This window comes from Paracidovorax anthurii, assembly GCF_003269065.1.
Taxonomy (GTDB): Bacteria; Pseudomonadota; Gammaproteobacteria; order Burkholderiales; family Burkholderiaceae_C; genus Paracidovorax; species Paracidovorax anthurii.
In genome coordinates, this window is record NZ_QLTA01000038.1 from 1 (window position 1) to 52,301 (window position 52,301).

Annotated in this window: 48 protein-coding genes, 1 pseudogene and 1 riboswitch; of the genes and pseudogenes, 31 read left to right on the forward strand and 18 right to left on the reverse strand. The window is 69.2% G+C overall.

Features of this window, described 5'->3' with window-relative positions; translation table 11 throughout:
- Positions 1-173 precede the first annotated feature (173 nt).
- From AX018_RS25695 to cysQ, 3 genes and pseudogenes are all read left to right on the forward strand, one after another.
- Positions 174-584: a hypothetical protein gene (locus tag AX018_RS25695; protein ID WP_245951621.1), complete on the forward strand. Its 411-nt coding sequence runs from the start codon at positions 174-176 to the stop codon at positions 582-584.
- 41 nt (positions 585-625) lie between these two features.
- Positions 626-1,267 (forward strand): annotated as a pseudogene (gene cysC, locus AX018_RS16895) (adenylyl-sulfate kinase); the annotation flags it as partial.
- Entirely contained in the window at positions 1,264-2,067 is an 804-nt protein-coding gene (gene cysQ / locus AX018_RS16900; RefSeq protein WP_245951623.1) for a 3'(2'),5'-bisphosphate nucleotidase CysQ, read from the forward strand. The pseudogene cysC and the gene cysQ, both read left to right, overlap by 4 nt.
- 119 nt (positions 2,068-2,186) lie before the next feature.
- Here cysQ and AX018_RS16905 read toward each other — a convergent pair whose 3' ends face one another.
- The 3 genes from AX018_RS16905 to AX018_RS16915 are packed head-to-tail and all read right to left on the reverse strand — an operon-like array spanning position 2,187 to position 5,141.
- Positions 2,187-3,236, reverse strand: a complete 1,050-nt coding sequence (locus AX018_RS16905) for a DctP family TRAP transporter solute-binding subunit (protein ID WP_111879540.1) — start codon at positions 3,234-3,236, stop codon at positions 2,187-2,189.
- A 55-nt stretch (positions 3,237-3,291) separates the two neighbouring features.
- Positions 3,292-4,590 (reverse strand): TRAP transporter large permease, encoded by a 1,299-nt coding sequence (locus tag AX018_RS16910; RefSeq protein ID WP_111879543.1) that lies wholly within the window; start codon positions 4,588-4,590, stop codon positions 3,292-3,294.
- Positions 4,587-5,141 carry a TRAP transporter small permease gene (locus tag AX018_RS16915; RefSeq protein WP_111879546.1) on the reverse strand — a complete coding sequence of 185 codons (555 nt, stop codon included), beginning with the start codon at positions 5,139-5,141 and terminating at the stop codon, positions 4,587-4,589. Before AX018_RS16915 ends, AX018_RS16910 begins: the two co-directional genes overlap by 4 nt.
- A gap of 196 nt (positions 5,142-5,337) precedes the next feature.
- On the opposite strand from AX018_RS16915, the gene AX018_RS16920 reads away from it, so the two are divergent.
- The 9 genes from AX018_RS16920 (at position 5,338) to AX018_RS16960 (ending at position 17,041) form a co-directional block, all read left to right on the forward strand.
- Positions 5,338-6,276: a LysR substrate-binding domain-containing protein gene (locus tag AX018_RS16920; protein ID WP_111879648.1), complete on the forward strand. Its 939-nt coding sequence runs from the start codon at positions 5,338-5,340 to the stop codon at positions 6,274-6,276.
- A gap of 182 nt (positions 6,277-6,458) precedes the next feature.
- Positions 6,459-7,349, forward strand: coding sequence for an amino acid ABC transporter substrate-binding protein (locus AX018_RS16925; RefSeq protein ID WP_111879549.1), 891 nt, complete (start codon positions 6,459-6,461; stop codon positions 7,347-7,349).
- 119 nt (positions 7,350-7,468) lie between these two features.
- Positions 7,469-8,371, forward strand: coding sequence for a transporter substrate-binding domain-containing protein (locus tag AX018_RS16930; RefSeq protein ID WP_111879551.1), 903 nt, complete (start codon positions 7,469-7,471; stop codon positions 8,369-8,371).
- Between the two features lie 122 nt (positions 8,372-8,493).
- Positions 8,494-9,225, forward strand: a complete 732-nt coding sequence (locus tag AX018_RS16935; protein WP_111879554.1) for an amino acid ABC transporter permease — start codon at positions 8,494-8,496, stop codon at positions 9,223-9,225.
- Position 9,226: 1 nt separating this feature from the next.
- A complete protein-coding gene (locus AX018_RS16940) occupies positions 9,227-9,895 on the forward strand; it encodes an amino acid ABC transporter permease (protein WP_211322461.1) in 669 nt (222 codons plus the stop codon).
- Between the two features lie 23 nt (positions 9,896-9,918).
- Positions 9,919-10,656 carry an amino acid ABC transporter ATP-binding protein gene (locus AX018_RS16945; protein ID WP_111879556.1) on the forward strand — a complete coding sequence of 246 codons (738 nt, stop codon included), beginning with the start codon at positions 9,919-9,921 and terminating at the stop codon, positions 10,654-10,656.
- A 207-nt stretch (positions 10,657-10,863) separates the two neighbouring features.
- Entirely contained in the window at positions 10,864-11,286 is a 423-nt protein-coding gene (locus tag AX018_RS16950) for a hypothetical protein (RefSeq protein WP_245951624.1), read from the forward strand.
- Between the two features lie 475 nt (positions 11,287-11,761).
- Positions 11,762-15,931 carry a hypothetical protein gene (locus tag AX018_RS16955; protein WP_146749347.1) on the forward strand — a complete coding sequence of 1,390 codons (4,170 nt, stop codon included), beginning with the start codon at positions 11,762-11,764 and terminating at the stop codon, positions 15,929-15,931.
- 147 nt (positions 15,932-16,078) lie between these two features.
- Positions 16,079-17,041: a tripartite tricarboxylate transporter substrate binding protein gene (locus tag AX018_RS16960; RefSeq protein ID WP_111879561.1), complete on the forward strand. Its 963-nt coding sequence runs from the start codon at positions 16,079-16,081 to the stop codon at positions 17,039-17,041.
- Positions 17,042-17,084: 43 nt separating this feature from the next.
- On the opposite strand, the gene AX018_RS16965 is transcribed toward AX018_RS16960, so the two are convergent.
- The 7 genes from AX018_RS16965 to AX018_RS16995 form a co-directional block, all read right to left on the reverse strand.
- A complete protein-coding gene (locus AX018_RS16965; RefSeq protein WP_111879564.1) occupies positions 17,085-17,951 on the reverse strand; it encodes an HAD hydrolase family protein in 867 nt (288 codons plus the stop codon).
- 59 nt (positions 17,952-18,010) lie between these two features.
- The gene (locus tag AX018_RS16970) at positions 18,011-19,777 is read right to left on the reverse strand and encodes a hypothetical protein (RefSeq protein WP_146749348.1); all 1,767 of its coding nucleotides are present in this window, start codon (positions 19,775-19,777) and stop codon (positions 18,011-18,013) included.
- On the reverse strand, positions 19,774-20,787 hold the full coding sequence (locus tag AX018_RS16975; RefSeq protein ID WP_111879569.1) for a glycosyltransferase family 2 protein: 1,014 nt from the start codon (positions 20,785-20,787) through the stop codon (positions 19,774-19,776). The genes AX018_RS16970 and AX018_RS16975 overlap by 4 nt, the downstream gene beginning before the upstream one ends.
- Complete coding sequence (locus AX018_RS16980) at positions 20,784-21,134, reverse strand: EamA family transporter (protein WP_111879571.1); 351 nt, start codon at positions 21,132-21,134, stop codon at positions 20,784-20,786. The genes AX018_RS16975 and AX018_RS16980 overlap by 4 nt, the downstream gene beginning before the upstream one ends.
- Positions 21,135-21,156: 22 nt before the next feature.
- Positions 21,157-22,560 carry a hypothetical protein gene (locus tag AX018_RS16985; protein ID WP_111879574.1) on the reverse strand — a complete coding sequence of 468 codons (1,404 nt, stop codon included), beginning with the start codon at positions 22,558-22,560 and terminating at the stop codon, positions 21,157-21,159.
- Positions 22,561-22,687: 127 nt separating this feature from the next.
- The gene (locus tag AX018_RS16990; RefSeq protein WP_146749349.1) at positions 22,688-23,215 is read right to left on the reverse strand and encodes a hypothetical protein; all 528 of its coding nucleotides are present in this window, start codon (positions 23,213-23,215) and stop codon (positions 22,688-22,690) included.
- 8 nt (positions 23,216-23,223) lie between these two features.
- The gene (locus tag AX018_RS16995) at positions 23,224-24,864 is read right to left on the reverse strand and encodes a peptide chain release factor 3 (protein ID WP_111879578.1); all 1,641 of its coding nucleotides are present in this window, start codon (positions 24,862-24,864) and stop codon (positions 23,224-23,226) included.
- Between the two features lie 338 nt (positions 24,865-25,202).
- Here AX018_RS16995 and AX018_RS17005 point away from each other — a divergent pair, with 338 nt between their 5' ends.
- From AX018_RS17005 to AX018_RS25700, 6 genes are all read left to right on the forward strand, one after another.
- Positions 25,203-26,768, forward strand: coding sequence for a cyclic-di-GMP receptor FimW-related protein (locus AX018_RS17005; RefSeq protein WP_146749350.1), 1,566 nt, complete (start codon positions 25,203-25,205; stop codon positions 26,766-26,768).
- Positions 26,769-26,809: 41 nt separating this feature from the next.
- A riboswitch (S-adenosyl-L-homocysteine riboswitch) is annotated at positions 26,810-26,896 on the forward strand.
- Positions 26,897-26,964: 68 nt separating this feature from the next.
- On the forward strand, positions 26,965-28,395 hold the full coding sequence (gene ahcY, locus AX018_RS17010) for an adenosylhomocysteinase (RefSeq protein WP_111879587.1): 1,431 nt from the start codon (positions 26,965-26,967) through the stop codon (positions 28,393-28,395).
- 120 nt (positions 28,396-28,515) lie between these two features.
- On the forward strand, positions 28,516-29,490 hold the full coding sequence (locus tag AX018_RS17015) for a TlyA family RNA methyltransferase (protein ID WP_111879590.1): 975 nt from the start codon (positions 28,516-28,518) through the stop codon (positions 29,488-29,490).
- Entirely contained in the window at positions 29,487-30,326 is an 840-nt protein-coding gene (metF, locus tag AX018_RS17020; protein ID WP_111879592.1) for a methylenetetrahydrofolate reductase [NAD(P)H], read from the forward strand. Before AX018_RS17015 ends, metF begins: the two co-directional genes overlap by 4 nt.
- Positions 30,327-30,400: 74 nt before the next feature.
- Entirely contained in the window at positions 30,401-31,021 is a 621-nt protein-coding gene (locus AX018_RS17025; RefSeq protein ID WP_111879595.1) for a hypothetical protein, read from the forward strand.
- A 34-nt stretch (positions 31,022-31,055) separates the two neighbouring features.
- The gene (locus AX018_RS25700; protein WP_245951626.1) at positions 31,056-31,640 is read left to right on the forward strand and encodes a septal ring lytic transglycosylase RlpA family protein; all 585 of its coding nucleotides are present in this window, start codon (positions 31,056-31,058) and stop codon (positions 31,638-31,640) included.
- Positions 31,641-31,777: 137 nt separating this feature from the next.
- Here the strand turns inward: AX018_RS25700 and AX018_RS17035 are convergent, their stop codons facing one another.
- Positions 31,778-32,674 (reverse strand): 23S rRNA (adenine(2030)-N(6))-methyltransferase RlmJ, encoded by an 897-nt coding sequence (locus AX018_RS17035; RefSeq protein WP_111879597.1) that lies wholly within the window; start codon positions 32,672-32,674, stop codon positions 31,778-31,780.
- Positions 32,675-32,926: 252 nt separating this feature from the next.
- Between AX018_RS17035 and AX018_RS17040 the strand changes: the two genes are divergently transcribed.
- The 6 genes from AX018_RS17040 (at position 32,927) to erpA (ending at position 37,687) form a co-directional block, all read left to right on the forward strand.
- Entirely contained in the window at positions 32,927-34,816 is a 1,890-nt protein-coding gene (locus tag AX018_RS17040; RefSeq protein WP_111879600.1) for a serine/threonine protein kinase, read from the forward strand.
- Between the two features lie 160 nt (positions 34,817-34,976).
- Positions 34,977-35,405, forward strand: a complete 429-nt coding sequence (gene rplM / locus AX018_RS17045; RefSeq protein ID WP_111879603.1) for a 50S ribosomal protein L13 — start codon at positions 34,977-34,979, stop codon at positions 35,403-35,405.
- A 9-nt stretch (positions 35,406-35,414) separates the two neighbouring features.
- A complete protein-coding gene (gene rpsI, locus AX018_RS17050) occupies positions 35,415-35,807 on the forward strand; it encodes a 30S ribosomal protein S9 (protein WP_092949738.1) in 393 nt (130 codons plus the stop codon).
- Between the two features lie 200 nt (positions 35,808-36,007).
- Positions 36,008-36,718, forward strand: a complete 711-nt coding sequence (locus AX018_RS17055) for a DUF6776 family protein (RefSeq protein ID WP_111879605.1) — start codon at positions 36,008-36,010, stop codon at positions 36,716-36,718.
- Positions 36,719-36,855: 137 nt separating this feature from the next.
- Positions 36,856-37,257: a bactofilin family protein gene (locus AX018_RS17060; RefSeq protein ID WP_111879607.1), complete on the forward strand. Its 402-nt coding sequence runs from the start codon at positions 36,856-36,858 to the stop codon at positions 37,255-37,257.
- A gap of 64 nt (positions 37,258-37,321) precedes the next feature.
- Positions 37,322-37,687 (forward strand): iron-sulfur cluster insertion protein ErpA, encoded by a 366-nt coding sequence (erpA, locus tag AX018_RS17065; RefSeq protein WP_111879610.1) that lies wholly within the window; start codon positions 37,322-37,324, stop codon positions 37,685-37,687.
- A 154-nt stretch (positions 37,688-37,841) separates the two neighbouring features.
- Here the strand turns inward: erpA and AX018_RS17070 are convergent, their stop codons facing one another.
- Together AX018_RS17070 and AX018_RS17075 are read right to left on the reverse strand one after the other, a co-directional pair.
- Complete coding sequence (locus tag AX018_RS17070; RefSeq protein WP_415842183.1) at positions 37,842-38,972, reverse strand: anhydro-N-acetylmuramic acid kinase; 1,131 nt, start codon at positions 38,970-38,972, stop codon at positions 37,842-37,844.
- A 25-nt stretch (positions 38,973-38,997) separates the two neighbouring features.
- A complete protein-coding gene (locus AX018_RS17075; protein WP_111879615.1) occupies positions 38,998-40,359 on the reverse strand; it encodes a M23 family metallopeptidase in 1,362 nt (453 codons plus the stop codon).
- A gap of 187 nt (positions 40,360-40,546) precedes the next feature.
- Between AX018_RS17075 and tyrS the strand changes: the two genes are divergently transcribed.
- Positions 40,547-41,779, forward strand: a complete 1,233-nt coding sequence (gene tyrS / locus AX018_RS17080) for a tyrosine--tRNA ligase (RefSeq protein WP_111879618.1) — start codon at positions 40,547-40,549, stop codon at positions 41,777-41,779.
- Between the two features lie 74 nt (positions 41,780-41,853).
- Here tyrS and AX018_RS17085 read toward each other — a convergent pair whose 3' ends face one another.
- Positions 41,854-42,861 (reverse strand): LysR substrate-binding domain-containing protein, encoded by a 1,008-nt coding sequence (locus AX018_RS17085; protein ID WP_111879620.1) that lies wholly within the window; start codon positions 42,859-42,861, stop codon positions 41,854-41,856.
- A 182-nt stretch (positions 42,862-43,043) separates the two neighbouring features.
- Between AX018_RS17085 and AX018_RS17090 the strand changes: the two genes are divergently transcribed.
- Both AX018_RS17090 and AX018_RS17095 read left to right on the forward strand, forming a co-directional pair.
- Complete coding sequence (locus tag AX018_RS17090; protein WP_281269562.1) at positions 43,044-43,568, forward strand: DUF2917 domain-containing protein; 525 nt, start codon at positions 43,044-43,046, stop codon at positions 43,566-43,568.
- 198 nt (positions 43,569-43,766) lie between these two features.
- A complete protein-coding gene (locus AX018_RS17095; protein ID WP_245951627.1) occupies positions 43,767-44,078 on the forward strand; it encodes a DUF2917 domain-containing protein in 312 nt (103 codons plus the stop codon).
- Between the two features lie 108 nt (positions 44,079-44,186).
- Here AX018_RS17095 and AX018_RS17100 read toward each other — a convergent pair whose 3' ends face one another.
- Complete coding sequence (locus AX018_RS17100) at positions 44,187-44,600, reverse strand: BLUF domain-containing protein (RefSeq protein WP_111879628.1); 414 nt, start codon at positions 44,598-44,600, stop codon at positions 44,187-44,189.
- 136 nt (positions 44,601-44,736) lie between these two features.
- Here AX018_RS17100 and AX018_RS17105 point away from each other — a divergent pair, with 136 nt between their 5' ends.
- The 3 genes from AX018_RS17105 (at position 44,737) to AX018_RS17115 (ending at position 47,964) form a co-directional block, all read left to right on the forward strand.
- The gene (locus AX018_RS17105; RefSeq protein ID WP_111879631.1) at positions 44,737-45,507 is read left to right on the forward strand and encodes a Crp/Fnr family transcriptional regulator; all 771 of its coding nucleotides are present in this window, start codon (positions 44,737-44,739) and stop codon (positions 45,505-45,507) included.
- Positions 45,508-45,691: 184 nt separating this feature from the next.
- Entirely contained in the window at positions 45,692-47,122 is a 1,431-nt protein-coding gene (glmU, locus tag AX018_RS17110) for a bifunctional UDP-N-acetylglucosamine diphosphorylase/glucosamine-1-phosphate N-acetyltransferase GlmU (protein WP_111879634.1), read from the forward strand.
- A 35-nt stretch (positions 47,123-47,157) separates the two neighbouring features.
- Entirely contained in the window at positions 47,158-47,964 is an 807-nt protein-coding gene (locus AX018_RS17115) for a sensor histidine kinase (protein WP_245951628.1), read from the forward strand.
- Positions 47,965-47,994: 30 nt separating this feature from the next.
- Here AX018_RS17115 and AX018_RS17120 read toward each other — a convergent pair whose 3' ends face one another.
- Both AX018_RS17120 and AX018_RS17125 read right to left on the reverse strand, forming a co-directional pair.
- On the reverse strand, positions 47,995-48,903 hold the full coding sequence (locus AX018_RS17120) for an EamA family transporter (protein WP_111879637.1): 909 nt from the start codon (positions 48,901-48,903) through the stop codon (positions 47,995-47,997).
- A 93-nt stretch (positions 48,904-48,996) separates the two neighbouring features.
- Complete coding sequence (locus AX018_RS17125; protein WP_111879640.1) at positions 48,997-49,545, reverse strand: Lrp/AsnC family transcriptional regulator; 549 nt, start codon at positions 49,543-49,545, stop codon at positions 48,997-48,999.
- Between the two features lie 167 nt (positions 49,546-49,712).
- Here AX018_RS17125 and glmS point away from each other — a divergent pair, with 167 nt between their 5' ends.
- Positions 49,713-51,602 carry a glutamine--fructose-6-phosphate transaminase (isomerizing) gene (glmS, locus tag AX018_RS17130; protein ID WP_111879643.1) on the forward strand — a complete coding sequence of 630 codons (1,890 nt, stop codon included), beginning with the start codon at positions 49,713-49,715 and terminating at the stop codon, positions 51,600-51,602.
- A gap of 414 nt (positions 51,603-52,016) precedes the next feature.
- Here the strand turns inward: glmS and AX018_RS17135 are convergent.
- Positions 52,017-52,301: transposase (locus AX018_RS17135; protein ID WP_146749308.1), on the reverse strand; the 285-nt coding region annotated here is incomplete at its 5' end.

The window sequence follows — 52,301 nt, forward strand, 5'->3', positions numbered from 1 at the left end:
CCACACCGGGCACGCTGCCCCAACGGCTGGATCAGTTGCTGCAACAGGCCCACTACTTCGTCCTACCGCCACGGCGACCTGAGCGAACCTACCCGCGCGAGGTCAAAAACAGAGCGCACAAGTTCCCAACGAAAAAATGCCAGTCAGCTGTTAACTGACTGGCATTGCGGATCATGGGGGGCAATATTCCGACGGTGTTCCGGCTGGCGACGGGCGTGGATCCGTTCGCGCTGCTGGTCGACATCCATCTGACGGGCCGTTTGCCAGAGGCCTGCCGCACCGTGGCCCCGGTGAGGGCCGCTGCCACGCGCAGCATCGGTCCGGCCGAGCCGGGCCGCATTCCCGATTCACTGGCATCGCAATGGACGGCGCCCTTCCATGCGCAGCTGGCCCACTGGAACGTGCGCCTTCCGGCGGGAGCGAAGGTGGAGGCGATGGACAGCACCTACTGTCCCAACCATTTCCAGCTCGTGCAGCCCTCTTCGGTGCAGGCAAGCCTGTTGGCCGAATGGGTGATCGGGGTGACGGCGCATGCGACGGGCTTGCGGCTGCGCCAATCCAGCGAAGACTATTTCGGACTGTGACCATGGCGCGCGGCAAACCCGTCATTCTTGCGCCTGTCTGCGCAGCCAACCTTCATGCCCAGCGGGTGGACGTGGGGCGGGCCGAACGTGCCTTGCAAAAACGCCAGCGGCCGCTCGTGCTCTGGTTCACCGGGCTGTCGGGTGCGGGCAAGTCCACGATCGCGAACCTGGTGGATGGTCAACTGTGTGCCCTGGGCTACCACAGCTACCTGATCGATGGCGACAATGTCCGATTCGGCCTGAACCGGGACCTGGGCTTCACGGACCTTGATCGTGCCGAGAATATCCGGCGCGTGGCCGAAGTGGCCAAGCTGATGCTCGATGCCGGATTGATCGTGCTGACGGCCTCCATCTCCCCCTTCCGGCAGGAGCGGGCGATGGCGCGGAACCTGTTCAGCGAAGGGGAGTTCGTCGAGGTTTTCGTGGATACGCCGCTAGAGGTGGCGGAGCAGCGCGACGTCAAGGGCCTGTATCGCAAGGCCCGGCGCGGGGAACTGGCCAACTTCACCGGCATCGATTCACCCTACGAGACACCGGATGCGCCCGAATTGCACATCCAAACCCCTGACTGCACGCCCCAGCAGGCTTGCGACACGGTGATCGCCCACATTGCGGCCGGGCTGTCCATGCGGGCTGCCGCTTTCGACGACCCATCGCGCGTGCTGCGGAGCACGGCCCGGTGAGCGTGGCCGATCGGTCCCTTGCCGGGCTGCTGGATGCGGTGGCGGGCATCGCCCGGCGCGCGGGCGAGGCCGTGATGGAGGTCTATGGCGATGCGGATGCCTGCGTGTCGTGGAAGGATGACGGTTCGCCGGTGACGCAGGCGGACTTGCGGTCGCAGGCCGTCATCGTCGATGCGTTGCGGCAGCTGACACCCGGGGTTCCCATCGTTGCCGAGGAGGACGAAGCCCAGGCCTGCTGCGCCTTGGTCGCCGATGCGCCCTTCTGGCTGGTGGACCCTCTGGATGGCACCCGGGAGTTTCTCCGCCGCAATGGCGAATTCACCGTCAACATCGCCTTGGTGAGTGGTGCACGGGCCGTGCTGGGCGTTGTGTTCGCCCCCGCATTGGACCAGCTGTTCGCCGGCTCCCTGGAGGGGCCGGCGTTCCTGGAGGACGCGAGGGGGCGCTGCCCCATCGCTTGCCGTGCCATCCCGCAGGAGGGCATCACCGTGGTCGGAAGCCGGTCCCATGGCGACGCCGGGGCCCTGGAAGACTTTTTGCGCGGGTACCGCGTGGCCGCGGTGCGGCACGCGGGGTCGTCGCTCAAGCTGTGCCTTGTCGCTGCCGGCCAGGCCGATCTGTATCCCCGGCTGGGTCCGACGATGGAGTGGGACATCGCTGCCGGGCATGCCGTGCTGGCCGCTGCGGGCGGCCGAGTCACCGATCTGTCCGGTGTGCCGCTGATCTACGGCAAGCCGGATTTTCGCAATCCGCACTTTCTGGCATGCAGCAGCGGCGTGCAGAGGGCCGGGGCGCACTGACGGGGCAGCGACGGGCTCCAGCCGTTGCCCTCGTGGCCATGCCCGCTTGCCGGCCCGTCATCCAGCCAGCGGGTAACGGCGTGCGGGCCTCGCGGCGGCGGGGGCACCGTGCCCTGGGTTCACCTGGATGGCGAAGCGTTGCCGCGTGCCGCGACCGCTTTTTCCGCCTGGTCCACGAGGTCCGTGCCGATCTGGCCCTTCCATTTTTCGAACACCGGGCGTGTCGCCTGCACGAACGCCGCGCGTTCGGTGGGGCTGAGTTGCGTGACGGTCACGCCATGGCTGGCGATCTCCTTGAGCAGGGGCTTGTCTGCCTCGACCATGCCCTTGCGGGCGATGGCGACCTGTTCCTTGCCCGCATCGATGGCGGCCTGCCGGACGATGTCGCGGTCCGCGGGCGTCCAGGAGTTCCAGATCTCCTTGTTCACCACGAAGACCAGTGGGTCGTTCATGTAGCCCCACAGGGTGATGTACTTCTGGGCCACGGTGTAGAGCTTGGCCGTCATATAGACGGACACGGGGTTCTCCTGTCCGTCCACGGCGCTGCTGGCCATGGCCGGCTGGGCGTCGGCCCAGCTCATCTGGGTGGGGTTGGCGCCGAGGGCGGTGAAGGTGTCGAGGAAGAGCGGCGAGCCGACGACGCGGATCTTCAGGCCCTTGAGGTCCGCGGGGCTCTTGATGGGCTTCTTGGAGTTGGAGATCTCCCGGTAGCCGTTCTCGCCCCAGGCGAGCGGCACCACGCCGGCTTTTTCCAGCGTCTGGAAGAGGCTCTTGCCGACTTCGCCCTGGGTGACCGCGTCCACGGCCGCATAGTCGGGGAAGAGGAAGGGCAGGGAGAAGAGGTTGAGCGCCTTGACCTGCGGGGACCAGTTGATGGTGGAGCCCACGGCCATGTCGATCACGCCCTGGCGCAGCGCGCTGAATTCGCGCGTCTGGTCACCCTGGATGAGCGAGACGCCCGGGTAGAGCTTGATGTTGATGCGGCCCTGCGTGCGCTCGCGCACCTTGTTCGCCCACAGCTCGCCGCCCTTGCCCCAGGGGAAGGCCGTGCCCAGCACCAGCGACATGCGGTATTCGCTCTTGTAGTTCTGGGCGAACGCCGGGGTGGCTGAAAAGGCGAGGGTGGCGGCCGCCGCGACGGCCGTGGCGAGGAAGGTGCGCAGTTGCATGGATTCGTCTCCTTGTTGTGGTCTGGATCGGGAAGGAAAAGGGTGTGCGGGGGCGTCAGTAGCCCAGGCGGGCCGGCAGCCACAGCGCCAGTTGCGGGAAGGCGATCACGGCCACCATCACGAGGAACATGGCCAGCAGCATCGGGCCGACCCAGCGCACGGTGGACTCCATGCGCACGCCCGCGATGCGGCACGACACCATGAGGTTCACGGCGAGCGGCGGCGTGAACTGGCCCAGCGCCACCTTGAGCGTGAGGATCACGCCGAACCACACGGGGTCCCACTGGTAGTGCTGCATGATGGGCAGCAGCAGAGGCACGAAGATCAGGAAGATCGAGATGCCGTCGAGGAACATCCCCACGGTGATGAGCAGCAGGATGAGCAGCGCCAGCACGCCCCATTCCCCCAGGCCCGAATGCACGATGGCGTCGGCCACCGGGTCGATCACGCCCAGTGTGGAGAGCGAGAACGCGAAGATGCCCGCGAGCGACACCACGAGCAGGATCACCGCCGAGAGCTCGCCGGCTTCGCGCAGGATCGGGAACAGGTCGCGGATGCCGATGGTGCGGTGGATGCACATGCCCACGAACAGGCCGTAGAACACGGCCACCACGGCGGCCTCGGTGGGCGTGAACCAGCCTGCCCGCATGCCGCCCAGGATCAGCACGGGCGCGGCCAGGCCCCAGGACGCTTCCCGCAGGCTTTTCCAGAACGGGGGGCGCGGCATCACGGCTTCGTTCTCGCCCATGCGGTGCCGGCGTGCCAGCCACACGGCGGGCACGATGAGGGCGATGCCCGCCAGCACGCCGGGCACCATGCCCGCGGCGAACAGGGCCGGCACCGAGGCGCCCGGCACGAGGACCGAGTAGATGATGAAGGCCACCGAGGGGGGAATCAGGATGTCGGTGGCGGCGGCGGCGCCGACCACGCTGGCCGAGAACGACCCGGGATAGCCCGCGCGCGACATGGCCGCGATCATCACGCCGCCCACGGCGGCCGCGTTGGCCGGGCCCGAGCCCGAGATGCCGCCCAGGAACATGGCCACGGCGATCGCCACCAGGGGCAGCATGCCGGGCCCGCGCCCGACGATGGCCACGGCGAAATTGACCAGGCGCAGGGCCACGCCCGAGCGGTCGAAGATCGAGCCCACGAGCACGAACATCGGGATCGCGAGCAGCGGGTACTTGCCGAGCCCGGCGTAGAAGTTCTGGGGCACGGCCAGCAGGCCGAACCAGGGGCTTGCGGCATTGGCGATGGCGATGGCGGCCGCGCCGGCCAGCCCGAGCGCCGCGCCGATCGGCACGCCGGCGATCATCATGGCCAGGAAGGCCGCGAAGAGCAGAGTCGCGATCATGGCCTGGAATCCTCGGCCGGGGCTGCCGCGCCGCGGCGGATGAAAAGCCCGATCGCGCGCGATGCGATCAACGCGGAGAGAACGGGCAGCCAGGCGGAGTACCACCACTGGGGGATGCCGATGCCGGGAGAGGTTTCGCCGAAGCGCCAATCGTCCCAGGCGACGCGCCCGCTCAGCACGGCGATGCCCGCGAACAGCAGCGCGACCATGAGCGCGCCGAACCGCGCCAGCGCGCGCCGCCGGGCGGGCGATCCGCCCTCCGCGAAGTATTCGATGCGGATGTGCACGTCCCGCGCCACCGCGGCGGAGCCCGCCACCAGGGCCAGCACGATCATCAGGAAGACGGAAATCTCCTCCGTCCAGGCGAACGACGAGTTGGTGAAGTAGCGCACCAGCACGTTGGCGAACGTGATGAGCGCCAGCAGCGCCATGGTGGCGACGGTCAGGCAGTCTTCGATGCGCAATGCGCGGGGCGGTCCGCCGGCCGGGGTGTTCGCAAGGGGGGAAGGGTCGGCTTCGGCTTCGGAGCCGGGAGGGGTGGGGTCGGGCATGGAGCGGGCGATGGGCGGGCGGTCGGAGGCGAAGGCGCAGGTCCGCCGGACCGTGCGGCGTCGTGGGCCCCGGGCTGGACGGTGGCGCGCAGGGTGGGCGCCGGTGGATTGTGCCGTCGGACGCGCCCGAAACTGGTGCAGGGTTTCCCGAAGTGGATGCTGCCGCGCTTGATCCGGCGCGCCGATAATGCGCGCCATGGAAACCAAGTGGCTAGAGGACTTCGTGAGCCTCGCGGAAACGCGCAGCTTCAGCCGTTCGGCGCAGCTGCGTCACGTGACCCAGCCGGCGTTCTCGCGACGCATTCAGGCGCTGGAGGCCTGGGCGGGAACCGATCTCGTGGATCGCAGTTCCTACCCGACCCGGCTGACCCCGGCGGGCAAGACGCTCTACGAGGAGGCCCTGGATGTGCTGCAGTCCTTGCAGAACACCCGTGCCATGCTCCGGGCGCATACCAGCGCGGACAAGGACATGGTGGAGTTCGCGGTTCCGCACACGCTCGCCTTCACGTTCTTTCCGGCCTGGCTCTCCGGCCTGCGCGAACGCTTCGGGCCGGTGAAGAGCCGCTTGATCGCCCTCAATGTCCACGATGCCGTGCTGCGCCTGGTGGAGGGGGGGTGCGATCTGCTGATCGCCTACCACCACCCCTCCCAGCCCCTGCAACTGGACTCCGACCGGTACGACATGGTTACGCTGGGGCAGGAGATCCTGTCTCCCTATTCCCGGGCCGATGGCAACGGACGGCCCCTGTACACGCTTCCAGGTGAGCCGGGGCAGCCGCTGCCCTATCTGGGCTATGCGCCGGGTGCTTATCTGGGGCGGGTGACCGAACTCATCCTCAAGCAGTCCGGCACGCCGATACACCTGGACCGCGTGTACGAAACCGACATGGCCGAAGGGCTGAAGGCGATGGCGCTGGAGGGGCACGGGATCGCTTTCCTGCCCCACAGCGCCGTCAAGAAGGAGCTGCGCTCGCGCCGCCTGGTGAGCGCGGTCCGTGACGGTGTGAACGATCTGCAGATGACGATGGAGGTGCGGGCCTACCGCCAGAAGCCCTCCGGGAAAGACCGTGCCAAGGGGACGGCGGAATCCCTCTGGAGCTATCTGCAGGCGCACGGCACGGACAAGCCGCTGTAGCACATGCTACTGAAATTATGTGCTGATTGCATGGTTTGATCTTGCAATCGGCATTGGAAAGCAGGTGTGACAGGACGTACATTCCGTCCGGCGTCCGGGTAGCAGTTACTGAACTGCCGCCCACAGAGATGCCCGGCTGGCGCAGAATTTGCTCCAGTCAGTATTCCATGCCGAGACAAACCATGAATCCTGTTCGCCTGTGGCGTGCCGTAATGGGCACGGCCGCTCTTTGCTGTGCCATGGCTTCCCATGCCGGGGTGCTGGAGCGCATCGCCTCAGGCGGTAAGCTGGTGGTGGCCTACCGGGAATCCTCGATCCCGTTTTCCTTCAAGGACGCCAAGGGCCAGCCTGCCGGATACGCCGTCGATCTGTGCCTGCGCGTGGCGGATGCCGTGCGCAAGAAGACCGGCCGCAAGGACATGGAAATCGAGTACGTGTCGGTCGATCTGACCTCGCGCATGGAAGCCATCGCCAAGGGCCGCGCGGACCTGGAATGCGGCTCCACCACCAACAACGCGGAGCGGCGCCAGACCGTCGCGTTCACGATCCCCCACTTCATCACCGGCGCGCGCCTGCTGGTCAAGGCCTCCAGCAACATCGACCGCATCGAGGACATGGGCGGCCGCAAGCTGGTGTCCACGCGCGGCACGACCACCCTCAAGATCGTCCAGCAGCTCAACCGCGAGCGGGCCCTGCAGATGACCGTTCTCGAGGCGCCGGACGACATGCGTGCCGTGGAAATGGTCGAGAAAGGCGAGGCCGATGCCTTCGCCATGGACGACGTCCTGCTCTTCGGCCTGGCCTCCAGCCGTCCCGACCCCTCGGCGCTCAAGGTGGTCGGCCGGTTCATCACCACCGAGCCCCTGGCGATCATGCTGCCCAAGGGCGATCCCGATTTCAAGAAGGTCGTGGATGACGAGATGCGGCGCCTCATCACGAGCCGCGAGGTCTATCCCATCTACGACAAGTGGTTCGCACAGCCGATTCCACCCTCCAACCGGGCACTGAATTTGCCAGTGAGCTATCTGCTGCGCGAGTTCTGGAAATACCCTACGGACCAAGTCCCGTTCTGATGCGCGTGCCGTGGCCCGCGCTCCCTCCCTGTTCCGGATATTCCCTGTCGGCCCAAGTGCTTTGCGGGCGTCTATCTAGAATGACCCTTCCCTTGTATCCATAAGCTAAGGAGATCCTGATGAAGAAACATTTGTTGGCAATTGCCATCACGGCTGTCGCAGCGGGCAGCGCGTTCGCACAAGCCAATGACACGCTGGCCAAGATCAAGGCCTCCGGCACGATCACCGAAGGCGTTCGCGAGTCCTCGGGCCTCTCCTACACCCTGGGTGACGGCAAATACACGGGTTTCCATTACGACGTCTGCGCGCGGGTCATCTCCGACATCCAGAAGCAGCTCGGCCTGTCCAAGCTGGAAGTGAAGTACCAGCCGGTGACCTCGCAGAACCGCATCCCGCTGGTGCAGAACGGCACCGTGGACATCGAGTGCGGCTCCACCACCAACAACCAGGCGCGCCAGAAGGACGTGGCCTTCGCCGTGACCACCTACGTGGAAGAAGTCCGCATCGCCGTCAAGGCCAACTCGGGCATCGCAGGCATCAAGGACTTGAACGGCAAGACCATCGCCACGACCACCGGCACCACGACGGTGCAGACCCTGCGCAAGAACAAGCGCGCCGATGGCCTGACCTTCAAGGAAGTGTTCGGCAAGGACCACTCCGACAGCTTCCTGCTGCTGGAGTCCGGCCGCGCCGACGCCTTCATCATGGACGGCTCCATCCTGGCGGCCAACATCGCCAAGTCCAAGGCCCCTGCCGACTTCAAGATCGTGGGCGAGACGCTGAGCGTGGAGCCCATCGCCATCATGATCCGCAAGGAAGACGCTGCCTTCAAGAAGGCCGTGGACGACAGCCTCAAGGCGATGATGAAGTCCGGCGACATGGCCAAGCTCTATGACAAGTGGTTCATGCAGCCCATTCCCCCGAACAACGTGAAGATCGGCCTGCCCGTGAGCGAAGCCACCAAGGCCGCATGGGCCAGCCCCAACGACAAGCCCATGGAGGAATACACGCCCAAGGACTGACGCGCACGGACGTGCCCGTCCTGCCAACGCCCACCTTGCCGGTGGGCGTTTGTTCGTTGCTCCGGTGCAGGACGGACACCCGTTGGATTTGAAGACGTAAGACGATTTGAGAAGGATTTCCCATGGGATCGAATTGGGATTGGCAGGTCTTCCTGCAGGACCCGGGGGGCGAATATCCGACCTATCTCCAGTGGATGCTTTCCGCGTGGGGATGGACCGTGTCGGTGGCCCTGCTGGCGCTGGTGATCTCGCTCGTGGCGGGCTCGGTGATCGGCACGTTGCGCACGCTGCCCGACAACAAGGTGCTGGTGGGTTTTGGCAACGCGTGGGTGGAGCTGTTCCGCAACATCCCTCTGCTGGTGCAGATCTTCCTGTGGTACCACGTGGTGCCGGCGGTGTTTCCCGCCCTGAAGAGTGTGTCGGGCTTCATCCTGGTGGTGCTGGCGCTGGGGTTCTTCACCTCCGCACGGATCGCCGAGCAGGTGCGCTCGGGCATCCAGGCCCTGCCGCGCGGGCAGCGCTATGCCGGCATGGCGCTGGGCTTCACCACGGTGCAGTACTACCGCTACGTGCTGCTGCCCATGGCATTCCGCATCATCATCCCGCCGCTCACGAGCGAGACGATGAACATCTTCAAGAACTCTTCCGTGGCCTTCGCGGTGTCGGTCACGGAGCTGACCATGTTCGCGATGCAGGCGCAGGAAGAAACCTCGCGCGGCATCGAGATCTATCTGGCCGTCACGGGTCTCTACGTCATCTCCGCGTTCGCCATCAACCGGATCATGGCCTTCTTCGAGAAGCGGGCGCGCGTGCCGGGCTTCATCGTGGCGGGTGGTGCGGGCGGGGGGCACTGAGATGATGACGCTCGACTTTTCCTTCTACAGCTGGGACATCATCAGCAAGTTCGTGCTGAAGGGTTTCTACTTCAGCATCGTGCTCACCATCGTGGCGACCATCGGCGGCATCCTGTTCGGGACCGTGCTGGCGCTCATGCGCCTGTCGGGCAAGAGCTGGCTCATCGTGCCCGCCACGATCTACGTCAACGGCATGCGCAGCATTCCGCTGGTGATGGTGATCCTGTGGTTCTTCCTGCTGGTGCCGTTCATCGTGGGCAAGCCCATCGGGGCGGAGATGTCGGCGGTGATCACGTTCATCGCCTTCGAGGCCGCGTACTTCAGCGAGATCATGCGCGCCGGCATCCAGTCGATCCCGCGCGGGCAGGTCTTCGCGGGGCAGGCGATGGGCATGACCTACGGGCAGAACATGAAGCTCGTGATCCTGCCGCAGGCGTTCCGCAACATGCTGCCGGTGCTGCTCACGCAGACCATCATCCTGTTCCAGGACACCTCGCTCGTGTATGCGATCGGCGCCTACGACATGCTCAAGGGCTTCGAGACCGCGGGCAAGAACTACGGCCGGCCCATCGAAGCGTACCTGCTGGCGGCGGTCGTGTATTTCGTGATGTGCTTCGCGCTGTCGTGGTTCGTGAAGCGCCTGCACCGGAAAATCGCCATCATCCGCTGATGTGGCATTGAGGAATGAATCAAATGATCGAACTGAAGAACGTCTCCAAGTGGTACGGCAGCTTCCAGGTGCTCAACGACTGCTCCACCAGCATCAGCAAGGGTGAGGTGGTGGTGGTGTGCGGCCCCTCGGGCTCCGGCAAGTCCACGCTGATCAAGACCATCAACGCGCTCGAGCCCATCCAGAAGGGCGAGATCTACGTGAACGGCGTGGCCGTGCACGACCCCCGGACGAACCTGCCCAAGCTGCGCGCCCAGGTCGGCATGGTGTTCCAGCACTTCGAGTTGTTCCCGCACCTGTCGGTGACCGAGAACCTCACGATCGCGCAGATCAAGGTGCTGGGCCGCAGCGCCGACGAGGCCAAGAAGCGGGGCCTCAAGATGCTGGACCGCGTGGGCCTGTCGGCCCACAAGGACAAGTTCCCGGGCCAGCTCTCCGGCGGCCAGCAGCAGCGCGTGGCCATCGCCCGCGCGCTGTCGATGGACCCCATCGTGATGCTGTTCGACGAGCCCACCTCGGCCCTCGATCCCGAGATGGTGGGCGAGGTGCTGGACGTGATGGTGAGCCTGGCCAACGAGGGCATGACCATGATGTGCGTGACCCACGAGATGGGTTTTGCCCGCAAGGTCAGCAACCGCGTGATCTTCATGGACGTGGGCGGCAAGGTCCTCGAGGACTGCTCCAGGGACGAGTTCTTCAACAACCCCGATGCCCGCCAGCAGCGCACGAAGGACTTCCTCAACAAGATCCTGCAGCATTGATGGGCGGCCCCCAGGCCGTGCAGGCCCCCTTGCCGGGAGCATCGCGCGCCGCAAGGGCCCCGATCGAAGGACCCTGTGTCTGAAAGCGCCCTCCGGGCGCTTTCTTTTTGGGGCGGGCATGCCGCTTGTGTGGACCGGGGAGACGCCGGATCATGGCGGCGGACGCGGTGGGGAATGTGCCCCCCCGTCCTTCCTTTCAGCATGCCGATGAAAAAACCTGATGGCCGCGCACCCCGGAGCCCGCCGCCAGCGGAGGCGCCGGGGGTGCCCGAAGAGCGGGTGGTGTTCTGGCACCGGGACGCGCCCGCGCAGCCGGCCCTGGGCTCCCCGTGCAATGGCTGCGGCCTCTGCTGCCTGGCCGAGCCCTGCCCCCTGGGAATGATCGTGTCCCGCCGCCGCAGCGGGGCATGCGTGGCATTGCGATGGAGCCCCGCGCCACAGCCGCAAGAGGGGGGTCGCTATGTCTGCGGGATGGTGGAGGACCCGGCCGGCGTCACCGGCTGGCGCAGTGCGTGGGCGCTGCGCTGGCTGCGGGCTCTCTCGCTGCGGTGGATCGCGGCCGGGCAGGGCTGCGACGCGCCCCCCTTGCTGGCCATGCCGCCTCCCGGACAGAACCCGCCCGCCGATTGATCCGGGAGCCCGGCGCGCGAGGGTGCGCGGCATCTTTGTTCATGGGTTTTCGTTCGATGCAAGGTTGATTTCCAGATATGCGTAGCTGAAAAGCGCAATAGCTGAGCTTCGGATGGGCGGTGGTTGCTTCGCACACCTTGGGCGGGCAGGGACCCTGGATTCAGACGATGAAGGCATCAGTCACATCCCGGAGGGAACACCCATGCCGATTCGTTTGCCGCGCCTTTTCACCCAATGCATTCCTGTCGGTCACCGTGGCCGGCCCCCCGCGCAGGCGTCTGCGCCACCGCCACCGCCGCCATCCGCCCCCCGGGAGCAGGGGCCGCTGGCCGCCAGGGGCGGACAGAGCAGCACCCATGCGCAACGCCGGCCGCGCAATGGCCAGGCCCTGGCCACCGCTGCCAGAACCGGGGGCACGGAGCCGGAAGCCGGTGCTGCGGGGAAGGCCGCCCCGGCGCCCGTCCGCAAGAAAACCATGCTCGTGGAACTGCTGGGGCGTACGGTCGAGGAAATGCACGCACCGTACCGGGAGGAGCCTGCATCCGCCTCCGGGGCCCACGCTGCGCCGGTGCCGGAGACCCCGGACCCGGCATCGCCCCAGGGCACCGCGGAAGCCCCGCTGGTGCCGGAGGGCACGCCCGACACGCTTCCTCCTGAGCCCATGGGCCTGCAGGAGCCCCCGGAGTTGCCGGAGGAGCCCGTGAGCCCGCAAGCGGTGGCCCCCGGCACGGCAGACAGCCCGCTGACGGTGGATGACGCCGCAATGCCTGTCCCCCCGTCCGCGCAGGCCGAGGAGACACCCTGGACGCAGGCCAGGATCGCGATGTCCCTGGGGGACGGCGCGGCGGTCCGGGCGCCGAGGCACGCCGCCCGGGAAAATACCTTGCCCACGATTCCGGAATTGCCGCAGGAGGATGGGACGGCCTCTTCGGAAATCCAGCCCGCCGATGCATCCCCCGCCCGCGCCGCGCCGGCCGCCAAGGCGGCCCCCGTGGTGCCGGCGGCGGGGCCTGGCGACGGTGCGGCCGTGGCACGGGGCAAGCCCGCGAAGGTCGCCGCGCCGAACCGTCCCTGGCATGGCGGCGTGACGGCCCGGCCGTGGTCGGTGTCCGCGGGGCTGGGGCCGACGAGCATCGCCCGCGTGGGCGACGGGCCGCTGCGCCACGGTGCGCCGACGCTGCCCACGGCCCGGCGCGAGGAATCGCTGTCGCTGCCCGAGTTCAGCCGCAAGGCGATGCGCACGGTGAGCGGCGTGGTCGAGCGCATGGGCCGCCCGGAATTCCCGATCGAGGAGCGGCCCGGCCAGGGCCGCCTGGGGCGCAAGATGGCGAAGCTGGTGCCTTTCCTGCACCCCAAGCCCCTGGCCGGGCTCAAGACGATCGAATCGGCCGCTCCGGGGAGGGCCGCCGCCGGGCGCAAGGCCCGGGTGGCCGTGGACCCCGGGGGGAGCGAGACCCGGGTCGGGCTGCCGCTCATCGAGGCGGCCGGCCGGTTGCTGAAGACCGAGACCGATGCCGACGCGCAGGACTTCGCCCTCAAGGAGATCGAACGCCACGCTGCGGATTTGTCCGGGCGGGTGGCGCAGGTGGGGCGGGAGTTCGGCGAAGACGCGCAGGACGCCGTGGCGCTGCAGCAGGCGCTGCGGGGCCAGCAGAGGGCCTTGCTGCTGGCGCGCGGGCGGCTGCCGGAGGAAGAGCGCCCCGCGATGCTGCAGCAGGGCAAGCGGCTCGTCGATGCGATTGCGCATCTCGACGCCGCGGCGAAGGCGCAGCGGGCCGTCGGGGAGGCTCTGACCGAAGCCCACCGGATCGTGGCCGTGGCGCAGGAGGCCCGGGAGTCGGCGCGCGGGCAATGGGAGCAGTCCGAGCGCGCAGCCCTCGATGGCATCTACCGGCAGCCGCCGGGCTTCGAGGACACGCCCGCCAGCCAGGCGCTGGGCGAGCGCCTGCGCGGCGCCATCGCGGCGCTGCCGGAGCGCGGCAAGGACGCGCTGCCGGCCAGCATCGCCGCGGAGCAGTGGTCGCGGGCGCTTTCGATGGCGACGCAGGGCGATCCCGGGCGCGCGGCCGTGGTGCTCGACCGGCTGCAGGAGCGGCCGCTGCTGGATTGGGTGGAGCTGGAGGCGGGCCGGCCGGAGGCCGAGGCCGGCGGGGTAGCGCAGGCCGATGTCCGCGCGCTCTTTCGCCTCGTCGGGGAGGAGCCCCGGGGGCCGGAGCTGCTGCACCTGCTTGCCAGCAACCGCGCCGACCCTCTCGACAGTGCCACGGCGCAGGCCATGCGCACCTACTGGCGGGCGGACATCGCGCGGCAGGCGGAGACGCAGGAGCCGGTGCGCCAATGGCTGGACGGGGCGCATCGCATCGCGGCCCACGCCGCGCACGGACGCCCGCTGGACGGCTTCCCCGACGTGGAAGTGGCGGCCTACAACGCCGTGCGCAATGGCTACACCTCCAACGCGCCGGGCACGCCGTACGCAAAGCACAACGAGCGGATGCTGAAGCTCACGCACGAGTGGATCGACCGCATCGACCGCACCCAGCGCACCCTGGCGGAGACGCTGCTGCCCTCCAGGGGCAAGACGCCTTTCAGTCCCGAGAACATCGCGCTGGCCACGTCGCAGGCGGAAGCCTTCGGCATCCCCACGCTGCGCACGCAGGCCGACATGCTCGTGAAGCTGTCGGCCGGGCGGCTGCAGGAGATCGCCGAGGCCGGGCTGATGCAGGCGCTCGTGGACGGGGGGGCCGAGGAGCAGGCCCGGGCCCGGCTCTTCGACGTCTCGCTGCAGGAGCTGGCGCGGCATATCGCCGAGCGCGACAAGGGCAACGTGAGCTCCGCGCGGCTGGACCGCAAGGACTTCGACGCGATCCGCGCCGCCGTCGCCCAGGTGCTCGACGAAGAGCCCGCAGCGGCGGCGCGCGGGAAGGGGTGGAGCTCGAAGCTGCGCAAGACCCTGCACAAGCCCTCGGAATCCCGGCACCAGCAGTTGCCCGAGCTGTTCGAGGAGATGGCGAAGAAGGGCGCCACGCCCGCCGAGGCCCTGCGCGCCGGGGTGCAGCTGCTGCTGTCGCCCTCGGGGCCGGAGATGCCCGAGGCGCTGTCGCAGGAGTTGCTCGATGCGCTGGGGCTGGAGGCGATGGAGTCCAAGATCGCGGCGTCCCGCAACCGGGTGCTGGAGCAGCCCGAGGACCTGGCCGATTTCCTGCAGCCCATGATCGAGGGGTTCCAGCTGCGCCAGCGCATCCGGCTGGCCGGTGGCGGCGTCGAGGGGCTGGGGCTGCCGCTGCTGCCGTACTCGACGCCCCTGCGCAAGCTGTTCCTGGACGTGCAGGCCAACCTGTCGCGCAGGGACGAGGCCTATGTGCAGCTGTTCATGCCGCTCATCGGCATGGAGCTGTCGTTCGGCTCCGCGGAGACCCGCGCGGCCGACGCGCGGCTGAACATCGGGCCCCGGTGGCAGGTGAAGAACTGGTTCTCGGTGGTGCTCGGCAGCCGGGTGCGTGCCTCCGGGCAGAAGCAGGCCAGCGAGGCCACGCTGATGCGCTTCCTGCGCAAGCGCCACGAGGAGGACGTGATGAAGGCGCAGATGGCCGAGGCCGTGAACAGCATCGCCCGCTTGGACCGGATCGCGCCGAACAAGGGGCCGGCCTATTCCGGGCCGATGGAGGCGGTGCTGGCCCGGTGCCCGGCGGTGTCGATTTCCGAGCTGGCGGCGGGCAGCCGCGCCCTCTCCGCCGACGCGCGCGTGGCCGGGATCGCCACCCTGGGCAAGGACCTGGGGGGCGATGGCGGCATCACCCTCGGGGGCGGGGGCAACCTGGGGTTCACGGCGACGGCGGAGCGCACCCGCAACTGGACCGACGAGCGCTTCGGCCACACCACCGTGGCGGGCGACAAGGGCAGCACGGCGCGCCAGACGGTGGTGGCCAACGCCACCGTCTCGGCACGGGTGCCGGCGTTCCGCGCGAGCCAGCCGCTGGCCGTGGAGCGCACCGTGGACGCCGAGGGCAACGAGGCGGTGCGCGCCCGGGGCGGGAGCGTGGGGGGCGCCTCGAACTCCGGGTTCATCGATGCCAGCCGCGAGCTGTACTGGCAGATGCAGCGCCACGGCCTGTCGCCCTTCACCATCAATGGCAAGCAGGACGCCGACATCGACCGCCACTACGCCTCGCCCACGGAGATGCTGGCCGAGGTGCAGCTCAACCGGGAGCGCTGGCTCGCGCGCTGCGTGGAGACCCTGGAGCCCGACGAGCAGGGCGTCAAGGACACCCCGGCCAACCGGGCGCATGCCGCCGCCATCATGGAGGATTTCGAGGAGGAGCTGAAATACCTCGGCGAGCACAGCCCCATCAGCCAGTACAACATCAACGACTCCATGCGCGGGCAGGCCGCGGCGTGGATCGACGGGCTGGCGCTGGGCCGGTCGCTGGCGCGCCGCCGGGAGGACGGCGCCGCGTACGCCGACGAGGCCACGCGGCAGATCGACGCGGTGCTGCAGGGCCCCGCGACGTTCCGGCAGCTCACCCACATCGTGCGCGAGCGCAGCCGGCAGACCGCCGACCGCTTCGGGCTGAACTACGGCATCCGCCGCCAGGGGGTGAATGCCGTGGACGTGCAGCGCACGGCGACGCAGTACCCGCGCGCCTGAGATCGTGAACACGTTCCGGGCCCGCGGCGGCGCCCTCCGTGGCGCCGCCGTGGCGGGCGGTCAGGGTTTGCGGTCTTGGCAGGCGCGCGAGGCTGCGGTGCAATGCCGGCCGAGAGGTTCTTTCACTTTCCGGCAGGAGTTCCGTACATGCATCGACGCCGTTGGATCCAATGGGGGGCGGCCGCCGCCCTGTCACCCGCCCTCGCGGCCCGCGCCGAGGCCTTTCCCGCGCGGCCCGTGAAGCTGGTCATCGCGTTTCCCGCCGGCGGCCCCACGGACATCACCATGCGGGTGCTGGCCGACAACGCCGCCAGGGCGCTGGGCCAGCCCGTCATCGTGGACAACAAGCCCGGGGCGGGCGGCACGCTGCCCGCGCAGCTGCTGCAGTCCTCCCCGGCGGACGGGTACACGGTGGCCCAGATCCCGCTGGGCGTGTTCCGCCTGCCCTACACGACCAGGATCGCCTGGGACCCGGTCAAGGACATCAGCTACGTGATCAACGTGACGGGCTATGCCTTCGGCGTGGTCGTGCCGGCCGATTCGCCGTTCAGGACCTGGGCGGATTTCGTGGCCTACGCCAAAGCGAACCCGGGCAAGCTCAGCTACGGCTCCACGGGCGCGCTGACGAGCCCGCACCTGACCATGGAGCGCATCGCCCAGCAGCTCGGGTTGCGGCTGCTGCACGTGCCCTACAAGGGCAGCGCGGACCTGATGCAGGCCATGCTCGGCGGGCAGCTCATGGCGGCGGCCGATTCGACCGGGTTCGCCCCGCAGGTCGAGGCGGGCAAGCTGCGCGTGCTCAACACCTGGGGCGCCGAGCGCCTGGCCCGTTTCCCCGAGGCGCCGACGCTGCGCGAGCTGGGCATCGACATCGTGCAGAACTCCCCCTTCGGCATCGGCGCGCCCAAGGGCACGCCGCCCGAGGTGGTGCGGCGCCTGCACGATGCGTTCCGGCAGGCGATGGAGCAGGAGAGCTACCGCAGCGCCCTCGCGCGCTACGACATGGTGCCGATCTACATGGACACCGCCGCCTACCGCCAGTTCGCCCAGGACACCTACGCGCGCGAGAAGGCGGTGATCGAGAAGCTGGGGCTCTCCCGGCCGGAGTAGCGGCGCTTTCGGGGAAATGGTTTGCTATTGTTTGTGTAGCAAACTATGCAGTATTTACGGCGACATGGGGCCTGAAAGACCCCAAAATAGCCGCCGCCACCTCCGCGAAGCCCGCTCCGCGCTCGCCCCGCGTGACGTGGCGCGGGCGGTGCGCGAGCCGGGGCACGAACCGCGCGATGTTGGCCACGCCCACGCTGTGCGGGAAGGCCTCGAACATGCGCTGGTCGTTGGTGGAGTCGCCCACGTAGACCCAGCGGCCGATCTCCGCGTCCAGGTCCCGGCCCAGCAGGGTGCGCGCGATCCAGCGCGCGCCTTCGAGCTTGTCGTGGTCGCCGTACCAGCCGTTGACGTGGATGCTGCTCACGGTGGCGTGCAGGCCCGCCGCCTGCATGGTGGCCACGACCCGGTCGATCGCGTCCTGCGGCAGGTGGGTGAACTCGCTGTGGTCGATGGCGATGTCGCACTCGCGCCCGGGCGAGTCGGTGGCCCGGCGCGCGCCCGGGATCTCGCGCTCGATGCGGGCCAGCACCTCCTGCATGCGCGCGTACTGCGCCGTGCGGGTGGCTGCGTCCTGCCGGTAGAGCTTGTGGAGCGCCACGCGGCCGCCGCCGGGGGCCGGGGCCTCCACGCGGACCGCGGGGCCGGCGCCCGCGGGCGGCGCCTGCAGGGTCAGCGCCACCGCACCGTTCTCCGCGACGATGGCGTCCACCAGCCAGGCGGCCGCGAAGGGCTCGCTCCAGCCCACGGGGCGGCCGGTGACCGGGATCACGTGCAGCCCGGCGCGGCGCAGCGCGGCGATGGCGTCCAGCGCGTCGGCGGTCGCGCGGCCTTCGGTGGTCAGCGTGTCGTCGATGTCGGTGAACACGCCGAGCAGGCCCGCGGGCGGCTGCCAGCGGTCCAGCGGCAGCATCTCGGGGCGGGGGGCTGGGGAGGAGGGCATCGGGGGGCGGTCGGCAGGTGGCGGGGCGTTCACGGGTGCAGCGCCCGCTGCAGGTAGTGGCGGCCGGGGCTCGCCTGGTAGAAGCCCATGCCGTCGAACTGCATGCGCGTGCCGGCGTCGCACTCGAACTCGAGCCGCAGGCGGCTGCTGCCCGTGCCGGGCAGCATGAGGTGGATGAGGCCCCAGTTGATGTCCTGCCCCTGGCGCAGCCCCTCCAGGGACACCAGCGTCGAGCGCTGCGCGCCGTCCGAGCGCAGGTGCGTGAGCCGGAGCGTCTCGCAGCTTCCCTTGAAGCGGGGCATGCCCAGGTGCACCATGGTGAACAGGCTGTCCTGGAACCCGCCCACCGCCCATTCCACCGTGGCGGTGCCCGTGGGCAGGGAGGCCGGCGCCGCGAACGGGTCGCCGTCCCAGCCGCTCACGCTCAGCTCCGACGGCTGCGCCGCCTGCAGCAGCAGGGGCGGGATGTAGCGGAAGTCGGGCAGCAGCGGGCGGCTGTGGCGCTGGTGGTAGGCGCCCAGGGCGATGCCGCCGGCCATCGCGAGCACCGCGCAGGACACCGCCATGCCGCGCCGCGGCCGGCTCCAGAGCCAGGCGGCGCCCTGCGCCGCCAGCACCACGAACAGCACGTCCAGCGCGCTGATGCTGTAGCGCGGGTTGTAGAGCACGGGCACGTGCACGGCGCACTGGTAGGCCGCCGCGCCCCCGACCATCCACAGCAGCGGATGGCGCCGGGCACCCCAGAGGCCCAGGACCGAGAGCAGCACCAGCACCACGCGCCAGGCCCGGTCGTTCATCACCTGCCGGTCCAGGTGCGCGCGGCTGAAGAACAGGATGGCGCCGAGCTTGCGCACGTACATCTTCAGCAGCGCGCCGGTGGGCAGGTCGGTCAGCATCGCCTTGGTGACCGCCATCAGCCGCTGATCGCCCTCCAGCGACAGATGCCCCTGGTCGCCGGTGACGAGGCTCGCGTCGTGCCCCAGCCCGAAGAAGGGCGGCTCATAGCCGAACAGCACCGGATTGCTGCCGAAGTACAGCGCCGCGCCGCTGCCCGTGGCCACCATCGGCCGGCCGAAGGCCTCGTTCTGGCGCACCATGTAGGCGCCCACGAGCAGGGCGGCGATCAGGTGGACGGCGGCGATGCGCGCCGCCGCCGCGCGCGACGGCCCCTGCAGGCGCAGCGACGCGGCGGAGAACGCCACCGCGGCGAAGGGAATCCAGTACATGTAGGTGGCGCGCGTCAGCGTGGCCGCGGCCAGCGCGAGGCCCGCGAGCAGCACGGCGCCGTTGCGCCAGCGCGCGGCCCGGGGGCTGGCGTGCGGCCCGGCGGCCACGGCGGTGGCCCAGAGCCACAGCGCCACCAGGAAGATGAAGGGCGACTCGCCCAGCAGCGTCGCGCCCGTGTCCGACAGCATGGAGGGCAGGGCGTACAGCCAGGCGGCGGCCGAGGCCGCCACGACCCCGCCGATCCGGCGGGCGGCGTCGAAGGAGAGCACCAGCGCGGCCAGCGAGATCGCGAGGTTCATCGTCTTGATCGTCACCGGGTCCGCGTCCGCGAGGGCCATGTAGACCACCGCGCCGGGCGCGACCTTGTAGAAGTCGGGATCGCGCCACACGCCCGGGGCATCCTCCAGCAGCCGCTGCGCGAGCGGCAGGTAGGTGTGCTCGGAGTCGAAGGGGATCTGGGCGAGCGTGAGCACGTCCACCATGCCCGCTGCGTACACGATGAGGGGCACCACCAGCCCCCAGATCATCCAGGGGATGGACACCGAATCGCCACGGGCCGCCGGGCTCACCGCGTGTCCTCCCCGGCGCCGGCGATGCCGTCCCCGAGCGGGTCCTGCGCCAGTTGCGGGCTGAGCGGCTCGGTGGGTACGCTGCTCACGTCGTGGTGCAGGAACGCGATGAGGAACTGGATGCCGATGATCACCGGCAGCGCGGCCAGCATCACGGTGCCGCTGGTGGCCGGGTGGTCGCCGAAGACGCTGCGGAACCAGTGCCAGCCGCCGAACACGCAGCCCCAGGCGAGCAGCAGCGCGCCGGCGATGCTGTAGATGGAGCCGGTGTTGAAGTCGCGCACGAAATAGCTGTAGGCATAGCGGCGTGCGAGGCGCGAGGCGTGCTTGCCGAGGAATTCGGGCAGCACCTGGCCGATCCGGAGGTTCGACTCCTCGTCGGCATAGACCGAGTCCATGGGAACGTCGCGCACCACGGCGCGCAGCGTGTTGAGGCGGAACAGCATGTCCGTCTCGAAGAAGTACCGCGGCTCCAGCTTGTCCAGCGGCAGCTCGCGCAGCACGCTGGTGTGGATCGCCGTGTACCCGTTGGTCGGGTCCATGATGGTCCAGTAGCCGCAGCTCAGCTTGGTCATGAAGGACAGCACCGCGTTGCCGAAGAGGCGCACGGGCGGCATGCCGCGCACCGACTCGGGCCGGAAGAAGCGGTTGCCCTTGGTGTAGTCGGCGCGCCCCGCCACGATGGGGCGCACGAAGAGCGGCAGCAGCCGGGGGTCCATCTGCCCGTCGCCGTCGATCTTGACCACGATGTCCATGCCGTCTTCCAGCGCCTGCTGGTAGGCGGTGACGAGGGCGCCGCCCACGCCCTGGTTCTGCGCGTGGGAGAGCACCCGCACGCGCGGGTCCTGGCAGTGCTGCCGGATGAAGGCGCCGCTGTCCTCGGGGCAGGCATCGTCCACCGCGTAGATGCGGTCCACGCAGGCGGGCACCGCCTGGATGACCCCCAGCACGTGCTGGGTCACCTTGTAGCAGGGGATGGCGACGGCGATGCGCATGCGGGGACCGGTCATGCGGCCCTCGCCGCCACCGCGATTCCGGCCAGGATCAGCGCTCCGCCGGCCAGCGTCTGCGCGTGCATCGGCTCGCCCACGAAAAGCCACCCCAGCACGGGGACGATCAGGAAGGCCAGCCCCATGAACGGATAGGCGATGTGCAGGGGGGCGCTGCGCAGCACCCAGATCCAGAGCAGCGTCGTGGCGCCGTAGAGCGCCAGGGCGGCGATCAGCCAGCCGTTGAAGATCCAGTCCTGCAGGCCGGCGCGGGCGGGGATCAGCAGGGCGGCCTTCTTGAAGAGCAACTGCCCGATCGAGATGCCCAGCACGCAGAGCAGGGTCATGAAGGTGAGGAACGCGGACATGGGGGCGGTGGATCGGTAAGGGTCAATGGAGGCCGGCGCGGTCCCGCGCGGCGGACAGGGCGGGAAGCAGCACCAGCGGCAGGGTGAAGAAGGGGAGCAGGTAGCGGTACTCCCCGGCGATCGAGAACAGGAAGATGGCGGCCAGTTGCACCGCCATCGGCAAGGCCACGAGCCAGAGCGCCGCATCGCGGTGCCGCACGGCCCGCGCCAGCGCCCAGGCCAGCAGCGCGAAGCCCAGCCAGGGCGCCCACAGCAGCCAGCGCGCGGCGTGGCTCCAGGCGTGCACCTGCCGCAGCGCCTGCTCGGCGGCCTCCCAGTGGAACCGCCGGTAGGCCGACCGCGCGTGGACCCGCGGCAGCACGTTGCCGGCATAGTCCAGCGCGGGGAAGCCGCCCTGCGCCAGCGCCGCCGAGGCCAGCACGTTCACGCGGCTGGCCAGGAAGTCGGGCAGGTTGTGCCAGAGGTTGTAGGTGAGGAACTCGTGGACGATGGCGTCCTTGTCCGCCGGGGGCAGGGCGCCCAGCCGGGGGCCCTCGGGGTGGAAGACCAGCATGTCCCAGTACACCGGATCGCGGTAGGCCTGCAGCCTGGCGAGCGCGCCGTTGCGCTCCAGGACCTCGACGGTGCGCGGCGACACCTTGGGCTGCGCGAGCACCCACGGGTCGTTCATCTGCGGATAGAGCGCCCAGAGATCGTTCATGGCGCGCTTTTGCAGAAAGCCCGCCGTCTCGAACGCGGCGAGCGGGAACAGCGTCTCCTGCGTGGAGGTCCGGTGCATCCGGGTGCCGACGAACATGAGGGCGCACCATGCGCCGACCACCAGCCAGAGCCAGCGCTGGCTGCGCGGGTCCACCCAGAACCCCGCGAGCACCGCGGGCACGAGGAAGACCAGGCCATTGGGCCGGATGAAAGCCGCGAACGGCAGGGTGAGCGCGATCATGGCGAGCGACGCCTTGCCGATCGTGCGCCGCGTCGCCACCAGCCACAGCTCGAACAGCAGGCCGGCCACCGCCACCGCGAACAGCCCGTCCGGGTACAGCATGCCCATGAAGTACACCATGTGCGGCGCGAGGCCGACGGCCAGCAGCGCGTAGGCCAGCGTCTTGTAGCGCCGGTTCTGCCAGTACCACGCCAGCATGCGTGCCAGCATGGCGGCGCACAGGAACAGGGCCGCCGCCACGGGAACCTCCACCCGCCCCAGGCCCTGGTAGAGCCCGCGCACGAAGTAGTACCACAGCACCGTCTTGCCCGAGCGGAAGGCCCCGGGGTCCTGGACTTCGAGCAGGATGGCCACGCTGTCCTCGCCCAGCACGCCGGGCCAGAACACCGCCAGCCACAGGCCGTAGGCCGTGGCCAACAAGGCCAGCATCGCCAGGAAGGCGCGCGGCGACTCCGGCGCGCGTGCGTGGGTGCCCGCCATGGTCATCGTGCGATGCTCCGATGCGCGGTGCAGGCTACGGGGTCTCGTCGATGCGGTCGGGAGAAAAAGGCCATGGGTCAGCGAAGGGCGTCGCCGCGGTGGGCCGCGGGCATCGGCAGCAGGGACAGGGTGATCATGAAGAAGGTGAGCAGGCAGCGGGACCCGCCCGCGACGGAGAAGACAAAACCGCGCCCAGCTGCACGGCCATGGGCACCGATGCCATCGGCAGGGCGGTGTCCCGTTGCCGGGCACCTTTCCAGAAGGCGCGGGCCCGCAGGAAGATTCCGAGGCAGGGCGTCCACCGCAGCCACCGGAGCGCATGGCTGGCCTCGTGGGCTTGCATCATGAACCGTTCCGCCGCCGCGAACTGGAACAAGCGGTAAGTGGACGGGCCGCCCACCTGGCCGATGACGTGCTGCGCGTACCCGTGCCCCGGCAGGCCGCCCATGGCGAACGCGGAGGCGAGGAAGATGTTAACGCGGCCCCCCGTGAGCCTGGGAAAGTTGTGCCACGGGTTGTAAGCCAGGCCATCGCGCACGCCCGGCCGGAAGACGGCCGGCCAGAGGCCGTACACCAGGCCCAGGAGCGCGAGAAGCCCCCCGAAAGGCCGCCAGCCGGGCGGCGCCGTGTTCAGGGGAGGCGCGGCGGAAGACAGCGGCACGGCGGGCCTCAGGCGTTCGACTGCAGCGCCAGCCCCGCGTGCTCGCGCAGCGGATGGAAGTGGATCTTCGGAAAGCGCTCCTGCGCCAGCCGCACGTCATAGGGGCTGGTGCACAGGTAGGCCAGCGTATCGGCCGCGTCGTGCGCCATGCGCAGCGGGTAGGCATCGGTGAAGGCGCGCAGCTCGGCCGGCGTGTCGGCCGTGATCCAGCGCGCGCCCGTGTACTGGCAGTTTTCCAGGCGCACGTCGCAGTCGTACTCGGCCTTGAGGCGGTGCTGCACCACCTCGAACTGCAGCTGGCCCACGGCGCCCAGCAGCATGTTGCCGCCCGCGTCGGGCTTGAAGACCTGGATCGCGCCTTCCTCGCCGAGCTGGGCGAGGCCCTGCTGCAGCTGCTTGGTGCGCAGCGGGTTCTTCAGCACCACGGTCATGAACATCTCGGGCGCGAAGAACGGCAGGCCCGTGAACTGCAGGCTGGCGCCGTCGGTGATGGTGTCGCCCAGCTGCACGCCGCCGTGCGTCGTGAAACCGATGATGTCGCCCGCGTAGGCTTCTTCCACCGCCTCGCGGCGCTGGCTCATGAAGGTCACGACGGACGTGGGCCGCAGCTCTTTCGCGGTGCGCTGCACCTTGAGCTTCATGCCCGGCGTGTACTTGCCGGAGGCCACGCGCACGAAGGCGATGCGGTCGCGGTGGTTGGCGTCCATGTTGGCCTGCACCTTGAACACCACGCCGGCAAAGCCCGCTTCTTCGGGCAGCACCGTCTTCTCGACGGGCTGCTTGTTCACCACGAGGCTGCTCGTGCGCGGGCGCGGGGCGGGCGCGAGATCGACCAGCGCGTCGAGCACCTCCATCACGCCGAAATTGTTCACGCCGGAGCCGAAGAACACGGGCGTCTGCTTGCCGGCGAGGAAGGCCTCGTGGTCCCACGCGGGGGAGGCGCCCACGGCCAGCTCCATGCTTTCGAGCGCCTCGTCGAAGGTGGGGCCGAAGCGCGCGCGCAGCGTGTCCGCCTCGCTGAGCGGGATGGCCTCGAAATCCTGCGGCCGGCGCTCGCTGCCGGACTCGAACACGGTCATCGCCCGCGTGCGCAGGTTGATGATGCCGCCGAAGCTCTTGCCCTGGCCCACGGGCCAGGTCATGGGCACGCAGGGCATGCCCAGCTCGCGCTCCACCTCGTCGAGGATGTCCAGCGGCTCGCGCACCTCGCGGTCCATCTTGTTGACGAAGGTGATGATGGGCGTGTCGCGCTGGCGGCAGACCTCGATCAGGCGCCGCGTCTGCGACTCCACGCCGTTGGCCGCATCGATCACCATCAGCGCCGAGTCCACGGCCGTGAGCACGCGGTAGGTGTCTTCGGAGAAGTCCTTGTGGCCGGGGGTGTCCAGCAGGTTCACCACGTGGTCGCGGTAGGCCATCTGCATCACCGACGAGGCCACCGAGATGCCGCGCTGCTTCTCGATCTCCATCCAGTCGGACGTGGCGTGGCGGCTCGCCTTGCGGCCTTTCACCGCGCCCGCGATCTGGATCGCGCCCGAGAACAGCAGCAGCTTTTCGGTCAGCGTGGTCTTGCCGGCGTCGGGGTGGGAAATGATCGCGAAAGTGCGGCGGACCCCGACTTGCGGGGCGTAAGGGGTGGCGGTGGCCATGTCGTCTGGAATCCTGTGGGAAAACGCGGCAGCCCGCGAGTGGGGCACCGTGCGCCCGGCGCCGGGCCGGGGGCGGTGTCGCGGCCGGCATCCAGGGGCATGCGCGCCGCCGCGGCGAGCCTGGGATTCTAGAGGAGGGTGGCAGGGCGGGGGCGCAGGCGTGCCGCAGTGCTCTGCGGGGCCATGGGGCCGCCCTGTGCCGGGGCGCGCGGGATTTTTCGCACCCGCGCACCGCGCATCCTCTCGGGCCGCCATCCAGCGGCCACGTTCCCCGGTGACAATCGCCGGGCTCCGGCGGCGCACGCGCCTTCCGGCCCCGCCCGTTCCTTTCGCGCCCCATGCTTGCTCTCTCGCCCTCTACCCTCTCCCGCCTCGCGGGCCCGCTGCACGATGACCCGGGCCATCCCGATGTGCAGGCCCTGCGCGGGACGCCCGCCGTGGCCCGGGCGCTGGACCTGCTGGCTGCGGCGACCCAGGCCTCGCTCTTCGAGGGGGACGTGGCCCCGCGCCAATCCGCCCTGCGGGACCTGCGGCGGCAGGCCGATCCTCTGGCCGCGGGCCTGCTGAAGGGGAGCGAGGCCGGCGGGCCGGCATCGGGCCGGGTCCGGGCGTGGGAGCTGAGGCTCGCGCAGCAGCTGCTGCTGGCGGTGCACGCGGGCTTCAAGGCGGTGGCCGTGGATGCCAGCGCCTCGCAGGGGTTCTTCTCGCGGCAGCGCCCGGCCATCGATGCCCTGGCCGATGCCATGCACAGCGCGTGGACGCTGGCGGCGCTGCATGCGCGCAGCTACACCGCCGTGCCCGCGGGGTTCTGGACCGACTGCCACCGCATGCACGGCTATGCCGTGGAGCGCGGCTGGGAGGGCAAGGCCTCGTCCGCCGAGGGCGTGCACAGCGTGGCGCGGGCCTATGGCCGGCTCATGCTGTGGGGCATGACGGGCAGCAACCGCTACGAGGCCGATCACATGGAGATGCTGCTGGAGCTGATCGATGCCTGCGCGGATGCGCTGGAGGTGTCCCGATACGACCGGGGCCGGGACCTGCCGGGCGCCTTCCTCTGGCAGGAATTGCGCGACGCGCCGCCGCTCTTCGTTGCGCCGCTGCCCCCCGCGGGCGGCGAGCCGCCGTGGTGGCGGGCGGACCTGGGCGCCGTGCTCGGGTTGTTGCAGCGCCGGATCGCCGAGCAGCACGATGCCGCCGTCCCGTCCCCGCGCAAGCTCCTGCTCTACCAGCGCCTGGCGCAGGAGTGGAGCCGGCCGCTGCAGCGCCGCCATGCGCGCCGCCGGCGCATGGGTGACGAGGCGGTCGAGGTGGTGGGAACCCTGCCCGCGTGCTGGCGGGCCGTCGATCGGGAGAGCGGTGCGCCCGAGGGCTGGGACGCGCCGTTCACCGAAGGCGCCGAGGGGGTGCTGGACTCCGCCTTTGCGCCGCTGGCCGGCGCGCCGGGCGCGGATGGCGAGGCCGGGCCGCAGGAGGCCGCATGGCTGAGCGTGTCCAACATCAGCCATTCCGGCCTGCTGGTCCAGGGCGATGCGGGCGGGCAGTCGTTCGCGGCGGGCGAGCTGGTGGTCTATCGCCGGCCCGGCAAGCCATGGCGGGCCGGGCTCATCCGCTGGCTGAACTTCCGCGTCGAGAATCTGGTGACGCAGTGCGGCATCGAGTACGTGGGCGGCGGGCTGGAAGCCGTGGTCATCGCCCCCGTGACCGCGCGGCGCACCCATGCGTATGCGCCCGGCCTGCGCATCGAGGGCCAGGGGCGCATCGTGGTGGCGGGGCGTTATTTCCAGCCCTTCCGCGAATTCCTCGTGCAGGACGCCGGCGGGCTGCAGCGCGTCAAGGCGGTGCGCCTCGTCATGCAGTCGGCCCGCTGCCAGGTGATCGAGGTGCAGCCCTCGGCGGGCACCTGAGCGGCGGTCGCCGGGCGGCGGCTTCGCTTCTATAATCCGCAGCTTCCGAGGAGCGTTGCAGCGTTCCCGCGCAGGCCGCGGGGCGCGAGGCTCGGAACCGATCCCCTTCGCAACGACGCTCGCCCACGCCTTCTTGCGCGGCGAGTGAGCCATCCCCCTGGAACGCGTGGTTTTGACCTCTTCACCGGAGAAAACCATGAGCGCAGTTCTCAAGACCCCGGCCGACCTGGCCATCGCCGACATCTCCCTGGCCGACTGGGGCCGCCGCGAGATCAAGATCGCCGAAACCGAAATGCCCGGCCTGATGGCCATCCGCGAGGAGTTCGCCGCCAGCCAGCCCCTGAAGGGCGCGCGCATCACCGGCTCGCTGCACATGACCATCCAGACGGCCGTGCTGATCGAGACCCTCAAGGCCCTGGGCGCCGACGTGCGCTGGGCCTCGTGCAACATCTTCTCCACGCAGGACCATGCCGCCGCCGCCATCGCCGCGGGCGGCACGCCGGTGTTCGCCATCAAGGGCGAATCGCTGGAAGACTACTGGGACTACACCCACCGCATCTTCGAATTCGGCGCCAAGGGCAGCGCCGGCGAAGGCCCCAACATGATCCTGGACGACGGCGGCGATGCCACGCTGCTCATGCACCTGGGCCAGCGTGCCGAGAAGGACGCTTCGCTGGTCGCCGGCAATGGCGGCAGCGAGGAAGAGCGCATCCTGTTCGCCGCCATCCGCAAGAAGCTGGCCGAAGACGCCACCTGGTACACCCGCAAGTCCGCCGAGATCATCGGCGTGACCGAGGAGACCACCACCGGCGTGCACCGCCTGAACGAGATGTCCGCCAAGGGCACGCTGCTGTTCCGCGCGATCAACGTGAACGACTCGGTCACCAAGTCCAAGTTCGACAACCTCTACGGCTGCCGCGAATCGCTGGTGGACGGCATCAAGCGCGCCACCGACGTGATGATCGCCGGCAAGGTGGCCCTGGTGGCTGGCTACGGCGACGTGGGCAAGGGCTGCGCCCAGGCGCTTTCCGCGCTGCGCGCCCAGGTGTGGGTGACCGAGATCGACCCCATCAACGCCCTGCAGGCCTGCATGGAAGGCTACAAGGTCGTCACCATGGAATACGCCGCCGACAAGGCCGACATCTTCGTGACCACCACCGGCAACAAGGACGTGATCCGCCACGAGCACATGGCCGCCATGAAGAACGAGGCCATCGTCTGCAACATCGGCCACTTCGACAACGAGATCGACGTCGCCTCGCTGGAGAAATACCAGTGGGAGGAAGTGAAGCCCCAGGTGGACCACGTGATCTTCCCGGACGGCAAGCGCATCACGCTGCTGGCCAAGGGCCGCCTCGTGAACCTCGGCTGCGCCACGGGCCACCCGAGCTTCGTGATGTCCAGTTCCTTCGCCAACCAGACCATCGCCCAGATCGAGCTGTTCACCAAGCAGGGCGCCTACCAGGCCGGCAAGGTCTACGTGCTGCCCAAGATCCTGGACGAGAAGGTCGCCCGCCTGCACCTCAAGAAGGTCGGCGCCCAGCTCACCGAGCTGACCGACACCCAGGCGGCCTACATCGGCGTGCAGAAGCAAGGGCCCTACAAGCCCGACACCTACCGCTACTGAAGCCGGGCCGGCCCGACGTTCCCGCCCGCGCGGGAACGTCGTGTGCTACTGAATTGATAGCTGCATGCGTAATGAAATCGACGACGTGCAGCCTTTTTCATACAAAAAAAGGACGGCGCCATGCGCGCGGATGTGTTTTTGGTGGAAAGCGGCCACGCCGCCACCCGGTCACAGGCCCAGCGGCTCGTGGCCGCCGGCGTGCAGTGGCGTTTTGCCGCCTCCATGCCCTGGCAGAAGGTGGCCAAGAACGGCGACGACATCCCGGCCGGGGCCGAGGTGCAGTTGCTGGACATGGCCGAGGCCCGGTACCTCTCCCGCGGAGGGCTGAAGCTGGAGGGCGCGCTGCGGTCCGCCGGCCTGTCGGTGGCGGGCTGGCGCTGCCTGGACGTGGGCCAGAGCACCGGCGGCTTCACCGACTGCCTGCTGCAGCAGGGCGCCGCGCAGGTGATCGGCGTGGACGTGGGCCACGGCCAGCTGCACGAGCGCCTGCGCAGCGACCCGCGCGTGGTCTGCGTGGAAGGGGTGAACGCCCGCGGCCTCACGGCCGAGGGGCTGGTGCAGGCCTGCGAAATCGCGCTGTCCGAGCCCGTGCCCGAGGCGGATGACGACCGCCAGCCCGTCAATCCCTACCACTGGATGTCCGGCGACGGCGAGGTCACCGACTACGACGACAGCGGCGACGCGGACGATTCCGACGTGGACGCGCACCTGGCCGAGCGCGCCGGCGCGCGGCTGGCCGCACCGAAGCGCCGCCGCCGGCGCGGCACGGCGGGCGTGGACCTCACACCGGCCTTCGACCTCGTCGCCGGCGACGTGTCCTTCATCTCGCTCACGCTGATCCTGCCGGCCGTGGTGCCGCTGCTGAAAGCCGGCGGCACGCTGCTGATGCTGGTCAAGCCGCAGTTCGAGCTGCAGCCGGGCCAGGTCGGCAAGGGCGGCATCGTGCGCGACCCGGTGCTCCACGCCCTGGTGGAGCAGCGCATCCGCGAAAGCTGCGCCGCCCTGCCGCTGCGCGTGGTGGGCTGGCACGACAGCCCCATCGAGGGGGGCGACGGCAACCGCGAATTCTTCATCCATGCAAGGAGAGAGGCATGAGCCTTTCCACGGCCCTTCCGGTCAGCTTCGAATTCTTCCCGCCCAAGACCCCCGAGGGCGCAGAGAAGCTGCGCTCCGTGCGCCAGCAGCTCTATGCGCGCCGGCCCGAGTTCTGCTCGGTGACCTACGGCGCCGGCGGCTCCACGCAGGAAGGCACCTTCGGCACGGTGCGCGAGATCCTCGCCGAGGGCGTGGACGCCGCCTCGCACTTCTCGTGCATCGGCGCCACGCGCGCGAGCGTGCGCGGCCAGCTCGCCACCCTCAAGGCCATGGGGGTGCGGCGCCTCGTCGCGCTGCGCGGCGACCTGCCGAGCGGCTACGGCGTGGGCGGCGAATTCCAGTACGCCAGCGACCTCGTGGCGTTCATCCGCGCCGAGACGGGCGAAGACTTCCACATCGAAGTGGCGGCCTACCCCGAGGTGCATCCGCAGGCCCGCTCGCCCGAGGCCGACCTGCAGGCCTTCGCGGCCAAGGTGCGCGCGGGCGCCCACTCGGCCATCACCCAGTATTTCTTCAATGCCGACGCCTACTGGCGCTTCGTGGGCGACGTGCGCCGCCTGGGGCTGGATGTTCCCGTGGTGCCCGGCATCATGCCCATCATGGGCTCCACCCAGCTCATGCGCTTCTCCGACGCCTGCGGCGCGGAGATCCCGCGCTGGATCCGCCTGCGGCTGCAGGGCTTCGGCGACGACGCCGCCAGCATCCGCGCCTTCGGCCTCGACGTGGTGACGGCGCTGTGCGAGCAATTGCGCGCCGGAGGCGTTCCCGGCCTGCACTTCTACACGATGAACCAGAGCGCGGCCACGCTGGAGATCTGCCGCCGGCTCGGGTTGTGACGCCTGCGGGCCGGGCGGGGCCCGGCCCCGTGCGCTTTCGGTAACATGGCGCCTCTTCCGTGCGTGACCGCTCCATGACACCCGCCTTCGTCCCCCCGCTGGTGGCCGCAGCGCTGTGCTGTGCCCTGCCGGTCTCCCTGTGGGCCCAGACCCGCTACAGCTGCCGCGACAGCGTGGGCAATACCTTCACGCTCTCGCGGCCGTGCCCCGCGGGCACGGTGACCACGGCGGTGTCCGCCGGCCCCCAGGCCGTGCCCTCCACCACCTCCCAGGGGTACGAAGCGCCTCCGCCGGTGCGCACCCTTTCCCAGGGGCATGAGTACGAGAAATACATGGGCAACCGCTGCCGCTCGCTCAACGACACGATCCGCTCCGGCCACTCGCGCGGCCTGAAGCACGACGTGCTCTCCGACCTGCGCCGCGAGTACGAGCGCAACTGCCGCGACGAGGAAAGCGAGGCCGCGTCCCGCTACGGCCGGGAGCAGCGCGATGCCCGCCAGCAGCGCCGCGAAGCGGTGCAGCAGGCCGAGATGGCCGCGAGGGCCGAGCAAGAGAGCAGCGCGCGCCGCGCCGAACAATGCGCCGAGTCGCGCCGCATCCTCGCGGTCAAGCGCGCGCGCACCGACCTCTCCGAGGGTGAAAAAAAGGACTTGAAGCGTTTTGAAGAGGCTTTTGCATCGCGCTGCCAGCGCTGAATGGCCGCGCCTTGGCGCCGCCCTGGGAGCCGCCGTGCTGTGCGGTGTGCTGACGGCCTGCGCGGTCGCACCCGCACCGCCCGCCGAGCCCTCGCCGTCTCCCCAAGAGAAAGAGGCTGCGGCGGAGCGCTCCACCCAACCCGCCCCCGCGGCCCCGGAGAAGCCCGCGCGGCCGTCCCGGCCCGCGGCACCCCGCCCGCCGCAGGATGCGGCACCCGCGGATTCCGGTGCCAAGGGCCCGGCCGAAGGGCAACCGGCGAGGGATGCGGAGCGCGACGACAACCCCGACCTGGCGGATTTCGAGGAAGAGGGCATGGCCTCCTGGTACGGCGCCCGCTTCCACAGCCGCCGCACGGCGAGCGGCGAGCGTTTCGACATGAATGACTTCACCGCCGCGCACCGCACGCTGCCCTTCGGGACCCGCGTGTGCGTGCGCAGCCTGGTCACGGGGCGCTCCGTGCAGGTGCGCATCAACGACCGCGGCCCGCACTCGCCCGGCCGCATCGTGGACTTGAGCCGCGCTGCCGCGCAGTCCCTGGGGCTGCTGGGCCTGGGCATCAAGCCCGTGGCCCTGAGCGTGGCGCCGGCGGACCCGGACCTGCCCTGTCCCGGGTCCTGATACGGCTTCGCCATCAAAAAGATCACTGCGTTGCTTCGCCTGACTCGTGCCACAGCACGGTCTGCGGCTTCGCGCCTTGTTCTCTCTTGGATTGCAAATCCGCAGGAGCCTGTGGCGGGCGCCGCCCGCCGCGGCGGTCAGCCCGCGGATTCGAGGGAGTGGGCGGCGTGCGGGTCCTGCGCCAGCAGCTCGGCCATCTGCGGCAGCGCGGGCTGCAGCGCGGCTTTCAGGGTATAGGGCGGGTTGAAGACGAACATGCCGCTGGCGGGCAGGCCGGGGCGGCGGCTCTGGCCGTCGGGGCCGGCCGTGATCTTGCTCGATTTGACGGTGAGCGTGGCGTGCAGCCAGGGCTTGCCCGCCTTCGTCGCCAGCGTCTTCAGGCGGCGGGGCAGATCGTGCGCCTCGGGCCGGGGGATGATGGGATACCACACGGCATAGGTGCCGGTCGCGAAACGCTTCAACGCCTCCGTCGCCATGTCCAGCACCCGGCCGTAGTCGCTCTTGATCTCATAGCTCGGGTCGCACAGGACGAAGCCGCGCCGCGACGGCGGGGGAATGAACTTGCGGATGCCCTCGAAGCCGTCCTCGTGCAAAACGGCCACCTGCCGGCCCGCCTCCAGCTGCGCCACGTTGCCGGCCAGCGCCCGCAGGTCGTTGGGGTGCAGTTCGAACAGCTTCAGCTTGTCATGGCCGCGCAGCAGCCGCTGCGCGATGAACGGCGAGCCGGGGTAGACCTTCGTGGTCGGGCTGGAGTTGAACTCCTTCACGAGATCCACATAGGCCTGCAGGGCGGGCGCCAAGGCGGTTCCCGGCGGGAGGGCGGACGGCGCCAGCCGGAGGATGCCGTCGGCGGCCTCGCCGCTGGTGGATGCGTAGTCCCCATCCAGGCGGAACAGGCCGGCGCCGGCATGGGTGTCCAGCACGGTGAGGGCCGCGTCTTTCTGCGTGAGGTGTTGCAGGATGGCGATCAATACCGTGTGCTTGAGCACATCGGCATGGTTGCCCGCGTGGAAGGCGTGGCGGTAGCTGAACATAGGCCGCCAATGGTAACCATCCCGCCGGGCACCCCCCGGTTGCGAAAACCGGACGAAGCCCGCGCGGCGGTGACCGTTTGCGTGCCGGCGATGCGCTTTATTGCCCGCCGCAGTCCCGGTTGCTGCATGATGGCGGCCATCGGCGGGCCGATGCCGCGCGTTTTCGGGCGCAGTGCCTCGGTTTCCTGCCCCATGCACCGCCGCGGCGGTTCTGAACGCAACACGCAGCCTGGTTTCTGGATTCCTGTCCCTATGTCCGCTTCACCCCATGTCACCGAGCCACCGAGCGATATCCACCACGTGGATGCCCTGCCGGCGGGGACGCGACTGGGCGAATTCGAGGTGGTGTCGCTGCTCGGGGTGGGTGGCTTCGGCATGGTCTACAAGGCGTTCGACCATTCGCTGCTGCGTTTCGTCGCCATCAAGGAATACATGCCCTCCGCGCTGGCGGCCCGGGCGCAGGGGCAGTCGCTGTGGGTGCGCTCGTCCTCCCATGAGCAGTCCTTCCAGGCGGGGCTCGCCTCGTTCGTGGCGGAGGCGCGCCTGCTGGCGCAGTTCGACCATCCCTCGCTGGTGAAGGTGTTCCGCTTCTGGGAAGCCAACCAGACCGCCTACATGGTCATGCCGCTCTACACGGGCATGACGCTCAAGCAGGCCCGCGCCCACATGCGCACGCCGCCGCCCGAGGCCTGGCTGCGCAAGATGCTCTGGTCCGTGCTGGGTGCCCTGCGGGTGCTGCACGACGGGCAGACGCTGCACCGCGACGTGTCTCCCGACAACATCTTCCTCCAGGATTCCGGCCCTCCGGTGCTGCTCGACCTGGGGGCCGCGCGCCACGCCATCACGGACCATTCCCATCGCCTCACGGCGGTGCTCAAGGTCAATTACGCGCCGATCGAGCAATACAACGACGAGGGCAACGACCTGCACCAGGGGCCCTGGAGCGACCTGTATTCCGTGGGGGCCGTGGTGCACGGTTGCCTGTGCAACGACACGCCCCTGCCCGCGACGCTGCGCGCCATCCGGGACCGGATGGTGCCGTTCTCGCGCGTGGCCAAGACCGTGCGGCGCCAGTTCGGCGTCGAGTACTCGCCCGCGTTCGTGGCGGCCATTTCGCAGGCGCTGGCCCTGCAGCCGGAAGAGCGCCCCCAGAGCATCGACGAATTCCTGCGCACCATCGACATGACGGCGGCGCCGGAGGGCATGGAGCACTTCGATTTCCGGGCCGAACTGGGCGACATCTGGGTGGAGCCTGCGGATCGGCGCGGCACGGGCGTGGCGGTGCCGATGATCGACATCACCTCGGTTCCGGCACCGATGTCCGGTGTTTCCCTGCCCCTGCCCATGGCCGCCGCCATTGCGCCGGCATCGCCCGTGCCGCCCGCGGCCGTGTACTCCCGCCGCAGCGCCGAGCCGCCCGCCGTGCCTCCCCCGTCGTCCGATGCGACCGCGGATACCGTCTTTCTCGACAGCGCGGTGGATGCCGGTGACACGGTGTTCGAGCCCCGTACCGTGATCCAGGAGCCGGACGGCATGGAGGCGAAGGGGGCTTCTTCCCGTGGCCGCAAGCGTGCCGTGCCGCGTGCGTGGCTGGCCGCAGGGGCCATGGTGCTGGTGGCTGTGGCTGCAGCAGGCGTGTGGCAGATGCAGCCCGAGAAGAAGGCGGCATCCATGCCGCGCACTCCCGAGACCGAGATCATCACCGAGGTGGCCGAGCCACCACCGGTGGCGCTGGCTGCCTCCGATGCGGCCTCCGCGTCCATGCTGCCGGATGAAGGGCAGGCTGCTGGGGTGGCCGTGGCGGCATCGCTGCCGCAGTCCGCGCCGGCCCCGGCTTTCGTTGCGGCATCTGCGCCGCGTGCACGCCCGGTCGCACGCAAGGCCTCCGAGCCCGTGGCGGCGGTTCCCGCTGCGCTGTCGCCCGCGGCTCCCTCGGAACCCTCCGCGCCGCCTGCCGTGCAGAAAGCCGCCCCCCGTGTCGTGGGGCCGGACGAAGCCTGCGCGGATGCCGGTTTCCTTGCCCGCCCGATGTGCATCCACCAGGAATGCCAGCGTCCGGCGGTGGCGAACCATCCGCTGTGCGTGGAGAATCGGCGCCGGCTGGAAGCCGAGGAGCGGCGCCGGCTGATGCTCTCGCAATGAGCATCTTGTCGCCGCGCGCGGCATTTTCGTATAATGGCGGGCTTCGCAGCGCTCCAAGGTCCCGCGGCGAAGTTTTTCATCCCACCTAAGAGGCTTCCATCCAGAGAAGCACCGACCGTGGAAAAGGACCGCCAAACCTTCTCACGAAAAGAGAAAACTCATGTCCACTTACAGCGCAAAGCCCGCTGAGGTCGTGCACGAGTGGTTTGTGATTGACGCCACCGATAAGGTGCTCGGACGGGTCGCCAGCGAAGTGGCCCTCCGTCTGCGCGGCAAGCACAAAGCCATTTACACGCCCCACGTCGATACCGGCGATTTCATCGTCATCATCAACGCCTCCAAGCTCAAGGTCACCGGCACCAAGTCCCTGGACAAGGTGTACTACCGCCACTCCGGCTATCCCGGCGGCATCACGGCGACGAACTTCCGCGACCTGCAGGCCAAGCACCCCGGCCGCGCGCTCGAGAAGGCTGTCAAGGGCATGCTGCCCAAGGGCCCCCTGGGCTATGCCATGATCAAGAAGCTCAAGGTCTACGGCGGCGCGGAGCATCCGCACACCGCTCAGCAGCCCAAGGCGCTGGAAATCTAAGGAGCCGACATGATTGGTGAATGGAACAATGGCACCGGCCGTCGCAAGTCCAGCGTCGCCCGCGTGTTTCTGAAGAAGGGTTCCGGCAAGATTACGGTGAATGGCAAGGACATTCAGCAGTATTTCGGCCGCGAAACCTCCATCATGATCGCCAAGCAGCCGCTGGCACTGACCAACCATGTCGAGACCTTCGACATCCAGGTCAACGTGCACGGCGGCGGTGAGTCCGGCCAAGCCGGCGCCACCCGCCACGGCATCACGCGCGCCCTGATCGATTACGACGCATCCCTGAAGCCCGCACTGAGCCAGGCCGGCTTCGTGACCCGCGATGCCCGTGAGGTCGAGCGTAAGAAGGTCGGTCTGCACTCTGCACGCCGCGCCAAGCAGTTCTCGAAGCGCTGATCTTCGGTACCGCACCCAGCCACGCTGCGTTCCGCATGGATGCGGGTGGCTCCGAAAAACCGCCGTCATGGCGGTTTTTTCATTACAGGGCCGCCCCAAGATGAAAAGCGCCCCCCTCGGGGGAAGCGATCGCGTGCAGCGAGGGAGCGTGGGGGCCTTCTTCATTGGCGAACACTTTTCCTGGGAAGGGGTGAACCGGCATGCGACTCAAGTTGCTTCGGCGCCGACTGACGATCAGCGCGCCGCGCGTGGCCATCCGCAGCGCCATGCCCTGGCCGCTGCGCTGGGTTTTGCTGGCGGTTTTCTTTGGCTTGTGCGCGGCTTTGGCGCTCTGGGCCTTCGAGTTTGGCAAAAGCATCGCGGGCCTGGACTCCCATGCCCGGGATGAGCTGATGCAGCTGCGGCAGGAGGTGGCCCGCCTGCGCGAGGAAACCCGCATCCGCCACGATGCTTCCAGCGCCGAAGGCTCATTGCTGACAGCGGAGCGCGTCGCACTGGAGCGGGTGATGGCGCGCATGCGGCAGCTTGAGGCGGACAACCGCACACTGCGGGACGATCTGGGGTTTTTCGAAAAGCTGATTCCCGCCGGCAAGGCGGATGGGGTCAGCATCCGTGGACTGCAGGCAGAGGCGGTGAGCGCCGGCCAGCTCCGCTGGCAGGTGCTGGTAATACAGCCTGTGCGCAATGCCCCGACCTTCAAGGGGCGGCTGGAACTGCTGGTGGAAGGGTCGCGGGATGGCAAGCCCTGGACGCAGGCGCTGGCGGGGGCGAGCCAGCCGCTGCAGTTCGAGCACTACCGGCGTGTGGAGGGTGTGTCGGAAATTCCTGCCAATGCCGTGGTAAAAACCATGACCGCCCGGGTCCTCGAAGGCAGCGCGGTTCGTGCCGTGCACCATTTCTCGATGGAGTAGGCCACCAGGATTCCCTGGCGCATGCGCCACGGCAGGTGCATGCATTCTGTTCCGGGTTCTCGGATTGCCCATCGGGTGGGGGTGGGTCGAGACGGCCGTTGTTCCGCATCCACTATTCAATCAAGGAGCGTCCAGCCATGTTTTCCCGCAAGAAGCAGCCTCCGATCAAGAGTCTCATCGCGCATGGCACGCGCATCAACGGCGAGGTGCTGTTTGCCGAAGGGCTGCGCATCGACGGCGAGGTGGCGGGCGATGTCCGTGCCCAGGCCGGCGATCAGCCGAGCATTCTGGTGGTGTCTGAGTCGGCGCGCGTGGAAGGGGCCGTGCATGCCGCCCATGTGGTCATCAACGGTACGGTCATCGGCCCCGTGCATGCGGCGGAGCTGCTGGAGCTGCAGCCCAAGGCCCGCATCACGGGCAACGTGCACTACAAGGCGCTGGAGATGCACCAGGGCGCGACCATCGCGGGGCAGATGAGTCCGTCGTCGGTACTGGTCGAGGAAAAGCCCACACTCAAATTGGCGTCAAACGGCAGCTGAGCCATGGGTGTGGGTGCATTGCAGTAGTATCGGAGGCCATTTCCTCCCCAATGGAGAGACCCCCATGAGCGCAGTCGCCGACAACATTCAGACCGAAATGCCTACCCCCATCGTCTTCACCGACAGTGCCGCCGCCAAGGTGGCCGACCTGATCGCCGAGGAGGGCAACCCTGATCTGAAGCTGCGCGTCTTCGTGCAGGGTGGCGGATGCTCTGGTTTCCAGTATGGATTCACGTTCGACGAAATCGCGAACGAGGACGACACGACGATGACCAAGAACGGCGTGTCCCTGCTGATCGATGCCATGAGCTACCAGTACCTGCTGGGGGCCGAGATCGACTACAAGGAAGATCTCCAGGGCGCGCAGTTCGTCATCAAGAACCCGAATGCGACCACCACGTGTGGCTGCGGATCGAGCTTCTCGGTGTGACGCGCCGGCGCCTCCTGCGGCGCCACCCCTTCCAGCCCATGCGTGTGGGATGGATTCCAGAATCAACCGCCCTCGGGCGGTTTTTTCATGCCTGCGAGGAAATCCGTGGGGCTGCGACTCTGCCGGTTTCGCAGGGTCGGTGCGGCAAGCCTGCTCAGGCAGGGTGGATGGCGCCCAGCACCCGCAGCCCCTGGGCACCCGTGACGGATGGAAGGTTGCCGGGTTGCCGTTCGACGGCCTGGCGCGCCAGCCACGCGAATGCCGCAGCCTCCACCTGCAGCGGAGGCAGGCCGTGCAGGGCCGAGGATTCGACGCGGTGGCTGGGAAGCAGTGCCCGGAGCCGGTCCATCAGATGCGTGTTGAACGCTCCGCCCCCGCACACGATGAGCAGTCGGCTGGAGGGCGCATGGCGCTCCACGTCCCGGGCGCAGGCCCGGGCGGTGAATTCGGTGAGCGTCGCCTGGACATCGGGGGGCGGCGCTTCGGTGAAGGGCGCGAGCCGTGTGGTGAGCCAGTCGGCATTGAAGAGGTCGCGCCCCGTGCTTTTCGGGGGGCTCTGGCGCAGGAAAGGCTCGGCCAGCAAGACCTCCAGAAGCGGCGGCAGCACGGCGCCCGTGGCCGCCCAGGCGCCCGCATCGTCATAGGGCCGACCTGTGTGGCGCAGGCACCAGTGGTCCATGAGGGCGTTGCCCGGGCCGCAGTCGAAGCCCCGCACGTTGCCTTCGGGTTCCAGGATGCTGAGGTTGGAAATGCCTCCCACGTTGAGCACGCAGACGGTTTCTCCGGGCTTGCCGAACACCCGCTGGTGGAAGGCCGGGACGAGCGGAGCCCCCTGGCCGCCGGCCGCCAGGTCGCGGCTGCGGAAGTCAGCCACCACCGGGATGCCGGTGCATTCCGCCAGGAGCGCCGCATTGCCGATCTGCAAGGTGTAGCCCGTGCCGTCGAACAGGGCCGGCTGGTGGCGCACGGTCTGCCCATGGGCGCCGATGGCATTGACTTCGGAGGAGGGGAGCCCACTGGCTTTCAGCAGGGCATCCACGACGGCGGCATAGGCACGCGCCAGCGCGTTGCCGGCCAGGGCGGCACGGTGCAGTTCGTTGGGGCCGGGCGTGTTGAGGGCCAGCAGCTCGGCCCTCAGATCGGGGGCGAAGGGCGCGCTGGCATGGTGCGCCACAGCGCATTCCTGATCGGAGAAGCGCCCGATGACACCATCGATGCCGTCGAGCGACGTGCCCGACATGAGCCCGATGTACCAGCGGAGCGGGGCGGCGGGCTCGCCGGGCAGGCTCGACACGGGCGGGCCGGCGTGGTTACTGTGCGCTGGCCTGCTGCACCTGCGCGGCCGCCGAGAGCTGGACACGCATGTTGGATGCCAGCCGGTTGAACGTGGCGCGCGACGCGGCGGAGACGGGCTGGGCTGCCTCGCTCTGCTGTGCGATGGTCATGGGGTCCTGGTGCTGGCCGTTCACGCGGAACTCGAAGTGCAGGTGGGGGCCTGTCGCCCAGCCCGTCGCACCCACTGCGCCGATGGTCTGCCCCTGCTCCACCGACTGGCCCTTCCTGACGTCGATGCGGCTCAGGTGGGCATACACCGTGACGTGCTGGTTGCGGTGCTTGACGTAGATGACGTTGCCATAGCCGTTCTGCACGCCGGCGAAATCGACGGTGCCGTCGCCCACGGTGCGCACGGCCGTGCCCGTGGGGGCTGCGAAGTCGGTGCCGAGGTGGGCGCGCCACTTCTGCAGGATCGGGTGGAAGCGCATCTTGAAGCCGCTGGTGACGCGCGAGAACTCCACGGGCGAGGTGAGGTAGGCGCGGCGCATGCTTTCGCCTTCGAGGGTGTAGTAGGCCCCCTTGGTGGCGCCCGGCTCCTGGAACCAGACGGCGTCGTAGGTCTTGCCGTTGTTGTGGAACTCGGCGCTCAGCACCCGGCCGCTGCGCAGGGGTTCGCCGTCGGCTTCGAGGGTTTCATAGACCACCGAGAAGCGGTCTTCCTTGCGCAGGGCGCGGTGGAAGTCGATGTTGCTCGAGAACACTTCGGCGAGCTGGATGGCCACTGCGTCTGGAATGTTGGAGGCATCGGTCGCGGCAAAGAGCGAGCTGCGGATGATGCCGCCGGCCAGGCGGTTGCCCACGGTCAGCGGGGCGGTCTCGACGCGCGATGCGAACGTGTTGCCCTGGCGCTCGACCACGAGGCGGCGGAAATTGCCGCTGTCGTCCTGCACCCAGCGCGCGGTGAGCTTCAGCAGGCGGTGGTCTTCGGTGGTTTCGGCGGAGATCGATCGGCCGCCGCGGCCCAGCAGGTTCTGGCGGACCTGCCCGTCGCTGCGCAGGAAGGCTGCCGCGGCGGGGTCGGCCACGCCCAGGCGCTGCAGGATGGCTTCCGCGGTGTCGCTGCTGCGGGTCTGGTCGGAGCGGTAGAGCGAGTAGCTGGGAATGTCCACCAGCGCGGAAAGGGGCTGCTCTCCGGCGAGCGATTCCACCGGGTATTCGACGAGGCTGCGGGGCAGGTCGTCCGGATCGGGGGCGAACGACGCGACGGCGAAGGCACCGCCGCCGCCGGTGAGCAGGACGGCCGCCAGGGCGCCAGTGATGCGTTTGGGATGGTTCCGGGCAATGCGCGATAGCCGGTCCAGCAAGGCGAGGCCGGCGGATGTCAAGCCGTGATTCAAGAGTCTTACCCCAGGGTGAGGTGCATGCGGGCCGCAGGGGCGGCATGCACGGGCTGTCTGTGGGTTGCAGCGGTCGCGGGGAGGGCCGGGCCGGGCGCCAGGGTCGGCGGGCGCACTAGAATCCGCCGCTGCAAACGTGGCCGGAAGTATAGCCACCGATCTCCCCGCCGAACCCCGAAAAACCCTTATGAATCAATCCGCTGTTACAACATTCCCGATCACCGATGGTGTAGGACGTGCTCTGGAAGTGTCGTTGCGCGGAGCCGACGAACTCCTGCCCCGGGAGGAGTGGGCGAAGAAGCTCGCGCGCTCCGAGGCCACCGGGGTTCCGCTGCGCATCAAGCTGGGCCTGGACCCGACGGCGCCGGACATCCACATCGGCCACACGGTGGTGCTGAACAAGATGCGCCAGCTGCAGGACCTGGGCCACCAGGTGATCTTCCTGATCGGCGACTTCACGACGCTGATCGGGGACCCCTCGGGCCGCAATTCCACCCGGCCTCCGCTCACGCCGGAGCAGATCAAGGTCAACGCCGAAACCTACTACCGCCAGGCCAGCATGGTGCTGGACCCGGCCCGCACGGAGATCCGCTACAACAGCGAGTGGAGCGAACCGCTGGGCGCCGCGGGCATGATCCAGCTGGCGGCCAAGTACACCGTGGCCCGCATGATGGAGCGCGACGATTTCCACAAGCGCTTCACGGGCGGGCAGTCGATCAGCCTGCACGAGTTCCTCTATCCGCTGCTGCAGGGCTACGACTCGGTGGCGCTGCGCAGCGACCTGGAACTGGGCGGCACCGACCAGAAGTTCAACCTGCTCATGGGCCGCCACCTGCAGCAGGAGTACGGCCAGGAGCCGCAGTGCATCCTGACGATGCCGCTGCTCGTGGGGCTGGACGGCGTGGACAAGATGTCCAAGTCCAAGGGCAACTACATCGGCATCACCGAAGACGCCAACACGATGTTCGCCAAGGTGCTCTCCATCTCCGACGATCTGATGTGGGACTGGTTCACCCTGCTGTCGTTCAAGTCGCTGGCCGAGATCGCCGCGCTCAAGGCGGAGGTCGAGGGCGGCCGCAACCCCAAGGATGCGAAGGTGATGCTCGCCCGGGAGATCACCACCCGCTTCCACAGCGCGGCGGCGGCCGATGCGGCCGAGGCGGATTTCGCCAACCGCAGCAAGGGCGGCGTGCCCGACGAGATCCCCGAGGTGTCGCTGGACGGGGCGCCGCTGGGCATTGGCGCCCTGCTCAAGCAGGCCAATCTCGCGCCGTCGACCAGCGAGGCCAACCGCCTGATCGATGGCGGCGGCGTGCGCGTGGAGGGCAGCGTGGTGAGCGACCGGGGGCTCAAGCTCGCGGCCGGTACCTACGTGGTGCAGGTCGGCAAGCGCAAGTTCGCGAGGGTGACGCTGGGCTGAGCGGCCTTTGGCGACCCCGCCGCCCGCATTGCAACGGGCGGCGGCCCTGCGAAGGGGCCATGCGGGCGCGAGGGTCAGGCGTCGGCGCTGCCGTCCAGGTCGTCATTCAGATCGGGGTCGGGTACGTCCCCCACGGCTTCACGCGTGGCCTGCGCCTCGCGCAGCAGCCAGGCGCAGAACGCCTTGATCTCGGGGCGCTGGCTGCTGCGCGGGCCCACCAGCAGCCAGTAGACGAGCGGTGAATCCAGCCGGTAGCCGGGCAGTACCTCGACGAGGTCGCCCGAGGCGAGGCTGTCGGCGATGAGGGGCATGCGGGCCAGCGCCAGCCCCTGCCCGGTGAGGGCTGCCTGCACGATCTGGTGCGCGTAGTTGAAGTACAGCCAGCGCTTGGGCTGCAGCTTGGACTGGCCGTTCTGCTCGAACCAGCGGCGCCAGGTGAGCCATTCGAGGTAGGTGGTGCGGTGGGCGTCGCCCGCCTCGATGAGCGTGAAGCGGGCCACGTCGGCCGGCGTGCGGATCGGCGGGCCGCTCTTGATCAGCCAGGGGCTCGCGACCACCGCGAGCTGCTCCCCGAAAAGCCGCTGCGCGCCCTGCAGGTGCGGGCCGGGCACCGAATAGCGCAGGGCCAGATCGACGTCGGCGGTTTCCAGGTCGACCGAGACATCGCTCGCGTCGATGCGGATGTCGATGTCGGGGTTGTCGCGCTGGAACTCTTCCATGCGCGGGATCAGCCACATGGACGCGAAGCTCGCCCAGGTGGTGATCGCCACGCTCTTGCGCCCCGCGGTCTGCCGCACGAGGCGCACGCAGGCATCGAGCCGCTCCAGCGCCGGCGCCACGGCGCGCTGCAGTTGCGCCCCCGCGCTGGTGAGCTCCACCGCCCGCGTATGCCGCAGGAAGAGCGGCACGCCCACTTCATCCTCCAGCGCCTGGATCTGCCGGCTCACGGCCGACTGCGTCAGGGCCAGTTCCTCGGCCGCCGCGCGGAAGTTGAGGTGGCGGGCCACCGCGAGAAAGGCGCGCCAGTGGCCGACCGCGACGGGCCGGGTGCGCAAGTGGGTGATGGGCGCGGGCAGGGTCATGGCAAGGGGTGGGGCATTGTTGCGTAGCGGTCTGGATTCATGATGGGTTCGCATGAAATTATGGCGGTGTTTTCATTGGACCCATGTTCCCGGTTGGCCGGAAACTTATTGCATGGCAAGGGTTTGTGCCTTCAAGGAGACGGGCTATGGAACGTTATGAGGTTCTGGATTCGCAACAATCGATGTGTGCTTCGCGGGTGAATCGCGCTGCCGGGAGCTGGTGTCTGGCACCCCGTCGCGCCATGGCTCTGCGGCCACGCCGGGACGGGTGGCTGGAGATCGCGCATGGCGGTGTCTGGCTCACGGTGTCGGGGCCCGGAGCGCCTTCGGGCGATCTGTTCCTGCGGGCGGGGGAAGCGTGCCGGCTGGGGCCGGGGCAATGCGCGGTGCTGGAGGCGTGGCGGCAGGGGCCCGAGGAGCCGGGGACGGACGCGGTGGCGTTCCGCTGGCGCGAGATGCTGTCGGAGATGGAGCGGGATGTGGCGCAGGCCGGGGCCGGCGTGCGGCGCTCCTGGTCGCGGGACGTGGCGCCTTCGTGGCAGGCCCTGTCGGTGGCGCTGCGCGCGGCGGCGCGGGCCCAGGCGGCCGTGGTCCGCGCCAGCTTCGGAGCGGCCATCGCCCTCGGTGCCTGGGGCATTGCGGTTTTCGCGGGGCGGCCCCGCACGGGTTCCCGGCTGCCCTGCAATGGCGTCCTGCACCGCCATTGATGCGCCTTCCTCATCGATCTGGATGTTTTGTCACATTGATGCGGTATTTTCATGAAATCAGGGGGCGATTTTCATTGGACGCAACCCGTACCCCAGAGGCAATATAGCGTCCAACCTAGGGTTTACCTGGAGGCTCATATGTCTGCATCACACGTTCTGAATTTTCAACAATCTCCCACCCGTGATCGTTCCACTGGCGTGGATGTCTTCCTGCTGGGCACGGGTCAGGCACACAGCCTGCGGCCCCGCGTGCCGATGGCCCTGCGCATCGCCTCGGGCCGGGCCTGGGTGACGCTGGACGACGGCCCCAATGGCGCCGCCGATCCTGCCGCAGGCGATATCGTCCTGCAGGCCGGGCAGACCCTCTGGGTGGCGGCAGGCCAGCATGCGGTGATCGAATCGCTGGGCCGCGAGCCGGTGCAGTACCGTTTCAGCCCTTCCCGCTCCGTGAAGCACGAGGCGCAGGCCCGTGGGGCCGTCTCGGCCCAGGCCTCGGCCTGCAGCGCCTGAGATCGTGCCCACGTTCTGAGAGGGCCGCAGAGGGCACAAGGCAAAAGCCGCGGGCGTCCCGGAGGGGATGCCCGCGGCTTTTTTCATCGCCGGTGGGTGCGCTGCGCGCTACAGCTCCAGATCGACGGCCAGCATCTCGAAGGCCGCCAGCGCGCCGGGGCCTTCCATCGACTCCATGCGGGGCAGGGCGTCCGCATCCTCCAGGGTGCTGAAGGCGAGGCTGAACCGATGGAACCGCCGCTGCGCGAGCGGGCTGTGGTGCAGCACTTCCATCTGCGTGTGGCGGGGGTCCAGGCGGATGCGCTCCAGCAGGGCCAGCAGGGGCTTGCGGGGGCCTTCGAGCTGTTGGCAGAAGCGCTGCCCGTCGAAGACGAGCAGCCCGGTGATGTGGCGCTCGGCGTTGGCCGGGCGGGCCCGGGCGGCGATGGCGGCGACGGCGCTCAGGGGTTCGCCCGGGGCCAGCGTGCTGACATAGAGCACTTCGTAGAGTTGCGTTGCCAGCGGAGGGGAAAAGGGCGTCATGGGCGTTCCACTCTAGGGCCGTGGCGTGCGCGGCGCAATGTCAAAAGACACAGGCCGGGCGGCCGCGGCCATTGCCTAGAATCGCGCCGCGCCTGCACCGGGCGCGCGCCTTCTCCTCCATTCTCCGCAAGCCCCCATGAGCCTCGATACCGCCCCCGAATGGCAAGCCCCGGATGTCCCTCGCTCGTGCGGCGTGTGCCGGCTGCGGGAGCGGACATCGGCCTTCATGCCCGTGGCGGCCGGCGAGCTGGCGTTCATCGAGGCCTACCGCTGCGGCACCCAGGTGGTCGCGGCGGGCGCCGCGCTGATCCGCGAGCACGAGCCGTGCGGCAGGCTCTACACGCTCTACAGCGGCTGGGCGTTTCGTTACAAGACGCTGTCGGACGGGCGGCGGCAGATCCTGGGCTTTCTGCTGCCGGGCGACCTCGTGGGGCTGCAGCAGGAGTTCGCCGACACCGCCCTGCATGGCGTCGAGGCGGTGACGGAGTGCGCCTTCTGCGTGTTCCCGGCCGACGGGCTGTGGTCGCTCTTTCGCGAGCATGCCCGGCTGGCCTATGGCGTGACCTGGCTGGCCGCGCGGGGCGAGGGCATGGTGGACGACAGCCTGCTCACCACCGGCCGGCGGACCGCCATCGAGCGCGTGGCGATGCTGCTCATGCACCTCCACCGCCGGCTGGACCGGCTGGGCCTGTCGAGCGAGGGCTCGGTGGAGTTCCCGATCAACCAGCAGCACATCGCCGATGCGCTGGGCCTGTCGCTGGTGCACACCAACAAGACGCTGCGGCGGCTGGCCCAGATGGGGCTGCACGAGGTGTCGGGCGGGCGGCTGCGGCTGCTGAACCCCCGCGCGCTCGCGCGCATCGCCGAGTATTTCGACACCATTCCACGCCCCGTTCCGCTGCTCTGAGGCCTTCTTTGGAGAGAAAGAGGCTCCACGTCGCCGATTTTGCTCAATAGTTTGCTATTGTTTTTGTAGTATTCGCGTGGACAGGGGCGGTGGGCCCTCCATCCGGCGCGAGGCGGATAATCGGCCGGACGCCGCCGGGTGGCCGTGCCCGGTGCCCCTCCGTTCTTTCTTTTCCCATCCCCTCATGACAGCACTGGACATCATCATCATGGCCGCGGGCAAAGGCACGCGCATGAAAAGCCGCATTCCGAAGGTTCTGCAGCGCCTGGCGGGGCGCCCGTTGCTGGGCCATGTGCTCGGCCAGGCCGCGAGCCTGCAGGCTCGCCGTGCCGTGATCGTGACCGGCCACGGCGCGGCCGAGGTGGAGTCCACTATCGCGGGCGCGGCGGTGGGGCTGGACGTGAAGTTCGTGCGCCAGGAGCCGCAGCTGGGCACGGGCCACGCGGTGCAGCAGGCCGTGCCGGCGCTGGCGGGCGATGGCACCGTGGTCGTGCTCTCGGGCGACGTGCCGCTCACCCGGCCCGAGACGCTGCGGGCGCTGGTGGATGCCAGCGCGGGCGGGCGGCTCGCGCTGCTCACTGTCACCCTGCCGGACCCGGCGGGCTATGGCCGCATCGTGCGCGACGGCGCGGGCGCCGTGCGCGGCATCGTCGAGCACAAGGACGCGAACGAGGCGCAGCGCGCCATCGACGAGGTCTACAGCGGCATCATGGCCGTGCCCGCGCCCCTGCTGGCGGGCTGGCTCGCGCGCCTGACCAACGACAACGCCCAGGGCGAGTACTACCTCACCGACATCGTCGCCATGGCCGTGGCCGATGGCGTGCCCGTGGTGGCGCACCGCATCGCCGATGCGCTGCAGGTGGCGGGCGTCAACAGCCCGCTGCAGCTCGCCGAGCTGGAGCGGGCCCACCAGGCCGCCCAGGCCCGCGCGCTCATGGAGCAGGGCGTGCGCCTGGCCGATCCGGCGCGCTTCGACCTGCGAGACGACCCGCGCACCGGCGCGCGCGGCGAGCTGGTGTGCGGGCAGGACGTGGAGATCGACGCCAACTGCATCTTCACCGGCCGCGTGGAGCTGGGCGAGGGCGCACGCATCGGTGCGAACTGCTGTATCGCCAACGCGCGCATCGCCGCGGGCGCCGTGGTCCATCCCTACACCCACATCGACGGCGAGCAGCCGGCCGGCGTGCAGGTGGGCGAGGGCGCGCTGATCGGCCCGTTCGCGCGGCTGCGGCCCGGCGCGCAACTGGGGCGCGAGGTGCACATCGGCAACTTCGTGGAAGTGAAGAACTCGCAGCTCGCCGACGGCGCCAAGGCCAACCACCTCGCCTACCTGGGCGATGCCACGGTGGGCGAGCGCGTGAACTACGGCGCGGGCAGCATCACCGCCAACTACGACGGTGCCCACAAGCACCGCACGGTGATCGAGGCCGACGCGCACATCGGCAGCAACTGCGTGCTGGTGGCCCCGGTGACGATCGGCGCCGGCGGCACGGTGGGCGGCGGCTCCACCATCACCAAGAACACGCCGCCCGGCGTGCTGAGCGTCTCGCGCGGGCGGCAGGTGAACATCGAGAACTGGAAGCGCCCGGTCAAGGGCGCAAAGCCGGGGCACTGAGGGTGCTGGCCATGTCGGGCGGCGAAACCGATCCCGTGTCTTCCACCGCCTCCGAGCTGGAGCGCCTGCGGGCCGAGCTGCAGGCCGCGCGGCAGGAGCAGGAGGCGTTCCTGCGCGCCGTCTCGCACGACCTGCGCGCGCCGCTGCGCCACATCCTCGCCTATGGCCGCCTCGTGCGCGAGCTGGTGGAAGAGAGCAATGCCGACCCCGAGGCGCTGCAGTTCCTCGACACCATGGCGCAGTCCGGCCAACAGCTGGGCGACATGATCGACGGGCTGATCCAGCTGGGCCGCGCGGGCCTCGTGCCCCTGCAGCCGCGGCCGGTGGCGGCTGGCGCCGCGCTGCGCGCCGCAGCACAGGACGCGCTGGCCGCAGCCGCAGCCCATGCCGGACCGGCCGGCGGGGAGCCGGCCTGGCCGGGCTGCGTGCAGTGGCAGTGGCCCGGCGGGAGCGGGGAGGAGGACATCGCCCTGCACGCGGACCCGGCCCTGCTGCACGACGTGCTGGTGGCCGTTCTGGACAACGCCCTCAAGTTCTCGCGCCCCGTCGCGCAGCCCCGCATCGTGCTGGAGGCGCGGCACGCGGCGGACGGCCTCGTGGAGATCCACGTGCGGGACAACGGTGTGGGCTTCGCCCCCGAGCGGGCGGGCCCGCTCTTTGGCGTGTTCCAGCGGCTGCATCCCGTGAGCCAGTTCAAGGGCCTGGGGCTGGGGCTCGCTCGCGCGCGGCGCTTCGTGCAGCGCATGGAGGGAGAGATCGGCATCGATGCCGTGCCGGCGCGTGCCGGCGAGCCCGTGCCCGGCCAGGGATGCGTGGTGCGCATCGCGCTGCCCGCCGCGTGACGGCCCGGTATCCGCTCTTGCCCGCCCGGGTCAGCCCTTGCGGCTGAGCAGCACGATGCCGGCCAGCACCACCGCCCCGCCCACCAGTTGCAGCGGCTGCAGGGTCTGCTCCAGCACCCACCAGCCCAGCAGCAGCGTGGCCACGGGCTCGATGTTCATCACCGGGGCATTGCGCGCCATGTCCATCCGGGGCAGGCTCACGAACATCGCCGTGAACGCGGTGCCGTAGAGCACCACCAGCGCCGCGAGGCCCCACCAGCCCGGGGTCGCCCCGGGCCACTGCATGCCACCGGGCACCAGCCCGCTCACGCCGGCCGCCACCATCAGCGCGAACACCGTGCCTACCGTCATGAGGCTGCGCCACATGCCGGGCAGGGCCTTGAGCTTGTGGTCGGTGACCCAGAGCGCCACGGCGAACACGCAGGCCGCCGTGAATGCGAACGCGATGCCCGCCATCCAGTCCCCGCTGCCGTCCTGCCCGAGCCGGGCCACGCGGCCGGGAATGTCCAGCGCCAGCAGCAGCCCGCACAGCGCCACCGCCATCACCACCGCCGCGCGGCGCGTCGGGCGCGGCCCGCCCAGGGCCCAGGTGAGCAGCGCGAGCAGCACCGGGCACACGTTCGACACCAGCAGCGCCAGCGCCACCGGGATGCGCGCCACCGCCGAATACAGGCACAGGCTCTGCGTGGCCACCAGTGCGCCGAGCAGCAATTGCCAGCGCAGCGCGCCGGGCGCCATCGCCAGCGCGGGGCGCTTCCAGGCCACCAGCGCGGCCAGCACCAGCGCCGTTGCGCCGCTGCGGCACAGCACCGCCAGCAGCAGGCCCGTGCCATGGTCGAAGGCGAGCCGGGCCGCGACGTGGTTGGCCGCGAAAGTGCAGCTGATCAGCAGCAGCAGGCCGATGGCGAAGCGGCGGGGGAAGGGCGCGGGAAGGGTCATCGCGGACTCCGGGACGGGGGGTGACGGGGCGGGAATGCATGCCCGCAGAGAGGGAGGGGGCCGGCGTGCCGGCACGGCTCGGCAGGGGACGGGTCAGCCGGGCCGCCGGGGGACCGCGGACGGGGCCGGGGACGGTGCGGTGGACGGGGCCCCGCCGCTCCTGCTGCACGGCAGCTTGGGCTCGAACTTGCTGCGCTTGATGCTGAAGAACGCCTTCACGTTGCGCACATTGCTGTCGCTGGTGAACAGCCGCTGCGCCAGCGCCAGATAGCCCGGCATGTCGGGCGCATGCACGATCAGGATGAAGTCAGGGCCGGGCGATACCCGGTAGCACTGCTGCACGGCCGCCTCACCGGCCACGCGGGCCTCGAAGGCATCCATCTGCGCGGCGTCCTGCCGGTCGAGCGCCACCTCCACGATGGCCGTGAGCCCGTGGCCCAGGTGGCGGGCCAGCGCATCCGGCTGCACCAGCGCCACCTCGCGCTCGATCAGGCCGGCATCGCGCAGGCGCTTCACGCGCCGCAGGCACGTGGGCGGCGACACCCGCACCAGGGTGGCCAGGGACTGGTTGCTGAGGGTGGCATCGGTCTGCAGTGCCTCCAGCAATTGCAGGTCGATCGGATCGAGGAATGATTCTTCCATGGATGTGGATTTTATGGAATTAAATTTCATTACCCATGGTTGGTGGAATTTAACTTCTAAAAAATCACGAAAATTTATGAGAAATTTCTTGATGCCCTGCCTACGATCTCGCTGCTTCCCACTCGCTTTTCAGTCCTTTCACCCCCATTCCCACAGGAGTACAGGCTATGTGCGGCATCGTCGGCGCGGTTTCCACGCGCAACATCGTTCCCATCCTCGTGCAGGGCCTGCAGCGCCTGGAATACCGGGGGTATGACTCCTGCGGCGTGGCCATCCACGACGCCAGCCTCGACGCGACGCGCACCGGCGGCCTGCGCCGCGCGCGCAGCACGGCCCGCGTGGCCGAGCTGCTGGAGCAGGTGCACACCGATCATGTCGAAGGCGCCACCGGCATCGCGCACACGCGCTGGGCCACGCACGGTGCGCCCGCCGTGCACAACGCGCACCCGCACTTCAGCCACGGCACGGGCCCCGACGAGCCCGTGCGCCTGGGCCGCGTGGCCCTGGTGCACAACGGCATCATCGAGAACCACGAGTCGCTGCGCGCATCCCTGCAGGCACGCGGCTACGTCTTCACCAGCCAGACCGACACCGAGGTCATCGCCCACCTCGTGGACAGCCACTACAGCGGCGACCTCTTCCAGGCCGTGCAGGCCGCCGTGGCCGAGCTGCACGGCGCCTACGCCATCGCCGTCATCCACAAGGACGAGCCCCACCGCGTGGTGGGCGCGCGCGCGGGCTCGCCGCTCATCCTGGGCGTGGGGCAGGGCGAATACTTCCTCGCCAGCGACGCCATGGCCCTGGCCGGCGTGACCGACCAGATCGTGTACCTGGAAGAGGGCGACCTCGTCGATCTGCAACTGGGCCGCTACTGGATCGCGGACAAGGGCGGCCAGCCGCTCGACGCCACGCACCGCCCCGTGCGCACCGTGCAGGCGCACAGCGGCGCGGCCGAGCTGGGCCCCTACCGCCACTACATGCAAAAGGAGATCTTCGAGCAGCCGCGCGCCATTGCCGACACGCTCGAAGGCGTGCGCGGCGTGGCGCCGGAGCTGTTCGACGGCGCCGACGGCACCGCCGCGTGGCGCGTGTTCAAGGAGGTGGACTCCGTCCTCATCCTGGCCTGCGGCACCAGCTACTACAGCGGGTGCACTGCCAAATACTGGCTGGAGTCGATCGCCGGCATCCCCACCCAGGTGGAAGTGGCCAGCGAATACCGCTACCGCACCAGCGTGCCCAACCCGCGCGCCCTGGTCGTCACCATCAGCCAGTCCGGCGAAACCGCCGACACGCTCGCGGCCCTGCGCCATGCGCAGAGCCTGGGCATGCAGCAGACCCTCACCATCTGCAATGTGTCCACCAGCGCCATGGTGCGCGAATGCAAGCTGGCCTACATCACCCGCGCCGGCGTGGAAATCGGCGTGGCCTCCACCAAGGCCTTCACCACCCAGCTCGCGGGCCTGTTCCTGCTCACCCTGGCCCTGGCCCAGGCGCGCGGCCGCCTGAGCGAAGAGCAGGAGGCCCGGCACCTGCAGGCCATGCGCCACCTGCCCGTGGCCCTGCAGGCCGTGCTGGCCCTGGAGCCCCAGATCATCAGCTGGGCCGAGGACTTCGCCCGCATGGAGAACGCCCTGTTCCTGGGCCGGGGACTGCACTACCCCATCGCCCTCGAAGGCGCGCTCAAGCTCAAGGAGATCAGCTACATCCACGCCGAGGCCTACCCGGCCGGCGAACTCAAGCACGGCCCCCTGGCCCTGGTGACCAGCAGCATGCCCGTCGTCACCGTGGCGCCCAACGACACCCTGCTGGAAAAGCTCAAGAGCAACATGCAGGAAGTGCGCGCACGCGGCGGCGTGCTCTACGTGTTGGCCGACGGGGACACGCACATCGAGAGCAGCGAGGGGCTGCACGTGATCCGCATGCCCGAGCACTATGGCGCGCTGAGCCCGCTGCTGCACGTGGTGCCGCTGCAGCTGCTGGCCTACCACACGGCCTGCGCACGCGGGACGGACGTGGATAAGCCGCGGAATCTGGCGAAGAGCGTGACGGTGGAGTGAGGGGAGGCGCGGGCACTCCGTACTGATTGCAAGAAATAAAGTTCGTCGGGAGCAAATAAAGTCTGTCGAGGATTTCCTGCATTATGAAATCAACTCGCGCGAGCCTTTTCAGGAAATCACAGTACAGGACACTCGTAATTGAAGGGCGCTATAGGCTCACATCGGCCTTGCTGCGCAAAACGATGCAGCTCGATGGTTGGGCTGCCTCTTGGCAGTCCATTTTTTTGCATCAGCAGCATGTAATTGTTGAACATTGTGTAATATAAGCACAATGTTCCAGTTTCCCTCATCACAGTCGGAACTCATCAAGTTCGCTCGGGGAGGCCGCTCTCAAGCAGAGTTTTCGCGGCTGCTGGGATGGGCTTTGTTGCACAAATCAGTTCGAAGACGGCATAGCCCCAACCCCAGACGGATTTATGCCATGGCGGCCACCAGAACGGTTTGAGGACGACCGATCTGGCTGAAGCGGTTGAGTACGGCCACGCGGACATGCAACTCCACCACCTGATGCTCGAACGTGCGCGCCGTCACCCGTTCGCCCAGTCGCTTGAAGCAGTGCATCTTCGTCTCGACAAGGCTGCGCCGGTGGTAGCCGCTCCACTTCTTCCAGACGCTGCGGCCCAAACGCTGGCACGCCCGGATGGCTTCGTTGCGCTGCTCCGATCCCGGACTCGGCTTCTTCCAGTGGCGGGCGTTCTT

Bases quoted from the DNA above. Each gene is read 5' to 3' on its own strand.
- AX018_RS17015 (WP_111879590.1), top strand. From the start codon at position 28,516: ATGCGCGCGGATGTGTTTTTGGTGGAAAGCGGCCACGCCGCCACCCGG.
- AX018_RS16955 (WP_146749347.1), top strand. From the start codon at position 11,762: ATGCTCGTGGAACTGCTGGGGCGTACGGTCGAGGAAATGCACGCACCG.
- AX018_RS17060 (WP_111879607.1), top strand. From the start codon at position 36,856: ATGTTTTCCCGCAAGAAGCAGCCTCCGATCAAGAGTCTCATCGCGCAT.
- AX018_RS17100 (WP_111879628.1), bottom strand. From the start codon at position 44,600: ATGACGCCCTTTTCCCCTCCGCTGGCAACGCAACTCTACGAAGTGCTC.
- AX018_RS17120 (WP_111879637.1), bottom strand. From the start codon at position 48,903: ATGACCCTTCCCGCGCCCTTCCCCCGCCGCTTCGCCATCGGCCTGCTG.
- AX018_RS16935 (WP_111879554.1), top strand. From the start codon at position 8,494: ATGGGATCGAATTGGGATTGGCAGGTCTTCCTGCAGGACCCGGGGGGC.
- AX018_RS16945 (WP_111879556.1), top strand. From the start codon at position 9,919: ATGATCGAACTGAAGAACGTCTCCAAGTGGTACGGCAGCTTCCAGGTG.
- AX018_RS17055 (WP_111879605.1), top strand. From the start codon at position 36,008: ATGCGACTCAAGTTGCTTCGGCGCCGACTGACGATCAGCGCGCCGCGC.
- AX018_RS17035 (WP_111879597.1), bottom strand. From the start codon at position 32,674: ATGTTCAGCTACCGCCACGCCTTCCACGCGGGCAACCATGCCGATGTG.
- AX018_RS16940 (WP_211322461.1), top strand. From the start codon at position 9,227: ATGATGACGCTCGACTTTTCCTTCTACAGCTGGGACATCATCAGCAAG.
- glmS (WP_111879643.1), top strand. From the start codon at position 49,713: ATGTGCGGCATCGTCGGCGCGGTTTCCACGCGCAACATCGTTCCCATC.
- glmU (WP_111879634.1), top strand. From the start codon at position 45,692: ATGACAGCACTGGACATCATCATCATGGCCGCGGGCAAAGGCACGCGC.
- AX018_RS16960 (WP_111879561.1), top strand. From the start codon at position 16,079: ATGCATCGACGCCGTTGGATCCAATGGGGGGCGGCCGCCGCCCTGTCA.
- AX018_RS17085 (WP_111879620.1), bottom strand. From the start codon at position 42,861: ATGACCCTGCCCGCGCCCATCACCCACTTGCGCACCCGGCCCGTCGCG.
- AX018_RS16950 (WP_245951624.1), top strand. From the start codon at position 10,864: ATGAAAAAACCTGATGGCCGCGCACCCCGGAGCCCGCCGCCAGCGGAG.
- tyrS (WP_111879618.1), top strand. From the start codon at position 40,547: ATGAATCAATCCGCTGTTACAACATTCCCGATCACCGATGGTGTAGGA.
- ahcY (WP_111879587.1), top strand. From the start codon at position 26,965: ATGAGCGCAGTTCTCAAGACCCCGGCCGACCTGGCCATCGCCGACATC.
- AX018_RS16995 (WP_111879578.1), bottom strand. From the start codon at position 24,864: ATGGCCACCGCCACCCCTTACGCCCCGCAAGTCGGGGTCCGCCGCACT.
- metF (WP_111879592.1), top strand. From the start codon at position 29,487: ATGAGCCTTTCCACGGCCCTTCCGGTCAGCTTCGAATTCTTCCCGCCC.
- AX018_RS17090 (WP_281269562.1), top strand. From the start codon at position 43,044: ATGTGTGCTTCGCGGGTGAATCGCGCTGCCGGGAGCTGGTGTCTGGCA.
- AX018_RS16980 (WP_111879571.1), bottom strand. From the start codon at position 21,134: ATGTCCGCGTTCCTCACCTTCATGACCCTGCTCTGCGTGCTGGGCATC.
- AX018_RS16930 (WP_111879551.1), top strand. From the start codon at position 7,469: ATGAAGAAACATTTGTTGGCAATTGCCATCACGGCTGTCGCAGCGGGC.
- AX018_RS16965 (WP_111879564.1), bottom strand. From the start codon at position 17,951: ATGCTGCCGCTGGACCGCTGGCAGCCGCCCGCGGGCCTGCTCGGCGTG.
- AX018_RS17025 (WP_111879595.1), top strand. From the start codon at position 30,401: ATGACACCCGCCTTCGTCCCCCCGCTGGTGGCCGCAGCGCTGTGCTGT.
- AX018_RS17040 (WP_111879600.1), top strand. From the start codon at position 32,927: ATGTCCGCTTCACCCCATGTCACCGAGCCACCGAGCGATATCCACCAC.
- erpA (WP_111879610.1), top strand. From the start codon at position 37,322: ATGAGCGCAGTCGCCGACAACATTCAGACCGAAATGCCTACCCCCATC.
- AX018_RS17005 (WP_146749350.1), top strand. From the start codon at position 25,203: ATGCTTGCTCTCTCGCCCTCTACCCTCTCCCGCCTCGCGGGCCCGCTG.
- AX018_RS16910 (WP_111879543.1), bottom strand. From the start codon at position 4,590: ATGATCGCGACTCTGCTCTTCGCGGCCTTCCTGGCCATGATGATCGCC.
- AX018_RS17105 (WP_111879631.1), top strand. From the start codon at position 44,737: ATGAGCCTCGATACCGCCCCCGAATGGCAAGCCCCGGATGTCCCTCGC.
- AX018_RS16985 (WP_111879574.1), bottom strand. From the start codon at position 22,560: ATGACCATGGCGGGCACCCACGCACGCGCGCCGGAGTCGCCGCGCGCC.
- AX018_RS16920 (WP_111879648.1), top strand. From the start codon at position 5,338: ATGGAAACCAAGTGGCTAGAGGACTTCGTGAGCCTCGCGGAAACGCGC.
- rpsI (WP_092949738.1), top strand. From the start codon at position 35,415: ATGATTGGTGAATGGAACAATGGCACCGGCCGTCGCAAGTCCAGCGTC.
- AX018_RS25695 (WP_245951621.1), top strand. From the start codon at position 174: ATGGGGGGCAATATTCCGACGGTGTTCCGGCTGGCGACGGGCGTGGAT.
- AX018_RS16915 (WP_111879546.1), bottom strand. From the start codon at position 5,141: ATGCCCGACCCCACCCCTCCCGGCTCCGAAGCCGAAGCCGACCCTTCC.
- AX018_RS16975 (WP_111879569.1), bottom strand. From the start codon at position 20,787: ATGACCGGTCCCCGCATGCGCATCGCCGTCGCCATCCCCTGCTACAAG.
- AX018_RS17125 (WP_111879640.1), bottom strand. From the start codon at position 49,545: ATGGAAGAATCATTCCTCGATCCGATCGACCTGCAATTGCTGGAGGCA.
- rplM (WP_111879603.1), top strand. From the start codon at position 34,977: ATGTCCACTTACAGCGCAAAGCCCGCTGAGGTCGTGCACGAGTGGTTT.
- AX018_RS16925 (WP_111879549.1), top strand. From the start codon at position 6,459: ATGAATCCTGTTCGCCTGTGGCGTGCCGTAATGGGCACGGCCGCTCTT.
- AX018_RS16905 (WP_111879540.1), bottom strand. From the start codon at position 3,236: ATGCAACTGCGCACCTTCCTCGCCACGGCCGTCGCGGCGGCCGCCACC.